We start from the raw sequence: 56744 nt of genomic DNA on the forward strand, positions 1-56744 counted from the left end.
GAATCCGGGGAACGGGAAGTCACCATCCACGTGCTCATAAAGTTGGTACAATTCTATAACGTGCGCGCGGATTATCTTTTGGAGCTGAGCGATCGCAGATAAACGAAAAAAGCCGGTATCCATTCGGATACCGGCTCATTTTATCGGGAAATCAGATTGCGCGCGTCACTTTATTGGAACGCAAGCAACGGGTGCAGGCGTGGATGTGGCGGGGAGTACCGTCGACAATCGCCTTTACGCGCTGTACATTGGGTTTCCAAGTCCGGTTGGACCGGCGATGGGAATGGGAAACCTTAATTCCGAAAGTAACACCTTTTCCGCAGATGTCGCATTTTGCCATGTGTCTGCACCTCCTCTATCTGGAACAAATTAAAATTCTCTTTCGGGGTCAACATTAGCATTCTATCAGATTCCCAAAATAAATGCAAGCATTTTTTTGCTTTTTTTTCAGGAAAAGGAAGAGTCAGATCAAATTCCGGCGAAATCCGCTTGTAATTTTGGCGGGCACCCGGTATAATAATCCTATTGTACGATGAGATAGTAGCGCAATTTTCAGATAAAATCAAGAACAAGGAGTATTTTATGGGACTGTTTTCAATGGGCACACAGATGGCCATGTATGTAATTTTTGCAAGATTGATCGTTTTATTCACTTCCATGCCGGTGCATGAATTTGCCCATGGCTGGGTTGCGCATAAGCTGGGCGACGACACCGCCTATTATCAGGGCCGTCTCGATTTTAACCCGCTCGCGCATCTTGACCCGTTCGGCACCATCCTGCTGTTGTTTACCGGGTTCGGCTGGGCAAAGCCGGTGCCGATCAATCCCCGCAACTTCACCCGCAAGATTTCGCTGCGCGGCGGCGTGGCGCTCACTGCGGTGGCGGGCCCCGTGGCGAACATCATCCTTGCATTTTTCACCCTGTTGCTCTTTAAGATTCTCGCCTATTTCATCCCGATGGGCAACGCTGTTTCAATCATCGCGCAGATCCTTTCGCTGATGGTTTCGATCAACGTGTCGCTTGCGGTCTTTAACCTGCTGCCGATCCCGCCGCTTGACGGCTACAACATTGTGTCCTATTTCATTCCGGCCAAATGGGAATACACCATCATGCAGTACCAGCAGTATATTTTCCTGGGTCTCATGGCGCTCATGATGTTCACGAATATCCTCAGCGGCCCGCTCAACATCCTCACCGGGCTGATCTATAAGCTGCTCAATTTCGCGACCGGCTTTGTCGATCTGATTGCAATGATGCTCTGAGCCGTATAAAACCCGGTCCATCCACCCAAAATGTCAGGGGAGCATAATGGAAAAATTATCGTTTAAAACTGCTGAATTTGAAGGGCCGCTCGACCTGATGCTCTTTTTGATCCAGAAGCACAAGCTGGATATCTACGACATCTCGATTTCCGCGCTGCTCGAGCAGTATCTGGAATATATCCGTTCCCTGCAGGACGCGGATCTGGAGGTGGCCAGCGAATTTCTCGAAATGGCCTCGCGGCTGGTGTATATCAAGACCGTCTCGCTGCTGCCCAGGCACGAGGAGGAAAGTGTCCAGCTCAAAGCCGAGCTGCAGGGCCAGCTGCTTGAATACCAGGTCTGCAAGCAGGTCGCGGCGAAGCTCGGCGAGCAGAACCGGCAGCACCTGACCTTTGTGCGCGTACCGATGAAGCTCCCGGCGGACACGACCTATAAGCTTACCCATCCCGCAAGCGACCTTTGGAACGCCTACCAGGACGCGATCGGAAAGGGCAAGCGGCGGCTTCCGCCGCCCGCGCAGGCCTTTTCCGGCATCGTTTCCCGGCGGGTGGTATCGGTCGGCAGCCGGATTATCTTTGTGCTCAAAAAGCTCTACCGCCGCGGAAAGGCCTCCTATGCGAGCCTGTTTGAAACAAGCACCGACCGCAGCGAGCTGGTTGCGACCTTTCTGGCGGTGCTTGAACTGATGAAGGCAAAACGTATTTCGGTGGACGAGGAAGGCGAAGTGCATTTCGACCGCACCCACCATGACAAAGAAATCCCGAAAGAGGAACTGACCTATGATTGACCTGCCGCAGAAACAGATCCTGTCAATCCTGTTCGCCGGCGGCGAGGCGGTGGAGATCGAACGGATCGCCCAGGCCATCGGCGCGGACGGGGATACGGTGATCAGATATATCCCGCATATCCGCGACGCTCTGGAGGATGCCGGGGTCCCGTTCAACGTGCTGCGGCTTGGGGACAAGCTCCAGCTCGCAACGCTGCCGGAATTTGCTCCGGTGATCCGCGAGGCGCTGGAACTGCGCCGAAACATCCCGCTTTCCCAGGCCGCGCTGGAAGTGCTGGCCGTCATCGCTTATAACCAGCCGGTCACCCGTTCGTTCATCGAGCAGGTGCGCGGGGTGGATTCCTCCGGCGTGGTCAATTCGCTGCTCGAAAAGGAGCTTGTGGAGGAGGCGGGGCGGCTCGATCTGCCCGGCCGGCCGATCGCCTACAAGACCACCTCAAATTTTTTGCGTTGTTTTGGGCTGGAATCGCTCGAAAAACTCCCGGCGCTGCCCGGTTCCGGGGATGAGGAAGCCGAACTGCTGCCGGACGACGTACTCGAAGGACAGGTCGCTTTCGGGGAGATCGAGGAAGACGGGGCCTGACCCCAAAGACGCAATCCGCAAAGGGGGTGTGACGCATGGCGGTTGTCGGTTATACGCTGCTGGGAATCCTCGCGGCGGTCCTGCTCCTGCTGTGCATCCCGGTACGGCTCGAAGTCCGATACAAAACCGGGCATGTCCCGGTTGCGGTGCTGCGCTGGCTTTTTCTGAGGTTTGACCTTGCGAAGCCGGAGGAACCCGCGGCAGGAAAGCCCGCAAAGCAAAAGAAAGCCCAAAAGGAAAAGACCGAAGCCGCGCCCGCCAAGCGCCCGCCGATGGAATTTGCGGAGCTGCTGGGCATGATCCTCGACCTGCTTTCGTCGCTCAAGGGGAACACCGGGATGCTGGTGCGCAGCTTCAAGCTTTATAAGATCAGGCTCTCGATGGTGGTGGCCGAAGGCGACGCGGCCGACACGGCGATCACCTACGGAAGGGTCAATGCCGCCGTTTACGGCGCTTACGCGCTGGCGCAGTCGTTTTTGCGGCTGGGGCGGCCGGAGATCGAGATCCGGCCCGACTTCACCGCCGAAGAGGGCAGCGTCGATTTTGAGGTGGGCGGCAGGCTCACGCCGATTGCCGCGCTCGGCACGGCAATCCGGGTTGGGGTGGCTTTCCTGGTGAAAACCATCCGGCGGAAAAAAGCAAAACAGGCCGCCGAAGCGCCGCCGCGGCCCGCGGCGCCCGTCAAGACAAATGAACATCAGGCGCCTGCCGAATCCGAAAAGGAAGAGCAGGCGGTCAAATAGGAGGTTTTTCGTATGAGCAACGGCAATCATCCGATCAATGGGCTGATGGACAGCTCCCTGCAGAACCTGCGTTCCCTCGTGGACGCGGACACGGTCATCGGCGAAGCGATCACCACGCCGGACGGCACGGTGATCATCCCGGTGTCGAAGGTTTCGTTCGGCTTCGCATCGGGCGGCTCCGATCTGCCCACCACCAAGCAGGGCGACCTGTTCGGCGGCGGCGCGGGCGGCGGCGTTTCGGTGCAGCCGCTGGCTTTCCTGGTTATCAAGGACGGCCATGTCGAGCTTCTGCAGATCAACGACAACAAGAACACCGCTGACCGTGTGGTCGCAATGGTGCCGGAGATGGTCGACAAGCTCGGCGTGCTCTTCACCAAGAAGGATAAAAAGGACGGGGAATCTGCCAAAGCGAAGCCAGCCCCCGCCCCGGACCCGCTCGACGATATCCCCGGCCTGTAATTTTGGATGGGATTGCCGCATAAAATGACCTGTACGGATTCTATGAGACAAGGTGCAGGTGATTTTATGTTGCGCAGAATTGCGGCGGCCCTGCTGGCGCTGATGCTTGCGGGCGGGATGTTTGTGTGCGGCGCGCGGGCCGAAGAGGTTCCCGCGGCGGCGCAGACGATCCCGAATACCAGGGATTATGAAACCAAGGCAAAGGGCGCGGTGGTGATCGACGCGCAGACCGGCCGGGTGCTTTTCGCGCAGAACGCGAACCTTCGACTGCCGATGGCCTCCACAACTAAGATTATGACCGCGCTCATCACCCTTGAGCAGGAAAACCTGGACGAATACTTTACGGTGGACCCCGCTGCGATCAAGGTGGAGGGTTCCTCGATGGGCCTGCGGGAAGGCGATCAGGTTTCGCTTTCCGCGCTCGCTTACGGGATGCTGCTGCCGTCCGGCAACGACGGCGCGAATGCCGCCGCGGTGCGCATAGCGGGCAGCAAGGAGGCGTTCGCAAAGCTGATGAACGAACGCGCCGCCGAAATCGGCCTGGAGGACACCCATTTCGTCACGCCGTCCGGGCTTGACGACCCGGAGCATTATTCGAGCGCCTATGATATGGCGCTGCTCGCGCGCGAAGCGCTCGGGAATCCGCGCTTCGCGGACATCTGCTCCCAGTATAAGGCAGTTGCCCAGTACGGCAACCCGCCCTATAACCGCTGGCTGCAAAATCACAACAGGCTGCTGAGAAGCTATGAGGGCGCGGTCGGGGTCAAAACAGGCTTTACCGACACGGCGGGACGCTGTCTGGTGTCCTGTGCGATGCGCGGGGGCGTCAAGCTGATCGCGGTCACGCTTGGCTGCCCGGACGACTGGAACACCCACGCAAATCTCTATGACCGCTATTTCGAGCGGCTTACCCCAACCGATGTGGAACCGGCCATCCCGGAGGTAAACGTCCCGGTCGCGGGCGGCGAAACGCTTTCGGTGAAAGCGGTCTATGAACCGCAGCAGAAGATCCCGCTGTTCGAGGGCGAAAGCCTCACAGCGCAAACCGTCCTGCGTCCGCTTCTGTTCGCGCCGGTGGAAAAGGGGGAAGTGCTCGGCAGAGTGGTGCTCTCCTGCGACGGGCAGAAGCTTTCGGAGATTACGCTGACAGCGGCAAAAAGCGTCCCGGCACGGGAAGACGACGGGAATTCACTGATCGGATTTTTCCAGAGGCTGATCGGGTTTTAATACATAACGTAAAAAAGAAGATAATATACACGAGACGTAGAAAGACAGGGAATTTATGGCACAGGCAAAAGGCATCCGCATCCAGAAGGTGCTCTCGGACAATGGGATCATGTCCCGCCGCAAGGCGGAGGAAGCGATCCAGCAGGGCCGTATCACGGTCAACGGACACCCGGCCGTGCCCGGCAACCCGGTCAACCCCATGCGGGATGTGATCGCGGTGGACGGCGTGCGCGTCAGGCTCCAGAAGAAAAAGAAAAATTATTACATCATGATGCATAAGCCCCGCGGGTATGTGACCACCACCTCGGACGAGATGGGGCGCAAATGCGTGACCGACCTTTTGGAGGACGCGCCTGCGCGGGTCTATCCGGTGGGACGGCTCGACCGCAACAGCGAAGGCCTGCTGCTGTTCACGAACGACGGCGACTTTGCCAACATGGTGATGCATCCCTCGAACCACATCACAAAAACCTATCGGGTCACCATCCGGCCGGACATCACCGACGAGCAGGCCGCGAAAATGTCCGCGGGGATCGAGCTCGACGGCAAGATGACCCTTCCGGCGACCGTTCTGGTGCTCGAAAAGGGAGAAGGCCGCGCTGTTTTGCAGATCACCATCCAGGAGGGACGCAACCGGCAGGTGCGCCGGATGTGCGAAGCGGTCGGGCTTACGGTGGCGCGGCTCAAGCGCACATCGGTCGGGCCGCTCAAACTGGGGATGCTGAGCCCCGGAGAGTGGCGGGAGTTAAAGCCCAGCGAATTGACCGCGCTGCGCAATGCCGTCAGCAAGAAGTGAGCGGGAGGATATGGAAATGTTTCTGATCAGACGGATCGCGGATCCGCGCCTTTCCGGGCGGATCTGCCAGAGCTTCGGGGTTGACACGCCGGGCGCGTTCGCCTATGGCGCCTTCCAGAATGACAACGTGCTGGCAACCGCCGTGTTCCTCACCGGCGCGGGCGGAAATGTGACGCTCTGCGGTGTGGATACCGGCCGCCGGACGGATATCGGGCTCATCGATGGGATGGCGCGCGCGGCGTTTTCCGCGCAGCGCAAGTGCGGCGCGCGCACCGGTCAGCTTGGAGACGAGCTGACGGACGAGGTGCGGCTTGCGCTCACCAAACTCGGTTATGCGGAGCGGGAACCGTTCGATCTTGCGGCGTTCTTTGCGAAGAAGGCATGCTGCGGCAGATAAAGCGGATATTATGAGACAGGCGGGCCGGCGGCCGGCCTGTTTTTTATCATAATGAGACGCTGATACCGGAGACGATCTTTTTTGTTCCGGATAACAGCGTAAATTATGTGAAAATATTATTTTTTCCCTTGTTATTTCCAGCACAAACGTGCTATACTTTAACGTGGTTACATTTTGAGATTTTCGTCAAGGGGAAAGATCAAAATGAAGGATTTTTGTGTTAGTTTTAGTTTTAGAATAGGAGGAAAACAACATGAGTGACCAGGCAATGTCACTGGCCGACGCACGCAAGGATGCGCTGAAGGCTACCGCCGCCCGTGAAAGGCTGACGGCCCTGTTCGACCCCGACTCCTTTGTCGAGGTCGGCGCTTTGGTGAAGACCGGGTGCGACGGCACAGGCGTGATCACGGGTTATGGCCTCGTCGAAGGCTGCCCTGTGTATGCGTTCTCCCAGGATTCCACGGTGAAAAGCGGTGCGGTGGGCGCCGCGACAGGCTCCAAGATCAGAAAGATTTATGATCTGGCCTACAAGACCGGCGCGCCGGTTGTCGGAATCTATGATTCCAACGGCGCGGCCGTCGATGAGGGCCTTGACGCAATGGCCGCATACGGAGATATGCTGCATTGGTCGAACAACCTTTCCGGCGTTGTGCCCCAGATCTCCCTGGTGCTCGGCGTCTGCGCGGGAAGCGCCGCGATGATCGCCGCTTCCGCCGATTTTGTCGTGATGAGCGGCAAAGGCGAGTTCTACCTGACCACCGCGGACGCGGCGAGCGCGAGCAGCGCTGAAGAGGCCGCCAAGACGGGCGTCGCCCATATTGTCGAGACGGAGGAAGCCGACGCCATCAAGGCGGCGCGCACCCTGATCTCGATGCTTCCGTCGAACAACCTTTCCGCTCCGCCGGTCTGCGATTTCTCCGCCGTTTCCGGCGCTGAAGCGGCGCTTTCCGCCGCCGCCGCGGACATCGGCGCCGCGGACATCTTCGAGATTGCGAAGAACGTCGTCGACGCGGACAGCCTGGTTGAACTGCAAAAAGAATATTCCACCTGCGGCGCGAAGGTCGGGCTTGCGACCCTGGCCGGTTCCACCGTGGGCGTTGTGGCAGCATCGAACGGCGGCACCATCTGCTCGGGCGGCGCTTCCAAGATCGCCCGGTTTGTCGCCATCTGTGACTCCTTCCAGATCCCGGTCGTGACCTTTGTCAACGCCGCGGCGTTCGCTCCGCTGCCGAATCACGGCTTCCGTGGCGGCGTGCGTGAGGTTGCAAAGCTCGCGCATGTCTATGCCGAAGCGACCACCCCGAAGATTGCGGTCGTGGTTGGCAAGGCTTATGGTTCCGCATATATCGCGCTGGCCGGGCGCGGCGCTTCGGCCGACCTGACCGTTGCGTGGCCCTGCGCCACCATCAGCGCGCTCTCTCCGGAAACCGCCGTTGCGTTTATGTATGGCGACCGGATCACCGCCGACAAATCCCGCGCGCAGGTTGAGGCCGAGTATGCCGCAAACGACGCGGGCGCGCTCGCCGCTGCCGCCAAGGGCCACATTGACGATGTGATCGATCCCGCCGAAACTCGCGGAGTTGTTCTTTCCGCGATCGATATGCTGGCTGGCAAACGGGTTACCACCCTGCCGAAGAAACACGCGAATATCCCGATGTAATAGAACCCCCACGGGCACAATACGCTAAAGAATTTGAAGGAGGAAACGATCTATGAAAAGGTTTAATATAACGGTCAATGGCAGAGCTTACGACGTCCAGGTGGACGAGCTGGCAGCGGGCGCTCCGGCGCCTGTAGCCGCGCCCGCGCCGCCCCCGCCGCCGCTGCCGGCGCGACCAAGGTCAACGCCCCAATGCCTGGCAACATCCTCGATGTGAAGGTCAAAGAAGGCGACACCGTTGAGGCAAACCAGCTGCTGCTGGTCCTCGAAGCGATGAAGATGGAGAATGAGATCTTTGCACCTGTCGGCGGCACTGTCGTGAGCGTGCATGTAAAGAAGGGTGACGCAGTCAATTCCAACGATCTGTTAGTCTCCATCGGTTAAGAGGAGGGAAACATCAATGGCTCAAAAGGTTAAAATTTGTGAAACCATCCTGCGCGACGCGCATCAGTCCCTGATCGCGACCCGTATGCGCCTGGATGAGATGCTCCCCATCCTTCCGGCGATGGATGAGGTCGGCTTCTATTCCTGCGAATGCTGGGGCGGCGCGACCTTCGACAGCTGCATCCGTTTTTTGGATGAAGATCCCTGGGAGCGTCTGCGCGTGATCCGCAAGAACATGCCCAACACCAAGCTGCAGATGCTGTTCCGCGGCCAGAACATGCTGGGTTACCGTCATTACGCCGACGACACGGTCGAATATTTCGTCCAGAAGTCGGTCGATAACGGCATCGACATCATCCGCATCTTCGACGCGCTCAACGATATCCGCAATCTCGAAACCGCGATCAAGGCCACCAAGAAGAGCGGCGCCCATATGCAGGCGGCGATCTCCTACACCCTGAGCCCGGTTCACAACATCGAGTATTTCGTCAACTATGCAAAGCAGCTTGAGGACGCGGGCGCGGACTCGATCTGCATCAAGGATATGGCGGCTCTGATCACCCCGTACGCGGCTTCCGAGCTGGTCACCGAACTCAAAAAGGCGGTCAAGATCCCGATCGACCTGCACACCCATTACACCTCGGGACTTGCTTCGATGGCGGAAATCAAAGCGATCGAAGCGGGCGTCGACATCATCGACACCGCAATGAGCCCCTTGGCGATGGGCACTTCGCATCCGGCAACCGAGTCGATGGTCGCCGCGCTGCAGGGCACTCCGTATGACACCGGTCTTGATCTCAAGAAACTGGATATCGTGCGCGCGCATTTTGCGAAACTGCGTGAGAAGTACCTCGCCAGCGGTCTGCTTGACCCGAAGGTCATGGGCGTCGACGCGAACACCCTGATCTATCAGGTACCCGGCGGCATGCTTTCGAACCTTGTTTCCCAGCTCAAACAGGCTGGCAAAGAGGATCAGTTTGAAGATGTGCTTCGCGAAATTCCGGGCGTCCGCAAGGATTCCGGCTATCCGCCGCTGGTCACCCCGACCTCCCAGATCGTCGGCACCCAGGCGGTGTTCAACGTCATCATGGGCGAGCGCTACAAGATGGTCACCAAAGAGTTCCGCGCACTGGTCAAGGGCGAATACGGCAAGACCCCGGCTCCGATTTCCGATGAGTTCCGTAAGAAGATCCTCGGTGATGAAGCGCCGATCGACTGCCGTCCGGCTGATCTCATCCCGCCTGAGCTGGAGAAACTGCGCGCCGAATTCCCGGCCGAGTACCTCGAGCAGGACGAGGATGTCCTCACCATGGCGATGTTCCCGCAGGTGGCTCCGAAGTTCTTCGAGTCCCGCAAGAACAAAAAGTACGGCGTGGACGGTCATGCCGACAAGGACAGCAAGGTACATCCCGCATAAAAATGCGATGAAAGGGCCTGTTGCGGTATAACGCAACAGGCCCTTCTTGTTTGCTGGGCGGGGGTCCGCTTTCTCTATCCTGCCAACCTTTAGAACAGCCGGCGGAGTTTTCTACGCCGCAGGTCCTGAAAGAAGGGAACTCATGAGGGGAGGCCATCGACCGTTTCTCCGTGATGCGCAGCGAGCCCGCACATTCAGTCCCTGACGGTCAGGCCGAGCAGTTTTGCGAGATCGGCCGCCTGCGGGGAGGTGACGATGGCTCCTTTGAGTTCCTCGCCCGCGAGCACCAGCCCGTCGATTTCGCTTTTGGTGAAGTCGACGCCCCGAAGCGGCGTTTTGAAGAAATTTGCGCCTGACAGCACGGACTGTGAAAGCTCCAGCGCGGAAATCTTACATTCGGAAAAGCTGCAGAACCGCAGGTCGCTTTCCGCAAAACGGGCCTGCTTGATCTTCGCGCGGTCGAAATTGGCATAGCGGAAATTTACGCCGTCGAGGATAATTTCGAGAAGGCTCGCGTTCTGAATATTTGCCCCCACCGCCTTGCAGCCGGTGAAGGTACAGCGTTTGAAATAACAGTCCTCGAAGTCGCTGTTTGAAAGATCGCAGGAACAAAATTCCACATCGATGAAATCGCATTTGCGAAATGAGCAGCCGGTCAGCCGGCAGTTTTCAAAGGAAACGCCGTGGAAGCTTACTGGATCGGCAGTTTCGCCGGAAATTACAAGCGCCTTAAAAATCCGTGCTTTCACATCCTCGCCGTCCGCATAGGCGGCCGCGCAGAGGGCAAATAGTTCGGAAGTTTCTTCGCGCGCGGCGGGCAGCTGCGGCGGTGTGATTTTCATGCAGACCCCTCCAATCGTAGTACAGCGGAAATTGTAGCACGAACCGCGCGTTCTGGCAAGTGGAGGAAAGGCCGGCAAAGCCGCGGATGCAAATTGACAAAACGGCCGGTTTGGAGTAAAATAACAAGATATAGAAGTATCGCCCGGCGTATATCCCCGGGCAGAAAAACGAGGGGCTGTAACACGGATGATCAAGAGCATGACAGGCTACGGACGTGCCCAACAGACGCTGGACGGACGGGATATCACAGTGGAGGTCAAATCGGTTAACCACCGTTTTTTTGAATTCTCCGCCCGGGTGCCGCGCGCATACGGATATCTGGAAGAAAAGCTGAAAAGCTATCTGCAGGGGCAGATTTCACGCGGCAAGGTGGAGGTCGGCGTTGCCATCCAAACAGTGGAGGGCGGCAATGTCGATGTGGAAATCAATACCGAGCTGGCCGGCGCTTATGTCAAAGCCCTGCGCGGGCTGGGCGAGCAGTTCTCCCTGACTGACGACCTTTCACTTTCCACTGTTTCCCATTTTTCGGATATTTTTACCGTGCGCAAACCCCTTGAGGACGAGGAAGCTGTCTGGGCGGCGGTCAGGCCGGTTGCGGACGCGGCGGCGGCCCGGTTTGTCGCCATGCGCGCCGCCGAAGGCGAGCGGCTGAAAAACGACCTGCTGGACCGGCTTGAAAGCATCGAACAGCAGGTGGCGCTTGTTGTGGAGCAGTCCCCGCGGACGGTGGAAGCCTACCGCGAACGGCTTACTGCGAAGATCCATGAAGTGCTTGCCGACCGCCAGATCGACGAAAGCCGGATCATCACCGAGGCCGCGATCTTTGCCGACCGTGTTGCGGTGGATGAGGAGACGGTGCGCCTGACAAGCCATATCGCCCAGTTCCGGGAGATCCTGACCCATGAGGAGCCGATCGGCCGGAAGCTGGATTTCCTTGTGCAGGAGATGAACCGCGAAGCCAACACCATCGGTTCCAAGGCGCAGGATGTCGCAATCGCGCAGGTGGTTGTCGACATCAAGAGCAATATCGAAAAAATCCGTGAACAGATCCAGAACATCGAATAAAGGGAGGCAGCAAGCGTGAAACTGATCAACATTGGCTTCGGCAACATGGTGTGTGCGAACCGCCTGGTTGCGATCGTGAGCCCGGAATCGGCCCCTATCAAACGCATCATACAGGACGCGCGCGACCGCGGAACGCTGGTGGACGCCACCTATGGCCGCCGTACCCGCGCGGTGATCATCACCGATTCGGACCATGTGATCCTGTCGGCCGTCCAGCCGGAGACGGTTGCGAACCGCCTGGTGGATGAGGATGACGAGGAAGATGAGGATGAGTAACCGCGGGATGCTGATTGTCTATTCCGGGCCATCCGGCGTGGGCAAGGGGACGCTGCTGGCCCCGTACCTGAAAAGCCATCCTGACGCGGCGCTTTCGGTTTCGGTGACGACGCGCGCGCCGCGCCCGGGGGAGACCGATGGGGTGGAATACAGCTTTATCACACGGGAACGGTTCGAGCAGCTCATCAAAAGCGATGGCCTGCTCGAATATGCCGAATACAGTGGGAACTACTACGGGACCCCGCGCGCGGCGGTGGAGGAAAAGATTGCCGCGGGCAGGGACGTCGTTTTGGAGATCGAGGTACAGGGCGCCATGAAGATCAAAAAGAGCTTCCCGGACGCCGCCTTTATCTTTATCCTGCCGCCCTCCTATGCGGAACTCAAGCGGCGGCTGCAGGGCCGCGGGACCGAACCGCCGCAGGTGGTCGCGCGCAGGCTCGCGGCGGCCCGCCGGGAACTTTCATACGCGGGGGAATACGAATACGCGATTGTCAACGACAGTCTGGAAACCGCGGGTGCGCAGCTTGCGGCTGTGATTGAAGCGTCCCGCTGCCGGACCAAATACATGAAGGATTTCATTAAGCAGATAAGTGAGGTAGAAGAAGTATGAGCATGCTCAGACCATCGATGGCTTCCATTATAAAACNGGACCGAACCGCCGCAGGTGGTCGCGCGCAGGCTCGCGGCGGCCCGCCGGGAACTTTCATACGCGGGGGAATACGAATACGCGATTGTCAACGACAGTCTGGAAACCGCGGGTGCGCAGCTTGCGGCTGTGATTGAAGCGTCCCGCTGCCGGACCAAATACATGAAGGATTTCATTAAGCAGATAAGTGAGGTAGAAGAAGTATGAGCATGCTCAGACCATCGATGGCTTCCATTATAAAACCGGGTGAGAATTATTACAGTTTTGTGGTGGCTGTTGCGAAACGTGCCCGTGACATCGCGGAGGAGGACGAGGAGATTCATTCCCTCACCGAAGAGAAACCGGTCAAACGGGCGGTCGAAGAATTTGCCAACGGCAAATGCAAGCTGGGCAGCTCGGTCTGCCATGACCTGATATAAGCCTTTTGCAAAGCAGCCCTGTTTTTCGCAGGGCTTGTTTTGTTTTCTGCGCGTGGATTTTGAAATGGGGGATTTTACAATGAGGCGGACCTGTTTTGGGGGGATTGTGCTGTTGACGGTCCTGCTGCTATTTGGCTGTGAAAGCCGCACGGCGGGAGGTTCGTCCGTACAGATGTCTGTGCCCGAAGCCATTTCACAGGCGGCGCCGGAGGAAGCCGAAGCGAAGGATTCCGAGCAGGAGGAGAGCGGCGCACAGCTGAATTTGTGGTATGCGGGAAATCCATATGGCAGCCAGTGCGGGTGGGAACCGGATGGACAGGCCGTGCAGATTGTCTGCGGCAACACGATGTACCGGGTCGATCTGCAAAACCGGAAAATCAGTTCTGCGCAATGTGGCGGACCCGTGGGGCCGCAGGAGGAAGTTTTCCTCTGGCCGGGTGAAAAATACATTCTGCGCACAGGAACGCTCTCGCGCATTGCGCGCCCGGATGGGCCGGACGGCGCGTGGAAGCTGACCAATGCGCAGCTTTATAGCCTGGACGGGAAGCTGGAGCGGGAATTTCACGAACTCACGCCGGAACAGGCCCAGAATGTCAACGACGTCTATGAGGACTTCTATTCGCTTGAAGTTTACTGGCTCGGGCCGGACACCTTCGCTATGAATACCGGCGCACTGCTTGCGCTCTGTGATGCCGAAACTGGGAAACTCACAATGGTGGAGGATTTCCGCCTGCTCAAGCGGGCGGGCTATTCAGTCGGGAATTCCGGCTCCTATGGGATCAGCGAATGTCAGGCGCAGGACGGCACGCTCTACTACCGGGCTTCGACTGTCAAAGAGGTCGGGTCCCAGGACACCAGCATCAACACTTCCGCTCTGTTTATGCTCACGGCGTCCGGCGAACGCCGGCAGGTTTTCGAAAAAAACGATTTCTACCGTTTCGAGCCGTTCGGCGATCGGATGCTGCTCTATCGTGACTGGAACAGCGGTTCTGCGCAGAACCCTGACGATTCCGAATGGGGAACCCAGGTCTGGCTTGCAGACCCCGAAACGGGCGAACAGACCGAATTGGTACGGCATAACGAGCTCAAGGTGGACTATCCAACCGACGGCAGCCACTACGATTATACAAGCTGGGTGACCGAGAACGAGATGCTTTTGCCAACCTTTCACCGATACGATCTCGAAAGCGGAAAAGAAACCACTTTCACGCCGGGCGATTACGACGATCGCCGCTGGGACAATTACGACGGCAACTTTGGACTGCGGACCACCAGTCTGACGAAGGACGGCCGGGTGCGGTTCCTCTATACGGTGGAATGGGTTGAACAGGACGCGGACGGCGGCTACTGGACGGGCGAATGCTGGAGCTACACCGACGGCGATGCGCAGCCGGTCAAGCTCGATGTCCCATGGATTGACTGGCAGTGCATCCGCGCGATCAATCCGCAGGGTACCCACGGGCTGTTCGAGACGGAAGTGGAAAACAACTGGTGGAATTACCGGGTGATGCCGCTCGACAGCATTACATGAGGAAACGAATGATGAAACGTGCACTGTGCTGCATTTTGATGTTTGCGCTGCTTTTCAGCGGCTGTGGCGCGAAGCCGGAGGAATCCGCGAAGACGGTGACCAGAGAGCCGTTTGACCTTGCGGATGCGGAAAAGATCCTTTCCGAAACCGAGGAATGCGTCGTCGGCCTGGTGCAGGCGGGCGGGGGCAGCCGAAAAACGAGCCTGCGCCGTTTCGAAAAGTGCTACGGCGGCCAGACGGCGGACAGCGCGCAGGAAAACCTATGGCGGGAGATCTGGCGGGTATTCTTTGACAGCGACGCGGACGGAACCGCTGAAACCTTGCAGATTGTGCCGTCCGGATTCTTTTTCCCGACCGTCTACCACGAGGGAATCGAAGTGGCCGAAGCGGATGTGGAGACCGTTTCCTATGAAAAGCCGGAGGACCGGTGGATGGACAGTGAATTTCTGAGAATTCTGGAACGGTACACCGGAGACGATCCGCTGCTCGAAGGCTTCTGGCGCAGAAGTTTTTACCGAAAGGCGCAAGACTCCTGGGTGTTCGACCATCTGGAAGGTCAGATAAATATTGGCGCGGACGGGCTCAATTTCCAGTACCTTCCCTACAAGGAGCGCTATTTTTCCGCGCCGCGGGAGCTTGGGTTCCCATACACCGTCGGACGAGGAAAGGCCACGCTCATCGACGGGAGCGTGGTGGAGATCGCGCTCGAGATGATTGACGGCGTCTATTACGATGTGCGTTCGCCGGGATTTGTTCCTTCGGCGTTTACGTTTAAAACAAACTATGAGGGGACTTATCAGATCCGCTCCACCAAGGGCCCGCTCACCTTTACCTGCCCAATTTTGGCGGACAGGGATGATGCGAACCCGTCTTGGCGCAGGCTCAATTTCCCCGCTGAATTTGAGCTGCTGGTGGAGGATTTTAACGGCGACGGCAACCCGGATTTCACCATCGGACAGCCGGCCTCCAGCAGCATTTGGAGCTACCTGCTCTTTTCGGTGATGGAGGACGGGCAGGTGGAGCAGGCGGACTGCGGAGAAGGGATCTTCGCTTCGGCGGACGGTGCATTTTCGATTCCGCTGGAGATGACTGGTCCAGAGGAATTTACCGTATCCTATTACCACAACGACGAGGCAGCATATCTGCCGGTGCGTTACAGCTGGGCCGGCAATGTGGTCCGAACAAAAACCGAATGACAGGAGGAAACAGGATGTTTGAAGGAAAAACGATCCTGCTCGGCGTGACCGGAGGGATCGCGGCCTATAAAGCGGCGCAGCTGGCGAGCGACCTTTCGAAGACCGCGGCGGATGTGCATGTGATCATGACAAAGAACGCCACCGCGTTTGTCTCGCCGCTCACCTTTGAAACGCTCACGAATAACCGGGTGTCAGTCGATACCTTCGACCGCAATTTCGAATATAATGTCGAACATGTCGCGCTGGCCAAAAAGGCGGACGTGTTTCTGGTCGCGCCCGCGACGGCCAACTTCATCGCCAAGATGGCGGCGGGCATCGCGGACGACATGCTCTCCACCACCATTTTGGCGGCATCCTGCCCGAAGATTGTCGCGCCTGCCATGAATACCGGCATGTACGATAACCCCATCACCCAACGGAACTTACAGACGCTGCTCGCTTTCGGCGTGGATATCGTCGCCCCGGGCAGCGGGCATCTCGCCTGTGGGGATGTGGGGCGCGGCAGACTGCCGGACCCGGCGGTGCTCTTTGAAGCGGTGCGTCGGGCGCTTACGCCGCAGGATCTGCTCGGCGTGCGGGTGCTTGTCACGGCCGGGCCGACCCGGGAGGCGGTTGACCCGGTGCGGTTCCTCTCGAACCACTCGACCGGCAGGATGGGCTATGCGGTCGCGGCGGCGGCGCGGCGGCGCGGCGCCGAAGTCACACTGGTATCCGGCCCGGTTTCGCTCACGCCGCCCGACGGTGTGGATGTGGTGCCGGTTGTGAGCGCCGCCGAGATGTTCGAAGCCGTAAAGGATGCTTGCGAAGAGGCGGATATCATCATCAAGTGTGCGGCGGTGGCCGATTACCGTCCGGTGAACGCCGCAACGGAAAAGATCAAAAAATCTGAGGGAGGCATGGAGATACCCCTTGAGCGTACGCAGGATATCCTTGCGTGGCTTGGGGAGCATCGCCGCCCCGGACAGGTACTCTGCGGCTTTTCGATGGAGACGAAGGATCTCATCGAGCATAGCCGTCAGAAGCTGGAACGCAAAAACGCCGACATGATCGTGGCGAACAGCCTGCGGGAAACGGGCGCGGGCTTTGGGACCGAGACGAATCTGGTGACCATCCTGACGCGCGAAAATACGGAACGCCTGCCGCTGATGGAAAAGGAAATGGTCGCGGACGCGCTACTCGACCGGCTGCTTGCGATTTACCGGGGATAGCGGGTTTGCCGGCGGGGCCGAAGGCCCGGCCCCGGGCGCATAGCCCGGCGCGGCGGCTGCCGCGGGCAAACCCGCCGTTTGCACGGGGTGTGAAGTGATCGAAAGGAGGGACCGGGATGCCGCTCATCGCGAATGTTGTGGTGGAGAACGCCACGCTGCAATTTGATAAGCCATATAGCTACCTGGTTCCGGAAAAAATGCCGGTGCGGCCCGGCTGTCGAGTGGTCGTGCCGTTTGGCGCGGGCAACCGGACCCGGTTCGGTCTGGTGCTCGAACTCATCGAGCGGGAAAATACCGCGCGGCTTAAAAAGATCGCGTCGCTTATCGATGAAAAACCGCTTTTATCATCTGAAATGGTGCTGCTGGCGCGCTATCTGCGCGACACGACCTTCTGCGGCTATTTTGACGCGGTGCGCGCGCTGCTGCCGCCCGGCATCGGCGTGGCGCTCAAATATACCTATGAGCTGGCGAAGGACGCGTCCATCTCGGAGGACGCGCCGCAGGATGAACGGCAGGTCTTTGATTATCTGTCAGGCCGCGGCAGGCCGGTGCGGGAGGAAACCCTCTGCGCCGCGCTTGGAATCGCGCCGGAAGCGCCTGCGCTGCGTGCGCTCTGCGAGCGGGAGATTGTACTCAAATCGCAGGAGGTCCGGCAGCGCATTCTCGATGAAAAACTGGTGATGGCCCGGCTTGCGGACGGGATCGGGGAACTTTCGGATGTAACTGTGAAGATCACAGCCCGCCAGAAGGCGGTGATTGAACTGCTTTTGCAGGTGGGGCAGGCCTCGGTCAAAGAGATCTGCTATTTTGCCGCTGTGGGAAAGACGGTGATCGACCGGCTGGTCAAGGCCGAAGTTGTGCAGCTTTTTACGCGGGAAATTTATCGCAATCCCTATGCAAACACCGGCATCACCGCTGAGATCGGCAGCATCCGGCTTTCGGAAGAACAGCAGGCCGCCTATGAGGAAATCTGCGCGATGACCACAAAGGATGAAGCCAATACGGCGCTGCTCTATGGCGTGACTGGCAGCGGGAAGACCGAAGTTTTCCTGCGCGCGATCAAAGAAGTGCTGGAATCCGGCCGCGGCGTAATCGTCATGGTGCCGGAAATTTCCCTCACGCCGCAGACGATCGAGCGGTTCCACCGGTATTTCGGCGGGCGGGTCGCGGTATTGCACAGCGGCCTTTCCATGAGCGAGCGGATGGATGAATGGAAACGCATCCGTGACGGCAAAGCCGACATCGTGGTCGGCACCCGCAGCGCGGTCTTTGCGCCGCTTGCAAAAATCGGGCTGATCGTCATGGATGAGGAACAGGAAAGCTCCTATAAATCCGAAAAATCCCCGCGTTTCCACGCGCGCGATGTGGCGCGTGTGCGCGCGGCCTATCATAAATGCCTGTTGCTGCTCGCTTCGGCCACGCCGAGTGTCGAGAGCTTTTACCGGGCCAGGCAGGGGAAATACCGCCTGCTGGCTCTGCGCACCCGCTACGGCGCGGCAAAGCTGCCGGATGTGACCATTCTTGATATGTCCACCCAGCCGCTTGAGGCGGCCTCCTCATCCCTTTCAGGCGAGCTTATCGACCAGCTGCGGTATAATCTCGAATGCGGCGAGCAATCGATCCTGCTTTTAAACCGGCGCGGCTACAATACGCTTGTCAAGTGCGCGGTTTGCGCGACGGTGGCGACCTGTCCGAACTGTTCGGTTGCGATGACCTATCACAGCGCGAACGGCCGGCTGATGTGCCACTACTGCGGGCACATCCAGAAGCCGGACGACCTGTGCCCCAACTGCGGGAGCCGTTTTATGCGTTTTTCGGGCGCGGGAACCCAAAAGGTACAGGAAGAACTGGAAGCGATCTTCCCGGACGCGCGGATTTTGCGGATGGATATGGATACCACCATGTCGCGATTTTCACATGAAAAACATTTTGCAGATTTTTCCGCTGGAAAATATGATATAATAATCGGGACACAGATGGTGGCCAAAGGACTCGATTTTCCGAATGTGACGCTGGTCGGCGTGCTTTCGGCCGATGCGTCCCTCTATGCGCAGGACTACCGCAGTTTCGAGCGGGCGTTCTCGCTTTTCACCCAGGTGGTGGGCCGCTCGGGACGCGCCGAAAAGGCCGGCCGGGCGTATATCCAGACCTTCACGCCGGAAAACCCGGTGATCGCGCTGGCGGCGGCACAGGATTACGACACATTTTATGAAACCGAGATCGAAAGCCGCCGCATCCATCTCTACCCACCCTACTGCGATATGATTGGCGTGGGTTTCTCGGGCCTTGCCAATCTACAGGTGCGGGACGCGGCGCGGCGCTTTCTCTCAAAGCTGGCTGAGGTGGCGAAGAATGAATACCCGGACCTGCCGCTGCGGGTGCTCGGTCCGTGTGAAAGCCAGATTTTAAAAATTGCAGGCAAATTTCGATGGCGTATGGCGATCAAATGCAGCTGCAACGCCCGCACACGGGAATTTTTGTGGAAGGTGGTCGAATGGTATTATTCCCAGAACGAAAACCGCCAGGTCTCCCTCTCGATCGACCCGCGGTATGAAAACAGCATCTGACGCTTCTGGCGCACAGCGCCATTCGATAAAAGAAATTTGATCATGCTAAGGAGGATTCTTTCTAATGGCACTTCGTAATATTTTAAAAAACGGCGACGAGCGGCTGCGAAAAAAAAGCCGCCCGGTCACCGATTTCAACGAACGGCTCTGGATGCTCTTAGACGACATGGCCGAAACGATGCGTGACAGCGACGGGGTGGGGCTTGCCGCGCCGCAGGTCGGCATCCTGCGCCGGGTTGTGGTGATCGACGTGGGCGACGGGCTTGTCGAGCTTGTAAACCCTGTGATCACCGAAACGGAAGGGGATCAGTACGGCGGCGAGGGCTGCCTTTCGGTGCCGGGCGAGTGGGGCATGGTGCACCGTCCGCAGAAACTGGTCGTCAAAGCACAGGACCGCCATGGCAAAGAGATCGAATTGCCTGCGGAGGACTATTTCGCGGTGGCGGTCTGCCATGAAACCGACCATTTGGATGGAATCCTGTTTATCGACCGTGCCGACCGGATGCTGACTCCGGAGGAAATGGAAGAATCCCAAGAGGAGGAATGACCCCATGCGCATCGTTTTCATGGGAACCCCCGACTTCGCGGTGCCGTGCCTGGCGCGGCTCATCGCGGATGGGCACGAGATTGCGGGCGTCTTTACCCAGCCGGACAAGCCGAAAGGCCGCGGCATGAAGCTCTGCCCGCCGCCGGTCAAAGAGCTGGCGCTCGAGCGAAACCTCCCGGTGTACCAGCCGGAAAAGATGAAGGACGGCGCGGCGCTTCAGATCCTGCGGGAGCTGAAGCCGGAACTGATTGTCGTGGTGGCGTTTGGGCGCATCCTGCCCAAGGACATCCTCGACCTGCCGCCGTACGGCTGCATCAATGTCCACGGCTCGCTGCTGCCCCGTTACCGCGGCGCGGCCCCCATCCAGTGGAGCGTCTTAAACGGGGACGAAACCGCCGGCGTGACCACCATGTATCTGGCCGAAGGGCTTGATACCGGCGACATGATCCTCAAAAAAGAAACCCCGGTCGGCCCGGAAGAAACTTCGGGCGAGCTGTTTGACCGGCTTTCTGTGCTTGGCGCCGAGGCGCTCTCCGAAACGGTGGCGCTTATCGCGGCGGGAAAAGCGAGGCGCACGCCGCAGGACGATTCGCTTTCCTGCTATGCGCCGATGCTCACCAAGCAGGACGCGAAAATCGATTTCACAAAGTCTGCCCGCGAGGTTCATAACCTCGTGCGCGGAATGTCCCCGTGGCCGGTTGCGCACACCACCCTGGACGGCAAAACGCTCAAGGTGCACAGGACGCGAACCGCTGAAGGCAGCGGTGCTCCGGGCGAAGTGCTTGAAGACGGCAGGCGCCTGGTCGTTGCCTGCGGCGAAGGCGCGGTGGAATTTCTGGAAATCCAGGCCGAAGGCAGCCGCCGGATGGCGGCGGCGGATTATCTGCGCGGGCACCCGGTCATGAAGGGCGCGAAGCTCGGCTTGTAAACGCACCGGAAAGGAGAAGATTTTTATTTTATGTTTTTTGATTATTACTATCTGATCCTGGTTGTCCCGGCCCTGCTGCTTGCGGCGTGGGCGCAGGCAACGGTCAGCAGCACCTACCGCAAATATTCCCAGGTTCATTCCTCCCGGCGGCTGACCGGCGCGGATGCGGCCCGGCGGATTCTCGATTCCAACGGGCTTTATAATGTGCGCATCGAGCACATCCGCGGGGAGCTGACCGACCATTATGACCCGGGCGCGAATGTTGTGCGCCTTTCGGACAACGTCTATTCGAGCAGCTCGGTGGCTGCGCTCGGCGTGGCGGCGCATGAATGTGGGCACGCGGTGCAGCATGCCACCCATTACACGCCGCTCATCTTCCGAAACGCGATCATCCCGGTCACAAACTTCGGCTCGAAGCTGTCGATCCCGCTCATCATTATTGGGATGCTCCTGTCCTACGGGCCGCTTATTGATATAGGCCTTTTGCTTTTCTCACTGGTGGCGATATTCCAGCTTGTCACCCTGCCGGTCGAGTTCAATGCTTCGTCCCGCGCGCTCGCCACGCTCGAAAACGACCATTTTCTGGAACCGAACGAGCTTCGCGGCTCCAAGAAGGTGTTGCAGGCAGCGGCGCTCACCTATGTGGCGGCGCTGCTCGTGACAATCATGCAGCTCCTGCGGCTGGTGCTGCTTTCCCGCAATCGCCGCGACTAACATGCAGATGGGAACAAACTGATGAAAGATGCACGCTGCACGGCGGCGCAGGCGCTGATGCGCCAGTATTCCGCCAACGCCTACTCAAACCTTGTGATCGAGCCGCTGATTGCCAAAAACAGGCTTTCCCCACGTGACGCGGCCTTTGCTTCGGCGCTTTTCTATACCGCGCTCGAGCGGATGCTCACGCTCGACCACATTCTGCGCAAATACTGCTCCCGTCCGCCCGAAAGGCTCGATCAGACGGTGCGGGCAGCTTTGCAGCTCGGCCTTTGCCAGCTGCTTTACATGGACGGCGTGGACGACTACGCGGCTGTGAATGAGAGCGTCAGCCTGACGAAAGCGCTCGGCGCGGCAAGGGCCTCCGGCATGGTGAACGGCGTGCTGCGTTCCTTCCTGCGCGATGGGAAGGAGATTCCGCCCGTCAGAGGCGGCAAGGCCGAACAGCTCGTGGTGGAATACTCCTGCCCGGCCTGGCTCATCGAACGCTGGCTTTCGGCCTACGGCGAAGAGACCGCGCTGCGCATGCTTGCGGGCTCGCTTGGCCGCCCCCCCATTTACCTGCGCGCCAACACGGTGAAAACCACCGCGCGGGCGCTCGCTGCCCGGCTCGAGGCCGAAGGCGTGCGGGCAATTCCCGAACCGGCGCCGGAAGGATGCCTTCTGGCGGAGGGAAAATTTGCGGTCGAAACGCTCCCGGCCTATCGGGACGGCCTTTTCCATGTGCAGGACAAGGCCTCGCAGTTCACGGCGGCGGCGCTCGGCGCCCTGCCCGGTGAACGGGTGCTTGACCTGTGCGCCGCGCCCGGCGGCAAGACCTTCACGATTGCCGAGCTGATGGGAAACCAGGGGGAAGTCGTCGCGCGCGACCTGCATGAAAAGCGTGCCCGGCTGGTTGCCGGCGGCGCGAAACGGCTCGGCCTCACAATCGTTTCGGCTTCGGCGGGGGACGCGGCTGTTTTTGATGAAACGCTCGGCAGCTTTGACCGGGTGCTCTGTGATGTACCGTGCTCCGGTTTTGGAATTATCCGCCGCAAGCCGGAAATCAAGTATAAACCGATGGAAAGCATCCAGAACCTTCCGGGGATCCAGTATAAAATTCTCCAAACCGCCGCACACTATTTAAAGGCGGGTGGTACGCTCGTTTATTCGACCTGTACGCTGCTCCCCGAAGAAAATGAACGGGTCGTTGCGCTTTTTTGCGGGGAACATCCGGATTTCTCCCTTGAAAACCAGGAAACCTACACCGGGGAAACGGTGGATACTGACGGATTCTTTGTATCCGTCCTCAGAAAACGGTGAAAATGAATGGGTAAACAGGACATCAAATCCTTAACAGGCAAGGAACTTGAAACGGCGGTCTGTGAAATGGGCCTGCCGCGTTTTCGCGCGGGACAGATTTACAGCTGGCTGCACGGGAAACGGGTATCCACATTTGCTGAAATGACCAACCTTTCGGCGGCGCTTCGTGAACAGCTTGATGAAAAATTTTACATAAACGCCATCCGCGTCAAAAAAAGACTTGTTTCCAACCTGGATGGTACGGTAAAATATCTTTATGAGCTGCGTGACCAAAACTGTGTGGAAGCGGTGCTGATGCGTTACCGCCACGGCAATTCGCTCTGCATCTCCACGCAGGTCGGATGCCGGATGGGCTGCAAATTCTGCGCCTCGACCATCGGCGGGCTGGTGAGAAGCCTCACGCCGTCCGAAATGCTCGACGAGGTCTACACAGCGCAGGCCGATTCGGGCGAGCGGGTCGACAGTCTGGTGCTGATGGGCATCGGCGAACCGCTCGACAATTTCGATAATGTGATGGCGTTTTTGGAGATCCTTTCCTCCAGGGAGGGACTGAACCTTAGCCTGCGGCATGTGTCGCTGTCGACCTGCGGGCTGGTCGACAAGATCTATGAGCTCGCCGCGCGCAAATTGCAGCTGACTTTGTCCGTTTCGCTGCACGCGCCGAATGATGCCATCCGCAACCAGTCGATGCCAATTAATAAAAAGTATAGCGTTGAAGAGCTTCTGGAGGCCTGCCGCCGGTATTTTGAAGTCACAGGGCGGCGAGTCTCGTTTGAATATGCACTGATCGCCGGTGTGAACGATGCGCCCGCGCATGCAAAAGAGCTTGCAGAGCGCCTGCGCGGCATGGCGGCGCATGTGAACCTGATCCCGGTCAATCCGGTGAAGGAGACCGGTTATCAGCGCGGGAGCCGCGAGGCGGTCGAACGTTTTCGAGCCGCGCTCGAACGGTACGGGGTGAACGCAACTGTACGCCGGGAGCTTGGCGCGGACATTGCGGCGGCCTGCGGACAGCTGCGCCGCCAGGAAACCCTTTGAATAGGGTTTCCCGGATCTTCTTAAACTTTTGATCCTGCTGCGCCGCAGGGCTGCGGACGCGGCATTTCCACCGCAACAGCCAACGGGCCCCCAACAGGAAGGGGCACACGGGGGGAGGGTCGCCGACCTTCCGCCCGTGATGCGCGACTGCTTCGGCTTGTCTGAACGGCCCGTCAGTTGTGGACGGGAACCGCAACTGACTCGCGCAAAAAAGGGAGGTTTTCATTTGATACGAATCTTTGCCGGGACCGATAAGGGACGGGTGCGGCCGATCAATCAGGACGCTTTCGTTTATGAAGTGCTGGATGACAACACGGCCTATGCTGTGCTGTGCGATGGCATGGGCGGTGAAAGCGGCGGGCACATCGCCAGTTCGAAGGCAGTCGAGATCATCGGGCAGGCGCTTTCAAGAGGGCTCAATGCCCATCCGCTGGCTTCGTCGGTCAAACCGATGTTGATTTCCGCCATCACGGCTGCGAACGCCGTGATCTTTGAGATGAGCGAAAACGACAAGAACCTGCGCGGTATGGGCACCACGGTGGTGGCTGCGGTCGTGCGGGACGATCTTTTGTGCATTGCGCACGCGGGAGACAGCCGTGCCTACCTGTTCGCACAGGATACCGGCAAGCTCCGGCGGCTCACCCGCGACCACAGCGTGGTGCAGCTTCTGGTGGACAACGGCGAAATCACCGAGGAGGAAGCCAAGAAGCACCCCAAGCGCAACTATATCACCCGGGCGCTCGGCGTGGAGCGGATGATTGAACTGGAATATTCCGAAACCCCCTTTGCCGCCGGACGGCTGCTTCTCTGTTCGGATGGGCTTTATAGTTTTGCGCCGCCGGAGGAGCATCTCGACCTGGTGGGTACCTGCGCGAGCGAGCAGGATGTTTTCCTGCTTATTGACGAGGCGAATAAAGCAGGTGGATCTGACAATATTACAGCCGTGATTATTGCGAAATAGGACGCAGGAGGAAACCTTGAATGGATAAATTTTTGGGAAAAAAGCTGGACGGCCGCTACGAGATCATGGAGATCATCGGAATCGGCGGGATGGCGAACGTCTACAAGGCTTACGATGTGATCGAGGACCGCATCGTGGCCGTGAAAATCCTGCGTGAGGAATATATGGACAACGAGGATATGCGCCGCCGGTTCAAAAACGAATCGAAGGCGATGGCAGTCCTCAACCATCCGAATGTCATGCGCGTCTATGACGTCAGCTTTTCCGACCGGATGCAGTCGATTGTTATGGAGTATATTGACGGCATCACCCTCAAGGAGTATATCGAGCAGCAGGGTATCCTCAAATGGAAGGAAGCGGTGCATTTCACTGTGCAGATCCTGCGCGCTTTGCAGCACGCCCATGACAAGGGGATTGTCCACCGGGACATCAAGCCCCAGAACATCATGCTGCTTTCGGATGGCACCATCAAGATCACCGATTTCGGTATCGCCCGCTTTGCGCGCAGCGAAACCCGTACCCTCACCGACAAGGCGATCGGTTCGGTTCATTATATCAGCCCGGAACAGGCGAGCGGCGGCGCGATTGACGCGCGCACCGACATTTATTCGGTGGGCGTCATCCTCTATGAGATGTTGACCGGTAAGGTCCCGTTCGAGGCGGACACGCCGGTTTCGGTCGCGCTCAAACAGATCCAGTCGGCGGCTGTCCCGCCGCGCGAGCTGAACCCATCGATTCCGGAGGGCTTACAGGAGATCACTATGCACGCCATGGAAAAGGATCTGAACAAACGCTACCAGAGCGCGGCGCAGATGCTGCGCGATATCGACGAGTTCAAACGCGACCCGTCTATCTCATTTGAATATAAATATCTGAATATGCCGCACGCGCATGACGAAACAAAATATTCCGATGCGATCCAGGATGTGCGCAAGAGCAAGAAGGACAAGGGCAAGAAATCCAAGAAGGACAAGCCCAAGCGCGCCCCGATCATCCCGGTGCTCGCGGGGGTCACGGCGGCGTTCGTGCTCGTTTCGGGCGCGTTCATCGGCTGGATGGTCTGGCTCAATAATCCGTTTGCGACGGTGGCCGACGCGACCATCCCAACGCTCATCGGGGAAAAGTACGACAATGTCCGCATCTCCCCAAAATATGAGCAGTTCAACATCCAGGTGATCGAAACCGACTATAATAACGAATACGGCAAAGGGATCATCTATGACCAGAGCCCCAAACCGGGTACCACGGTCAAGGTCAATTCTGATATCAAAGTCAAGGTCAGTACCGGAAAACTCACCACCACACTTCCGGATTTCACTGGGCAGGATGCGGCGCAGGTGATTGCGCAGCTGAGCGAGTGGGGCGTGCTTTACGACGAAAAATCCATTTTTGACGACAACATCCCGTCTGGCAGCGTGGTCAAGCTCACCGACGAGAACGGCGCGCTGCTGCCGGAGGGGTCACAGGTTGCGGCGGGCGATTCGGTCGCGATCTATGTCAGCATGGGCCGCGAGGAGAAACTGGTCACAGTGCCGGATCTGACCATCGGCATCAGCCTGGACGACGCAAAGACCCTGCTCGAGAACTTTAAGCTCAAGATCGGCCGGATCACCTATGAGGAGCCGGACGAGGACGAAGATTATCCGGACGGAACGATCATCAAGCAGTCCCCGGCGCCAGATTCACAGGTTTCGCAGAATTCGCTCATCGACGTGACGGTGGTCGGCAGGGATGACGGCACCATCAAGATGACTCTCTTCATCCCGCTGCCAAAGGACGTGAACCGGATTGTCGAGATGTCCGCCACAATGGACGGGCAGCAGGTTGCCAGGGACAATGTCAATCCCTCTGAGATGAAAACCTGGAAACCGCTCTTCCAGGGGGAAGGGAATGTGGAAGTCAATATCTATTTTGACGGGGAGCTGTACCAGATGTACGAGCTCGACTTCGATCTCAAGGGACACAGGCTGATCAACGACTACTCGGATGAGTTCACCGAATAAGGAAAAACACATGGATTATCAGACAGGACTTATCATCAAAGCGACCGGCGGCTTCTATTATGTAGCCGCCGGTGACGTCATCTATGAATGCCGTGCCCGGGGGCTCTTCCGCAAGGATGGGGTCAGCCCGCTTTGCGGGGACCGGGTGAAGGTGGAGGTGATCTCCGGGACGACCGGCTGCGTCTCGGAGATTTTGCCGCGCAAAAACGCGCTCATCCGCCCGCCGCTTGCAAACCTGGACACGCTGGCGGTTGTGACCTCGGTCTGTGATCCGGCCCCCAATCCGCTCGTGATTGACAAGATGCTGGCGATTGCCTGCCACAAGGGTATCCGGCCAGTCCTGGTCGTCACCAAGGCGGATCTTGGCAGCGCCGGGAAACTCCAGGAGATCTACCGGCTGGCAGGAATCGACCTGTTCACCGTTTCGGACAAGAGCGATGAAGGCATCGCGGAGATCCGCGCGGCGCTCAGCCATGGAATCAGCGCGTTCACCGGCAATACCGGCGTGGGAAAATCGAGCCTTCTGAATCGGATCGACAGCCGCTTGGCGCTGGCCACCGGAGAAACGAGCCAGAAACTTGGCCGTGGAAGGCACACGACCCGTCACGTTGAGCTCTACCGGATCGGGGAGGATGGCTACATCGCGGACACGCCCGGCTTTTCGGCGGTTGAACTCGAACGGTACGAGGTGATCCGCAAGGAAGAACTGGCCGATTGTTTCCCGGAGTTTGCAGAATATACCGGGCGCTGCCAATTCACCGGCTGTTCCCACACGGTGGAAAAAGGCTGTGCGGTCCTCAGCGCACTTGCAGAAGGGAAGATCCACCCCTCGCGGCATGCGAGTTACCGCGCGCTTTACGAGGACGCGAAAAAGATCAAAGAATGGGAATTGAAGGGACGTTAGGCTTTTGAAGGGACGCTGCATTATCCTGGCGGGAGGACCGTCGCGCTGCGGCGGGGTGCCGCTTACTGTTTTGCCGGACGACTATGTCATCGCATGTGATTCCGGCTACCTGCTTGCACAGGAACGCGGGCTTTTGCCCGACCTGGTGGTCGGGGATTTTGACTCCTATGGAGGCGAGATCGATCCGCGGATTCCGGTGCAGGAAGTCCCGGCGCGTAAAAATGATACCGACACGCTGCTTGGCCTGCGCAAAGGGCTAAAACGCGGCTTTCGGGATTTTTTCATTCTGGGCGGTTTTGGCGGGCGGCTCGACCACACGGTTGCGAACCTGCAGTCGCTTGCATTCCTCTGTGAGCAGGGCGCGCGCGGGCAGATCCATACGGACGAAAACCATGCCTGGGCGGTTCGAAACGGGGATGTTACGCTGAAAAAGCTCCCAGGCTGTCATCTTTCGGTATTCGCTTGGGGAGGTCCGGCATATGGAGTGACCCTTTCCGGTGTTTCGTATCCGCTCGAAGAACACACGCTGACCCCAGGTTTCCCGCTCGGTGTAAGCAACGAATTTGCGGGAGATATCGCGTGTATTTCGGTGCGGGAGGGGACCTTGCTCATTGTCGCGTCCCGGGAGGGCGTATGAAGATTTGAAGGAGGAAATACATATGGCAATCACTGTAAAGCCGTTTGGAGAAGGCGCAAGTCTCTACCAGCTCAAGAACAGCCGCGGCGTCACCGTTGAAATCAGCGACCTGGGGGGCGCCCTGGTGCGTGTGTGGACGCCCGGCCGGGATGGAGCGCTTGCGGATATTGTGCTCGGTTACCGGGACGCAGCGGGTTACCGCGCACGCAAGGGCTTTTTTGGACTCCTGATCGGGCGCTGCTGCAACCGGATCGGCAAAGGCCAGTTCACATTGAATGGCAAAGTCTATCAGCTTGCCTGCAACGAGGGCGGCAAAAATCATTTGCACGGCGGGATTTCCGGCTTTGACCAGAAGCTTTGGAAAGCCGAGCCGTCCGAACAGCCGGGGATGCAGTCGCTCACCCTCACCACCTTCAGCCCGGACGGAGAAGAAGGTTATCCGGGCGGGCTCGATGTGCGGGTTACCTATACCCTGAACGACGAAAACGAGCTGAAAATCCATTATGAGGCGGACTGCGACGCGGACACGCTCTGCAACCTTACCAACCATGTCTACTGGAACCTCGCGGGGCACGATTCCGGCGGCATTCTGCATCAGGAACTGAAGCTCTATGCTGACGAATTTACCGAAGCGGATGCCGGGAGCATCCCGACTGGGAAAATCCTACCGGTCGCGGGAACGCCCATGGATTTCCGGGATTTTTGCAAGGTGGGCGACCGGATCGGTGACGATTATGAGCAGCTCCGTTTCGGTCATGGCTATGACCATAACTGGGTGCTGCGCAAGGGCGCCGAACGGCTGCACCCGGCGGCGGATCTGTACGATCCGGAAAGCGGGCGGCTGCTTTCTGTGTGGACAACCTGTCCGTGTGTGCAGTTCTACGCGGGCAACAAGCTGGACGGATTCCAGAAGGGCAAGGACGGATGCACATACTATGCGCATGCGGGCCTCGCGCTGGAGACCCAATTTGCTCCGGACGCTGTCAACCATCCGGAGTTTGAAAGCCCCATCCTGTATAAAGGGGAGCATTACGACCAGATCACCGTCTACCGCTTCAGTGTGAAGGAATGATGTGAAAAACGGGTCCGCGAAAAATTTCGCGGACCCGTTTTGGGTTTTGCGGCATGGCGAAGGACTCAGCCGATATACCTGCCGCGTTTGCTGTATTTGGCACAGGGATTATAAGGCTTGGGCTGTTGGGCGCATCCGCAGGCGGGTTCTACTACAGGGACCGGGGTCACGGCCGGTGCGCATCCGCAGGCAGGGGCTGCAGGCACAGCGGCGCATCCGCAGGCAGGGGCTGCAGGCGCGGCAGCGCATCCGCAGGCAGGGGCTACAGGCGCGGCAGCGCATCCGCAGGCAGGGGCCATGGGCGCAGCGGTACAACCGCAGGAGGATGCTGGGGCAGCTTTACTTGTGCAGGGAGTGGTCGGAACTGTATCGGGCGGGTTGCATTTCTTATCAAAGCTTGGGTTGAAAGCGTAAAAGTTCTTTGCATCGAGATTATCCTGCGTAATACGCAGCGCGTCGCCGAAGCGCTGGAAATGCACGACTTCACGCTCGCGCAGGAACTTGATCGGATCGCGGACGTCAGGGTCGTCGATCAGCCGAAGGATATTGTCGTAAGAAAGCCGGGCTTTCTGTTCAGCAGCGAGATCCTCATAAAGATCTGCCAGCGCATCGCCAGTGACCTGCAGGATCGCGGTAGTGAACGGTGTACCCGAGGCAAATTGCGGGAATGCCCCGGTGGTGTGATCGACAAAATAGGTGTCGAATCCGCTCTTCTTGATGTCAGCCATGGACAGGTTCTGGGTGAGCTGATAGAGAATGGCGGAGATCATTTCAACGTGTGCAAGCTCTTCTGTGCCGATGTCGGTCAGCATCCCTTTCACTTGGCCGTACGGCATGCTGTAACGCTGCTGCAGGTAGCGGGTAGCCGCTCCGATTTCTCCGTCAGGTCCGCCGAGTTGGCTGATAATCACCTTGGCAAGCGCGGGATTTGGATTTTTAATTTTCACAGGGTATTCCAGTTTTTTCTCATATAACCACATGGATGTACTTAAGCCTCCTTTTCCCACGGCCACGGATTGTCGGTCCAGGACCATCTGGTTGCATCTGAATTTTGACGGTTGGTAAGCGGGCCAAACTGTTCGTTATAAAGCCGGACTGCTTCTTCATGCAATTGTTTGTGCTTTTGGTAATAAGCGAGCGCTTTCGGACAGTTCGGATGACTGTCCAGGTAGAGGGAAACCTCGGTGAGCGCGAAATCGTAGGTGCGGATCAGATTGAGCAAGCGCTGTCTCTCACACACAGGAACACGCCCCCTCACAGAACGGTTTATCAAGCCCAGGGAAGATGGTGCCGCGTTTGAGACCAACTTCGGCTTCGTAAACCGTGTCCCATTCCTGCCATGGCGAATAGGTCATCGCCAATGCAGGCATTTCGTCGGGACAGAAATCTTCTTCGACGGTAATAAGGACCGCCGGAGCGTCAAGTTTACAATCCATATACGAAAATCTCTCCTTTATCAAGACTAGGGGTCAGTACCCATCAATTCATTCTATGGCGCTCCTGTAAAAGCGTTCATCGCGTTTTTTTCAGGGAATTTGGCGTTTGTGTCACAAAATATAAAATTGCTGCCATAAGATTCCTGAAAAACAAAATGTGCCTTCCACATAAATCCGATTTTGCCAGTCAATAATAACCTTGCCAAGACAAAGCCAATGGAAGATGGCAAAATAAAAGGAGGAACAATTCTGATGAAAGCCACAGGAATTGTGAGGCGCATTGACGACTTGGGCCGCGTAGTCATACCGAAAGAAATCCGGCGCACAATGCGAATTAGAGAGGGCGATCCTCTTGAAATATATACGGATAATGACGGCGAAGTGATCTTTAAAAAGTATTCCCCGATTGGGGAACTTTCCTCATTTGCATCGCAGTATGCGGAGGTCCTGGGTAAAATCGGCGGCTATCCGGTTGTGGTCTGCGACCGTGACCATGTGATCAGCGTGGCGGGCATCCCCAAAAAGGAATTGCTCGAACGCCGCGTATCCCCGCAGCTCGAAGAAGTGATGGAACAGCGCCGCAGCTTTGCGGTGACCGGCGACGGACGAAAGATGCAGCCGGTGGAAGGTGTCGACCGTTTTGCGCTGGTACAGGCACCGATCATCGCAGCGGGCGATGTCTGCGGGAGCCTGATGTTCCTGGCGGGGGATAACCCGAGCCCGGCGACCGATACCGAAATCAAACTGATCCAGGTGGGCGCGGCATTCCTCGGCCGCCAGATGGAGGAATAACCCATGGCGGAAAAGGGAAAAAAGCCGTGTGACGCACAGCTTTCGCCGCAGGCGAAGAACCGTGTGAGCCGTGTAGTTTCACAGATGATTTCAACGCCGCCCAGCCACACTGATCCGAACGGGAGCTACACCGGAAAACCACTCAACTACGGCGAGGTTCCCGTGCAGGATGCGGATGATCTTTAAAGGAAGATGGGTTCCATATTGTTTTCCGGCGCCTGATTCTGTTTGGAATCCCTCGCCGGCCAGCGCATATGAGGTCTCCGCGGCAGAGGAAAGAATGCCGAAGAAAAGCTTCTGGCTGCAGGTTTTATCCTGCGGCTGGGGGCTTTTCATTTCGGGGAATTCCATAATAGCGCCAGCAGCCATTTTTCAGACTGCGGACGGAAATCATGTCCTTATCAGATCAGTCCCATACTACGGGGCGTGAAATCGTACCGTGCGTGTCAGGCGGGCCTGTCCAATCCGTGATGACGTTTTTTCGAGGGCCGGGAAGGTTTATGGGAGACAGATGACGGGATTGTATTTTACAGCCTGTTCCATTCCGGTGGAATCTGTGGTATAATAACCGCAGAGCGGCTATTATACCAATTTATGCGCAGGACGATCCGGGCCTTTGGCGGCTTGCAAATCGCTGCGCTATTATGATATTCTATAGATTAAGGAAAACGCTGATATGGAAGGGGAGGAGACAGGTGTGGAATCTGTGTTAATGGAGATCCGGACATGTGCGGCAAGAGGTGGGGAAAGGACCCGGTAAACGCCCTGCGGACCGCCGGCAAGTTACATACAGAAAAACTCCTCTTTGAGAGTATACAGTTTGGATAGGCGTGTAAACCGATGGACCTGCTGGATGGAGGCGGATTCAATGAATGCAAAGGAAGCGGTTGCGCGGCGTATTATCGAGCTGTGCAATGGACGCAACATGGCAGTCAACGCACTTGGAAACCTTGCGGGTGTTTCACCCTCAACGATCTACAGCATCCTGAACGGGAAAAGCCTGAATCCCGGGGTGGTGTCGATCAAAAAGCTCTGTGACGGGTTGGAAATCAGTTTGCGGCAGTTTTTTGATTCCCCGTTGTTTGAAAATTTGGAGGAAGAAACCTGAGAGAATCGCGCCCCGGCCCTGGCCGGGGCTTTTTTGTGTCCTGCGGAGGGCTTTGCCGCAGCAGGAACCAAAAAATGCCGGATGCGTATACTGGAATTAAGAAGCTGTCGGGGGTGAGTGGATGAAACCGAGAAAAGAATTTTGCGACTGCAACCATTGGGCATGGTGCTGCGCGGGCTTTGGCCTGGGGATTGTGCTGGCGGTGTTCGCGTCGCTGAAGCTGGTACTCATCCTGGCGGGCGCGCTTCTGATCGCGCTGGGCATTCGGATTCTGCTGCTGTAATCCGAGTCAATCGAAGGAAAGGTTGGTCGCAGTATGAAAATTGTTGTCATCAAAAGCCCCAAGTTTTTGTCCCCTATCCTGCGGTTCTTTTTTAAAATTAAAAAGGAACCGGCCTGAAAAGTCCTACATAAGCGGGTGCGAAAGCCCCACGCGGGAAGGCTGCCGGACGGCAGCCTTCCCGCGTGGGGCTTTCGTTTGGCTTGCGTTGCGCGGTGATAGAATGACTTTTCTATAAGGATATTTCAGGAGGGATCGAATATGCTGACAGGCAGTGGGATGGCGATCGGCATCACCTGGTGTTTCGCGGCGATTGTTCAGCTGGTTTTATCATGGAAATTCGGGGGAGGCGGCAGGAATGACGCCCGTGGGCTGGCTTTTGCACTCATTTGCGGGATGTTGGGGATTTCATTCCTGTTTGACAGCGAGGCCTTCGCCTTTGTTGCCGCAGTGACCGCAGCCAGCCAGCTATTGGCCGCTGTGATCAGACGGGTAACGGATACAAAAAAATAAGCGTTTCATTTGCCGTGCCGGGGATTCCCGGCACGGTTTTTCTTTTTGCCCACGCCGTTTTGGCCAAACCGCGTGTTTTTGCCCGTTAGACGGCATATAACCCTAAGGTTGGACATATATTTGTGGTAGCAAACAGAAGGAGAGGGTATATTTATGGAGCTTAACCTGCAAAAACAGACCGTAAGTATCAACGAAGTCATATACGACGGCGTAGCCGAGCAGCCGCTCGAATGCGATGTGCTGCTGCCCGATTACTGTCCCGATATCCAGAAGATCCTGCGCTGCGAGGTGATGCCGCTTCTGCTCTCCAGTACAGTAAATGGGGATAAACTTTCGGTGGATGGAATGGCAGTGGCGCACCTTTATTATCTGGGGGAGGATGGCTGTATTCGCCATGCGGAGTATAAAATCCCCTACACCAAAATGATCGAACTGCGCGCCGCGCCGCAGAACCCTTCGGTGAATGTCACGCAGAATGTGGACTATTTCAACTGCCGCGCCGTCAGCCAAAGAAGGCTCGACATGCGAGGGGCAGTCAGTATTTCGGCACGGGTTACCGGCCAGACTGAGGAACAGGTGGTCTGTGGGGCGCAGGGCCTCGGTATGCAGCTTTGCCGCACGGCTGTCGAGAACACACGCGTATTCCCACAGGCGGCCCGCCAACTGGTCGTGCGCGAGGATGTCGAGCTCGGTTACGGCAAACCCTCGGTAGGCGGCGTTATCCGGTATGCCGCCACCGCGGAGGTCACCGACTACAAGGTGATCGCGGGCAAGCTCATCACCAAGGGGGAGGCGGCGGTAAAAATCATTTACCAGTGCGAGGAAGATCCCAAACGGCTGGAAGTGATGGAATATGCGCTGCCGGTCAGCCAGATCATCGATATCGAAGGCGTGGATGAGGACTGCCTGTGCAGCACCTGGTATGACGTCTGCGGTATCGATGTGACCCCAAAAAACAATTCCGACGGTGAAAGCCGCATGTTCGGGCTGGAGATCACCCTCAACGCCTGCGCCGTCGCCCACCGTAAAATGCAGCTCGAAACCTGCTGCGACTGTTACTCCACTCAGTTTGAATGCAAACAGAATCAGAAACAGGTGCCGTTTGTGCAGCTTATTGATGTGGTGGCGGAAAACTGCATGTATAAGGAATCCCTTGATCTGCCCCAGAACGTGAAGAGTATCGTCGACCTGTGGTGCGTGCCCTCCGGGATGAATGTAAAAATCGAAGAGGACTGCGCGGTGGTCACCGGAAAACTCGATATCTGCATGTTTGTTTACGAGGAGAACGATGAAATTGCCTATTACGACCAGCTGCGCGAATTCAGCCACAAGATCCCGGTCAAGACGGCGTTCGATACGATGGTGTTCCATCCAGTGGTGAAGGCGGAATCCGCAACCTTCTCGATGAGCGGGCACGATAAGATGGAAGTGCGCTGCAACATCAAAATCAAAGGCGGAATGTATAACCAGTACCGCAAAAAAGTGATCTGTGACATCACAGTGGATGAAACCCATCAAAAGCCGCGTCAGGAAAACATCCTGTACCTCTATTACGCCGACGAGCAGGAACCGGTCTGGGAAATCGCCAAGCGTTACAACACCTCGGTCGAGGCAATCCGGGCGGGCAATGAGCTGGAAGGCGACACGCTGGGCGGACGCAGGATGCTGCTCATCCCGATGAAATAAAGCTCGAAAATACCGAAAGGGGAGGAAACAATGGAGGCACAGAGCATCTACAAAGACATCGCCAAACGCACGGGCGGCGATATATACATAGGCGTGGTGGGGCCGGTGCGTACCGGTAAATCCACCTTCATCAAACGGTTCATGGAAACGCTGGTCATCCCGAACATCGGCAGCGAATTTGTCCGGGAACGCGCCACCGATGAGCTGCCGCAGTCGGCGGCAGGCCGCACGATCATGACCACCGAACCCAAATTTATCCCGGAAGAAGCCGTTAAGATCTCCCTGGGGGAGAACACCAGCCTCAATGTGCGGATGATCGACTGCGTGGGCTACATCGTGCCCAGTTCGCTTGGCTACATCGAAAACGATCAGCCCCGCATGGTGGTGACGCCATGGTTCGATAAGGAGATTCCCTTCAACATGGCAGCCGAGATCGGTACTCAGAAGGTCATCAACGAACACAGCACCATCGGCCTGGTCGTCACCACTGACGGCAGCATCAGCGACATCCCGCGCAGCGAATACGCGGAAGCCGAGGAGCGGGTCGTAAACGAGCTTCAGGGGATCAACAAGCCGTTTGTCGTCCTCTTAAACTGTGTAAATCCCTCCGCACCGTCTGCAATTTCCCTGCGCGCCGAACTGGAGGAGAAGTACAGCGTCCCGGTTGTGGCGGTTAACTGTATGGATCTTTCCGACGAGGACATCAAATTGGTGCTTGCCGATGTGCTTTTCCAATTTCCGGTGCGGGAGGTTGCGGTTACGCTGCCTGGCTGGGTAACCGCTCTGGCCCCCGACCACTGGCTGCGCAGCGCGCTTTACAGCGCGATTCATGACACGGCGGCGGATATCGCCCATATCGGGGAACTGAACAAGAAGATCACCGGACTCAATGGATGCGAATATGTAAGCCGGGTGCTGGTGGATGGAGTCGATCTGGGCAGCGGCTGCGCCAAAGTGAGCGTCGATGTGCCCAACGCCCTCTTTTATCAGATCCTGGGAGAAGCAACCGGGCTTGAGATCCCGGATGAAAGCGCCCTGATGCCCTGCATCATCGAGCTTGCACAGATGAAAAAGGAGTACGATAAGGTGAAATCCGCCCTGGATGAGGTAGCAGCGACCGGCTATGGCATTGTGATGCCGGGCTTGGAGGAACTCACACTGGAGGAACCGGAGATCGTCAAGCAGGGCGGCCGGTACGGGGTGCGCCTCAAGGCGAGCGCGCCGAGCATCCACATGATGTCCGCAAACATCACAACCGAGGTCAGCCCGATCGTGGGCAGCGAAAAACAGTCGGAGGAACTGGTGCATTATTTGCTCCACGAATTTGAGGAAAGCCCGCAGAAGATCTGGGAATCGAATATCTTCGGCACCAGCCTGCATGAGCTGGTCAATCAGGGGCTGCACAACAAGCTTTACCGGATGCCGGGCGACGCGCGCCTGAAGTTGCAGGAGACGATCGAACGGATCATCAACGACGGCTGCACCGGACTGATCTGCATTATTCTGTAATAAAAACCGTCCGCGCACTTTGCCGCGGACGGTTTTAATTTTAGAGATCGCTGTCCACAGCCTGCCAGGGATTCACAAACACGTCGTTTACTGATATGGCAAAATGCATGTGCGGGCTGTTCGAATAGCCGGTGCTGCCAATCTCCCCAATAAGCTCCCCCTTCTCGACCAGGTCACCTGCCTGTACATGCAGCGCGGACATATGATAATACCAGCTTTTGAGGCCGCAGCCATGTTCAATCAGCACTGTGTTCCCGGTGAGCTGCAAAAAGCCTGCAAACAGGACGCGCCCATTGTTTGCCGCGGCAGCAGGGGTCCCCATTTCAGTTTCCAGGTCAATGCCATTGTGACGGGTGGGGTTTGGGTCGTCGTTTGTGTAGCGGATACAGGCAAACTGGGTGGAGAGTTCCCCTTCACACGGCAGAATGAACCTGCCCTCCCAATGAATTTCCGGATCGGACACCAGCTTGAGCGGCTCCATATTCGCATACCATTCGGAATTTGCCGTATCGCTCAAAGCGGTATCCTCCGCGATCGACTCGTCAATCTCCAGATGCTGCACTTCAAATTCCCGCTCCAGGACAGCCACCTGGGTATGAAACGAGATCCCCTCCCCGGCCACGTCGAGCGTGTAGCTGCCGGGAGATAGGGTATAGCGGATGGGCAGCAGCGCAAGCTGATCGGCGCCGTCCGGGAAAAACTGCGGTGTAAAACCAAGACTGGTTGTGGCGGTGAGCGGGACTTCCGCCGCATTCGTCACGCGCAGGACGAGAATATCCCCCTGTAAAACCTCTGTTTTGACAAGCAGTTCGGGCAGAGCAGCGGTTTTGGGCGTTTGCGGTTTGGACATAGCCGGTTCAGGTTGGGATGCGGGTGCGCTGGAAGGGGGGACACTTTGTGCGCTTTCTATGGACGCCGGCGGTTCGCTCACCGAGTATGGTTTTTCTTGCGCGTGCCGGGCGCAGCCGCAGACAAGCGCCGCGGCAAGCAACGCGGCGGCAACGATTACAATCCGATTCATAGGCGGCCTCCTTTCACAATTTGATTGTAGCGTTTTCTCAGGGGAAGTCAATCGAAAAGGCGCGAAAAAGCGGGGCGATTCTCGGCCGGCGGCCAAATGAGAACAAAAACGCTTGAAAAATCCAGAGGCAAACTGCACAAATATTCAAAAATCGAAAAAAATATCCGGATATTTACCGATACGCAAAATCTGGCGATTTTGCGTATAATATCTTACTGAAAACACAATATATTGCGTACAGCGGAGACAAAAACTTGTTGATGATATATCGCATGTGTAGAAAAACCGGAGATCCGATTGTATTCAAAATATATGCATGCTATTTTAAAGAAGGTTAATTCTGGAAAGTTTCGGAGAGCTTTCTGGAAAAAGTCCAAACAGGATCAAAAAAATATTCAGGAGGATGAAAGACTATGAAAAAGGTACTGGCCCTCATAATGGCAGTGGCCATGGTTATGACCATGGGCGTTGTCGCGTTTGCTGCGGATGCTCCGAGGTTTGTATTGGCCACCCCGGATGACAGCGACCCAGATCTCAAATATAACACTGAACTGGTCAGAACCGACGGCCAGAAAATCTGGTTTGATGGAGAACTGAGAACGTTTGCCAATGGAGCAGGAACGCAGGGAAAATGGTTCGGTATCCTGCTGGAAGTCGACTTTGATATTACAGAGATGATTGGTTCCGATCGTCCGATTGAAGTCGACGGTTATGATATTGACGACGGCGGCGAGTATGCTGCTTCGTCAGCAGGAACCTATGGGGCAAACAAAAACCATCTGCTCATCTGGTTGGATGCGGATAAGGACTCTTTCAACCGCAAAATTACTGTCAAACAGTATGCAGAAGATGAGTCAAACCCTGGGAACCGCACCCAAGATCCAGTTAAAACTTCGTCTGTCACTGCAAAAGTGGACACTACTACTGCGAGAAGTTCGGTTGTCACCGAGTCTGCACTGGAAGCGGCCCTTGCGGGCGGCTATGTCATCCATCCGGAGCCGCTGGTCAAAGGCGCTGACAAGCTGACCAACCAGGCATTCCCGGGCGACAGCGTCAAATCGGGCGAGAGTGTTTACTTCCGAATTGAAAAGCCGTTCAATGACGACGATCTCTTTGAGATTGAGGTCAAGAAAGGTGACGGCTCCAAGAATGTTGCGTCTGCAAAGGTCATTGAGGACAAGCTGGATCTCTTTGAGATGTCCACCGGTAATCGTGCTGCATCCAGCAGCCAGCGCGGCATGTACATCGAAGCCAAGATGAAAGAAATCTATACTGATGATGAAACCAAGATCACCTTGGATGTCTCGCTGAAGGTTCTCGAGGACAACGGCGCTTACAAAAAGGGCGATAAGGTCAAGGTTGAAGATTTCGGAAAATTCTGGATGAAGAACGCAAAAGACGAGTCCGACGATGTTGATCATGTTGCCGGCACTGGCGGTATCGTGATCAAACCGGTCAAGAACGAAGAGAACACCATCCTGTGGGAAGATGAGAATGATGAGCTTGCAAAGCTGACCTTCACCGCAGACAGCGACACGAAGGTTTACTATCCGAAGCTTTCCACCAAGTGGGATAACATCCTTTACGCGGAACTCTTTGCGGATCAGGATGCGTTTGTCCGCGAGTTCGTCTCGAACCCGCAGATTTCCTCCACCTCCCGCGCGAAACTCGAACTGTATGTCCCGTATATCGACGAGGACGACGAGCTGACTGTCGACGAGGATTCGATCATTGTCTACGAGCAGGATGCGGACGGCAACCTGATCGACATCACCGACAAAGGCACCTTCGAGTGGAACGACGACGACAATTTCGTCTTTACCATGAAGACCCGTCAGCTGGGCACCTACATCTTTGCGGAAGCTCCGGTTACCGAAGCTGCTGACGATGAAGTCCCGGCAGATGAAGTTCCGGTTGATACCGATAAAGTCAACCCGGGCACCGGCTTCTAAAAATTGCTCTCCAAAAATCTCCGAATAGAAAAAACCATCCCGCGGTCATAGGCTGCGGGATGGTTTTTTTCATTATTTTGTCAGATGAGGGACTTCTGTATTTCACAGGCCTGCCGGAGCTTTTTAATGAATTGGTTTTCCAGCGGCGTGAAAACATGTCCTTTGCGCCAGATGAGCAGATCCTTGTTCACCAGCTTTGAGAGGGAACAGGGGCGAAGGACCAGCCCGTTTTTCTCGAGTACGTCCTCCGGAATGTGGGAAACCCACATGAAGGTGCCGGGGACACGCTGCAAAAGATCAAACTGGCTGCCGCGCTCGTAGACATAAATCCGCCGCTCGGCACAGTCAAGACCGGCACCGTGGGCGATCTCTGAAAAGGACAGGGAAGGCACCTGGTAATCCCCATGGACAATCTCGGTGTAACCGCCAAGCTTATGATAGGGGACATCACCAAGCGCCGCGAGCGGATGTTCTTTTGACATAAGCAGGGTCATTGTGAATTCCCAGAGCGACTCATACTGCAGCTTGAGGTCTTTGAGGTAGGAAACGAAATACGGCTCGTAAAGATTCTGGATGCGGATTACGCCGAGATCGGATTCGCCGCCGGAGACGTCGTTTGCAGCAGCCATGGAATTGGTTTCTTTAAAGCGGATGTCCATCTGTTCCTTTGGGTCGAGGCCGGTGATGAATTCAGTAAAAGCGACCGATATATAGGTTGCGCGCGGCACCGAAAGGTTCAGGCGCAGAGCGCGGTCGGTTTTGGGGCTGTAGAGAGATTCCAGCTCGTCGATCTGGGAAAGGATTGTGTTGGCGTAGGAGAGGAATTCCGCGCCTTTGCGGGTGGTTTCCACGCCTCGTGCGGTGCGCTTGAAGATGGTGATGCCAATCTCCTGCTCAAGGTCCTTGATTGCACGGCTGAGGTTTGGCTGCCCCATATAGAGGTTCTGGGCGGCCCTGGTGATCGAGCCGGTTTTTTCAACCTCCGAAACATAGCGCAGGTAACTTAAATTCATCACTTCACCCCATTTGATTTTGCATATATCGTTCATATCAATTATACATTACCCGTTTGGCTTTGACAATGTTAGAATAATATCAGAAACAAAAGTTAAAAAATTAACAATAAGCTTGGATCAGTAAAATTACGGGTAAGAAAAACCCGACAGAATAAATGGAGGTACTTGATTATGGCACGTTTCACTTTACCGAGAGACATCTACTATGGTTCCGGCGCGATTGAGGAACTCAAAAACCTCAAGGGCCACAAAAAGGCGATGCTGCTCACCGGTGGCTCTTCGATGAAGAAAGCCGGTTTCCTGCAGAAAACGGAGGATGTCCTGAAAGCGGCCGGCATGGAAGTCCAGCTGTTTGAAGGCATCGAGCCGGACCCGTCGATCGAAACCGTTTACCGCGGCGCCGCTGCGATGCGCGAATTCGAACCGGATGTGATCGTTGCAATCGGCGGCGGTTCCCCAATGGATGCCGCGAAAGCCATGTGGGTGTTCTATGAGCATCCTGACAAGACCTTTGATGATATCAAAGACCCGTTCACCATCCCGCAGCTGCGCAATAAAGCGATCTTTGTCGCGATCCCGTCCACTTCGGGCACCGCTTCGGAAGTCACCGCTTTCTCGGTCATCACCGATTACTCCACCGACATCAAATATCCGCTGGCTGACTTTGAGATCACCCCGGATGTTGCGGTGCTCGACACCGATATCCCGATGACCATGCCGAAGAAGCTGACAGCTCACACCGGTATGGATGCCCTGACCCATGCGATCGAAGCTTATGTCGCCACCGCGCGCAGCGAATTTTCCGATCCGCTCGCACTCAAAGCGATTTCCGATATCTACGACTGCCTGATCGACAGCTACAACGGCGATAAGGAAGCCCGCGGCAAAATGCATATCGCACAGTGCCTGGCCGGCATGGCGTTCTCCAACGCACTGCTTGGAATTGCGCACAGCCTGGCCCACAAGACCGGCGCCGTATTCAAGATCCCGCACGGTTGCTGCAACGCAATCCTGCTGCCGGCGGTTATCCAGTATAACTCCCGCGTCTGCATGGAGCGCTATGCGCAGATCGCTCGCGCAGTCGGCCTGCCGGGCAGCACCGATAAACAGCTTGTGAACGCTCTGGTCGATTCGATCAAAGAAATGAACAAGAAGCTCGGCATCGCCCAGACCTACAAAGAGAACGGTGTTTCCGAAGCACTCTTTGAAGAGAACGCGGATAAGATCGCTGAGAATGCGGTTAAAGATCCCTGCACCGCTTCCAATCCGCGTCCGATCGACGTCGAAAATATGAAGAAGGTTCTCACCTGCGCCTATACTGGTGAAGACGTCACCTTCTGATCACTGTCTCCTTCCATACCACATACATTTTTCCGTATCGAAACAAAGCAGGAAGCCGAAAGGCTTCCTGCTTTGTTTTTTCTTGTCTCAAATCCGGCCAAGGCGGCGGTAAGCGCCTAAAAAACGCCCGGGTAAGCGATCCCGAGAAGCGCAACCAGCAGCGGCGCGGTGATGAGGATGAGCAGATTGCCCTGCACGACGGTCTTATTTGCAAAGTCGGGCTCGCAGTCGTACTTTTCGGCAAAGATGCTGTTGAGCGAACCGGACGGCATGGCGCACATCAGGGTGCAGACAATCGAAACAACCGGATCGACCTTTAGAAGCCAGAGGGCTCCGAAGACAAGCAGCGGCATCACAACAAGCCGCGCGATGGATACCGAATAGATGATCCGCTGGCTGAACACTTCATGCAGCCTGCATTCGGTCATGCCCGCGCCGATCACAAGCATTGCGAGCGGGGTGCAGGTGTTTCCCAAAAGATTGAGCCCATCGTTCAGGAAGGCGGGGAATTTGATCTGCAAAAGGCAGATGGCCACCATTGCGAAGGAGGCGAGCGCACAGGGATCAAGCATCGCCGACCGCAGCATCTTGCCGATGCCTTTCCGGGTGCCGGTCAGAAGATAGATCCCGTATGTGAACATGAACAGGTTATACATGATGTTAAAGACCGAACCGTAAAAGATGGCAATCTCTCCGACCAGCACCTGCGCAATCGGGAATCCGACAAACGAAGTGTTCGCAAAGGTGCAAAGGCAGATATAGAGCCCGCGTTTGCGCGGTTCGGGAATCAACTTATGGCCTACGGCCGTGAAAATCAGGAAGGAAACCACATAGAAAACGAATGCGGCGGCCAGCACATAAACGATCGTGATTTGCTGCTCCCTGGTGAAGGGAATATTTGCGGACGCAAGGATTGCGCAGGGCAGGCAGAGGGTCAGAATCAGATTTGAAATCCCTTTGCGCATCGGCCCTCCCAGAATCCCCAGTCTGCCCATGAGGTAACCCAGCCCGATCAGCAGGATCAATACCGCGATGCGGTCCAATATGGATGCGATCAAGCATCTCCCTCCCATGTGTCAAATAACAGATTTGCAATAGCCGTAAAAAACGTTACAGGATAACTTTAACAAGGTTGGGGGATGAAGTCAAGAAAAGAAAAAAGAAACCGGGAACCCGCCGGTTGCGGGTTCCCGGTTTGTCTCATTTTGTCTGGTTTCGTCTAGCGGACCATGCAGAACTGCTTGAGCGCGAAATGCTTCTGGACAATCTCAAAAAGCCGGAAGCCGTAATGCTCATACATCCCGACATTTTTCTCATTGTGGGTTTCGAGCGACAGCGCCATCCGGTGCGCGTCCGCGTACTGGATCACCGTCTGCATCAGTTTGGTGGCGACGCCTTTGCCGCGCATCGAAGGGCGGACTGCAAAATAGATGATGTGCATACGGCGGTCGGTGCCAATGTCCTCGGTCCATTCCGAATTGAGGTATTCCTTGCCTTTGATGAAGTTCCAGAGCGTTTCGAGGGACGCTCCGTCGCGCAGCAGGTAAGCGCCCGATTTCAGGGCGTAATAGAGTTCCACGGCATAATACTTGATCGGGTTGTAAGGTTCGGTCTCATCCGAGACGATGATGATGCCGTTCAGATCCTTGCTGTCCGCAAAAATCTCACAGTTTTCAAACAGTTCATCCAGGTCACAGCTGAAAAGCTCCGGCAGCAGTTTTTGACGTACCTTTTTTTCCGGGATCAGCTGGCAATAGAGAGGGTCCTTGCTGAAGCATTCGGTCAGAAGGCCGTTCAGCTTTTCGATATCCCTTTTCTCCACGCGGTATAGTTGGTCGGTTTTCAAAATTTCACTCACCTTTATCAATTTACCGATTTGGATGTTCGTTGGCTTGGTGAGTAATGCTAGTTCATAATTCCACCCCTGGTTCTGTTCTGCGCCATAATATGCGCGGCTTTTTTGCCGGATGGAACTGTGACCTTGGATTGTTTTCATTGTATACCTTGCACAATTATTTTGCAAACCGGTTGTAACCCGACCGGCCGCGCGGAGTTGCAATTGCCCGGAACCTCCTGCTTGCAATTTTCCGAATGCTTTTAATTTCTCGTGTTTGCGTCGTTTTTCTCAAGATTTCACAAGTTCCTCCAATTTTCGAGCCAGGGCTTTGATAACACATTGTTCGTGGAGCAAGCTCTGCCGGTACAGTTCCTGCTGGGATGCAATCTGCTCTTTTACTGCGCGGATTTCAGCGGTAAACTCCGCTTGGGGATCGTCCCGCTTGGACATGAGCGATCGCATTGTCCCAAACAGCGCGCAAAGTCCCGGAACCCGCCCCGCGCCCCACATGAGCCGCTCAGGCGGCTGCTGCAGGACATAATCGACAAAGTGGCGGCAGGTCTGTTCATCAAAATAGCAGGCGTACCAGTTGGTATCTACCCGGATGAGCCAACAGTCAAGCGCGCGTGCCGCGTCGCCGGCTTTGAGCGCCTCCAGAGCGCCCGCAAGCAGGGCCAGATTGCGTTGGGCATACGCGTGCGGGAAAAGCACCTCATCGTGCCATCCGAGCCGTACAAGGCCGTCCTCACAGTGCTTGAAGGCGTCGAGCAGTCTTTGGCTCAGTTCGCGCGAGCCGCGATAAAGGATTTCAGCGGTGGCATAGTCTCCGTCGTCGAGCGCGTCGGCATAGCGGTGATTGAGGCCCTGCACCAGGCTGCGGCAAAGCGCCGCCTGGGTGTCCGCCGCATCGAGCGCGGCGGACAGCAGCGCTGTTTCGGCGCTGCTGCAGGGTCCCTGGGCAAGGCTGTCCCGCAGCGCGGAAAGGCGCGGCATAAAGTCAAGAGGCGGGACGGCACAGCGGTCAAACCAAAGCAGCAGGCAGCCGTAAAGCGCATGGTGGAACCGGTAGATTTCCGGGTCGTACGCGTCGTCGTTGTCGAATTGGGAATGGTAGTGGGTTTCCATGAAGCTGCCTTCGGCAAAGTCGTTGACCAGCGAGGGAATCCCGGCAATCGACATCGAAAAATCGTCCGACCAGGTAAGCGCCGGGCTGGTGACCGAAAGCCCGTCCGGGAACAGGTGGGTGACGTCCGGGACGGCCGCGGCAAAGGACTGCAAAAACGGCTGCAGTTCCCAAACGCAGCGGATCACGTCCTGTGTGTCATGCGCATAAGCGGGCAGCTCAAAATTGATGTCGGCAATCACTTTGCCGGCCCATTCGGGATGAACCCGGAAAACCTGATTGTAGGCGCCGGTCGACCAGTCGTACTTGCTGTTTGAAACGCCCCACTCCTCGGCGGCCAGCGCGCAGAAAACAAGGGTCTTTTCCGGGCGGTAGCCGCTCTTTACAACTGCCTTTGCAATGCCCATCATCAGGGCCACCGCGGCATTGTCGTCCTGGAATCCGGAGAAGTAGCTGTCATAGTGAGCGCTGACAAGCACCATCGCATCCGGATCGCGTCCGGGTATTCTCCCAACGATGTTGTAGGAGGTGCCGTCAAACCCGACGACCGATTTGGCGTCAAAGGAAACGGCCGCTTCACCGCCGCGCGTCATAAGCCAGGCCTTGAGGACGCGCGCGTCCGCCTGCGAAAGCGAGAAAGCGGGCGCATCCGCGACCGAGCAGATATTCTGGGCGTTGAGCGCGGCGGAATCGACCTCGCCGTAGCCGTTCTGCTGTACGGCGATCACCGCCGCCGCTCCGCGCAGATGCGCCTGATAGACCGGATAGCTGATCCACCATTCGTCCCGCTGGTTGATATCGATGAGCACCAGCTTACCTTCCACATTGAGGCCGGAAAGTTCGCTTTCGGTACCCTTCCCGGCGTAGAGAATCGAAAAATCCTTCGGGCCGTGGGTGTTAAAATTGGTCTGGTAGCCGCCAAGCTCAAATTGGTGAGTGCCGCTTTCGTCTGTAAAGGAAAGCCGGGCGCGTTCAAATTCCCAGGTGTCAAGGGTGAATGGGTCTTTGACAACTTCCTGCAGGCCGATCCGGCGCATCTCATGAAAAAGCATCTCGCCGGTTTCAAACTCGGCCCTGGAACCGGCGGTGCGGTAGCCGAGCGCCGGATTTGACCGGAACTGCTCCATCGACTTTGCCAGCTGGTAGGAGTAATCGATATCCATCTTGGAGAGATATGCTTCTTGAGCCTGCGCAAGAGTCATATACGGTCACTTCCTGTTTCATTGAGTTGGTAGACGGCCTTTGCGTTTTCGCAGGTAGCGTCGAGCAGCTCCTGTGTGGAGACGCCTTTGATTTCGGCGAGCCGTTCGGCGGTATGGGCGATATGGGCGGAGTCACAGCGCCTGCCGCGAAACGGTTCCGGCGTCATATACGGGCAGTCGGTCTCGACCAACAGGCGGTCGAGCGGCACCGCCGCTGCCGCCTCCACTGTCTTGCGGGCGTTTTTGAAGGTCACCGCGCCTCCGAACGCGATATACATGCCGAGCCGGAGGATCTCTTTGGCCATTTCGGCGCTGCCGGAATAACAATGCAGGATGCCTTTGGGCCGGTAACGGCGCAAAAGCTCCATCGTGTCCGCGTGCGCCTCCCGGTCATGCACGACGAGCGGCATGCCAAGATCGTTCGCAAGTTGGATCTGTGCCGCAAAAACCTCCTGCTGGGTGTCGCGCGGCGAGAAATCGTAGTGGTAATCAAGGCCGATTTCCCCGATGGCGACGACCTTCGGATGCTTGCTCCACGCGGCGAGCGACGCAAGATCGGCAGGGGTGAATTCGTCCGCCGCATGCGGATGGATGCCCACGGCGCAGTAGAGGTAATCGTACTGTTCGGCGAGTGCCATTCCGGTCCAGGCGGTTTTCATGTCGCTTGCGGCGTTCACCACGCCGCAGACCCCCTTCTTTGGCAATGCGGTGAGCACCTCGTGCCGGTCGGGATCGAACCGCTCGTCGTCGTAATGCGCGTGGGTGTCAAAGATGTTCTGGTACATGCAAAGACCTCCAAAAGTTGGGCCGCCGCAAAATGCATCGCGGCGGCCAAGTCTTTGGGGGATTTTTCTCTTGTAAAAATCCCCCAAACCCCTAAAATATGCTTCACAGGATCAGATTCTTGCGCGCTGCGGCGCGCGCATCAGGGCGCCGCCCTGACAACCCGCAACCTTTTGAAAAAGGTTGAAGCAAACTTTTTTCAATGATCGGTTGAGACCCAAAGACAGTCAAAACCTTTCAGCGGACGGTCGAGCCGCAGGGGACCGCGTCGTCCACGAAGATGACTTTCACGTCGTTTTCCCCCGCGTCGGCCGCGAGGATCATGCCGTTACTCTCCACACCGCGCAGCTTGGCGGGCTTGAGGTTCGCGACCACAATCACTTTTTTACCGACCAGTGCGTCCGGCTCATACCAGGGATGGATACCCGAAACAACCTGGCGGCCGGTTTCGGTCCCGTCATCGAGCTGAAGCTTGAGCAGCTTGTCCGCCTTCGGGACCGGCTCGCAGGCAACCACCTTCGCAACGCGCAGCTGAACCTTGGCGAAATCGTCGATCGCAATGAGCGACGTAACCCCCTCGGTCTGCTTCGGAGTCTCCTGCTTGGCGAGGGCGGCTTTCGGTTCCTGCTTGGGCGCGGGTTTTGCAGCCTCGAGCGCGGCGAGTTCCTTTGCAACGTCGATGCGCGGGAAGAGCCCTTCGCCCTTATGGACGGTCACATTTGCGGGCAGCAGCCCGAACGTTCCGGCGGATTCGTAGGAGGTGATGCCGTCCGCGGCTCCGATCTGTGCAAAGATCTTCGGCGCGGTGGCGGGCATAAACGGGGTGAGCAGGATACCGCAGATACGCACGCATTCGAGCAGGTTATAGAGTACCGTGGCGAGGCGGGGATTGTTGGCTTCGTCCTTTGCAAGCACCCATGGAGCGGTTTCGTCGATGTACTTGTTGGTGCGGGAGATGAGCTTAAAGACTTCGATCAGAGCGTTTTGGAATGCGTAGGATTCCATCTGCGTCTCGAAATTTTCCTTGAGCGCCTTTGCCATGCCGATGATTTCATCATCGAGCGGCTCGGCTTTGCGCTGCGCGGGGAGCGTGCCGCCGAAGTATTTTTCCGCCATCGCGACCGAGCGGGAAACAAGGTTTCCCAAATCGTTGGCGAGGTCGGCGTTGATCCGGTTGATGAGCCCTTCGTTCGAGAACAGCCCGTCCGAACCGAACGGGAATTCCCGCAACAGGAAATAGCGGATGGCGTCCACGCCGTAGCGTTCGACCAGCACGACCGGATCGACCACATTGCCTTTGGATTTGCTCATCTTGCCGCCTTCGAGCAGCAGCCAGCCATGGCCGAAAACCTTTTTCGGCAGGGGCAGGTCGAGCGCCATCAGCATGGCCGGCCAGATAATCGTGTGGAAGCGCATGATCTCCTTGCCGACAAAATGTACGTCGGCGGGCCAATATTTTTCAAAATCGTGATATTTTTCGTTGCCGTAGCCAAGCGCGGTGATGTAGTTCGAAAGCGCGTCGACCCAGACATAGACGACATGCTTCGGATCAAAGGTGACAGGCACGCCCCATTTGAAGGTGGTTCGGGAAACACAGAGATCCTCAAGGCCGGGTTTGATAAAGTTATTCACCATTTCATTCATGCGGCTTTCCGGCTCCATGAAATGGGGATTGTCCTCGTAAAGCTCGATGAGCTTCTCCTGAAAGGCGGAAAGCTTAAAGAAATAGGCTTCCTCCTCGGCGTCGACCACATCGCGTCCGCAGTCGGGACATTTGCCGTCCTGGAGCTGGCTTTCCGTCCAGAAAGATTCGCACGGGGTGCAGTATTTGCCCTTGTACGAGCCCTTATAGATATAGCCCTTGTCGTAGAGCGCCTTAAAAATCTTCTGTACGGATTCCTCGTGATAGTCGTCGGTGGTTCGGATAAAACGGTCGTTTGAAATATTTAAAAGTTTCCACAGCTCCTTGATTCCCGCCACCACGTTGTCAACATACTGCTGCGGCGTAACGCCCGCGGCCTCGGCCTTCTGTTCAATCTTCTGGCCATGTTCGTCGGTGCCGGTCAGGAACATCACGTCAAAGCCCTGCATTCGTTTGTAACGCGCCATCACGTCGGTGGCGACAGTGCAGTAGCTGTGCCCGATGTGCAGCTTGTCCGAAGGGTAATAGATCGGTGTCGTGATATAAAAGGTCTTTCCAGTTCCATCCATGTGGATTTCCTCCTCGAATGCAGTTAGTTTGGTAATAATAATATAGTATACCACAAAAAGAGCGGAATGAACAGTTCCTTCCACTCTTTTTGCCTTTTTCTTGCACTCTGCGGACGAAAGGGCTGTCCTTACAATCCCATGGCGTTTTCCATTCCGCGGCGGCGTAACCGGTGGAGGCCGTACAGTTATTTTTCAGAATGCGCCAGCGCGGCAGCAACAAAGCTTGCGAAGAGCGGATGCGGGCGGTTTGGGCGGGACTTGAATTCAGGATGGAACTGTACGCCGACAAACCAGGGATGTCCGGGAATCTCGACGATTTCGACCAGTTTCTGATCCGGGGAAAGTCCGGAAATTTTCATGCCGTGTTCTTCAAAGTCCCTGCGGTAAAGATTATTGAACTCATAGCGGTGACGATGCCGTTCATAGATGAGCTCGTCGGAATAGGACGAACGGGCGATGCTGCCTTCTGTGAGTTTGCAGGGATAAAGTCCAAGCCGCATGGTGCCGCCTTTATCGGTGATCTCCTGCTGTTCGGCCATGATGTGGATGACCGGGTAGGGAGGCTGCACATCGAATTCAGCGGAGTTGGCGCCTTCAAAATGCAGCACATTGCGGGCGAATTCGATGACCGAAATCTGCATGCCAAGACAGATTCCGAAGTAGGGGATTTTATTGACGCGGGCATACTGTGCGGCGGCGATTTTGCCTTCGATGCCGCGGTCGCCAAAGCCGCCGGGGATGAGGATACCACTGCATCCAGCGAGCATTTCGGCGGCATTTTCAGCAGTGACCTCCTCCGAGCTGATCAGTTTGACCTGCACTTTCGCATCGTTATAGATGCCCGCGTGTTTGAGCGATTCCGCAATGGAGATATAAGCATCCGGAAGCGCGACATATTTGCCGACCACGCCGATAGTGACAGCTCTGTAGGCGTTCTTGAGCCGTTTTACCATGTCGGACCATTCCACGAGGTCCGGTCTGCGGTTTTCGAGTCCCAGATGGTGGCATACCGCGTCCGCAAGCCCTTCCTGTTCGAGCATGAGCGGCGCTTCGTAAAGGGTCGGCAGGGTGAGGTTCTGGATGATGTCCTCCTTGCGGACATTGCAGAACAATGCGAGCTTCTGCCGCATATCCTCCGGGATTTCCATGTCCGCGCGACAGACCAGGATGTTCGGCTGGATACCCTGGCGGAGCAGTTCCTTGACACTGTGCTGGGTCGGTTTGGATTTCAGCTCGTTTGAGCCGGAGATGTACGGCACCAGCGTCACATGGATATAGATGGCGTTCTCCTTGCCCGCTTCATTGACAAACTGACGGATCGATTCAAGGAAAGGCAGGCTTTCAATATCTCCGACCGTACCGCCGATCTCGGTGATGACCACATCCGAGCCGGTGCTGCCCATCCGGTAGATCCGCTCCTTGATCTCATTGGTGATGTGCGGGATGACTTGTACGGTACCTCCAAGGTAATCCCCATGGCGCTCTTTATGAATGACCGAGCCATAAACTTTTCCGGTGGTGATATTCGAGTTGACTGAAAGGTTTTCGTCGATGAACCGCTCGTAATGCCCAAGATCGAGGTCGGTTTCAGCGCCATCGTCGGTGACAAAAACCTCCCCGTGCTGGTACGGGCTCATGGTGCCGGGATCGACATTTATGTAAGGGTCGAATTTCTGCATGGTGACGCTGTAGCCGCGCGCTTTGAGCAGCCTTCCGAGGGATGCGGCGGTGATGCCTTTGCCGAGACCTGAGACGACGCCGCCCGTGACGAATACATACTTGGTTGCCATAATCCTAACCTCCAAACTTTAATCGGAAAAACAAAAACACCGCACATCCAAACCGTGCAACGAGTGGGGGAATCTGCTATCCGGAGTATGGGCAAAGAATCTCAAAAAGATACTTCGCCCATACTCTGGGCCTGCATTTTCCGCTTCCCCATTGAAGCGCGTTTCGTATATGCGGTGTGTATTTAGATTTTTTGTTGCGCCTTATCCAAAAGCTGGCGCTTCAGGCGCCGGGCCGGGCAGCGCGTCATTTGTGGTACAGCTTCTTGGTCTGATACTGGGGTTCGCTCGTCAGGTTAATACCGAGCTTTTTGAAGATATTGCGGTCGATCTGTGAAAGAATGACCGAGGAATGCGCCTCACAGCCACGCAGTTTGCCGAGCTGCTCCATCGCGAGCTTGGCGGTCGGGCTGGTGGCGGCGGAAATCGAAAGGGCAATGAGCGTTTCGTCGGTGTGCAGCCGCGGGTTGCGGTTGCCGAGATGGTCGACCTTGAGATGCTGGATCGGCTCGATGATAATTGGGGAGATCAGGTGGATATTGTGTCCGATGCCGCCAAGGTATTTGAGAGCATTGAGCAGAGCGGCTGAGGAAGCGCCCAACAGGGAGGAGGTCTTTCCAGTGATGAGGGTGCCGTCCGGCAGTTCGATGGCGGCGGCGGGCATGCCTGTTTCAGCGGCGCGCCCGTTGGCGGCCTGGATCACCGGACGGTCAGCCGCGCTGATCCCAGCCTGGTTCATCAGCAGTTCCAGCCGGTAAGCGCTGCCTTCTTCCGCAAGGCCCATGCGCTGGTCGCAAAGCGCCTGATAGTACCGGCGGATGATCTCCTGCCGGCAAGCCGCGCAAACCGCGTCGTCATCGACAATGCACATCCCGGCCATATTGACGCCCATATCGGTGGGGGATTTATAGGGGCTCTCGCCTGCGATCCGGGTGAGGATGGCGTTTAAAACCGGGAAGATTTCCACATCGCGGTTATAGTTGACGGTGGTCTTTCCATACGCCTCCAGATGGAACGGGTCGATCATGTTCATATCGCCCAGATCGGCGGTCGCGGCCTCGTAAGCGAGGTTGACCGGATGCTTGAGCGGCAGGTTCCAGATCGGGAAGGTTTCAAACTTGGAATAGCCCGCTTTGACCCCGCGTTTATATTCATGGTAGAGCTGGGAGAGGCAGACTGCCATCTTGCCGCTGCCGGGGCCGGGCGCGGTGACGACCACCAGCGGATGAGTCGTCTCGATATACTCATTCTTGCCGTAGCCGTCGTCGCTGACAATGAGCGGGATGTTGGACGGATATCCGGCGATCGGATAGTGCAGATAGACCTTCACGCCGAGATGCTCGAGCCGGCGCTTGAAGGCTTCGGCGGCGGGCTGTCCGGCAAACTGCGCGATAACCACGCTGCCGACAAAAAGGCCGATGGCGCGGAACGCGTCGATAAGGCGCAGAACGTCCACATCGTAAGTGATGCCAAGATCGCCGCGCACCTTGTTTTTTTCAATGTCGGAGGCATTGATGACGATGACGATTTCGGCACTGTCCTTCATCTGAAGCAGCATCTTCATCTTGCTGTCCGGCGCGAAACCGGGCAACACGCGGGAGGCATGGAAATCGTCGAAAAGTTTCCCGCCGAATTCGAGATAAAGCTTGTTGCCGGAAGCGGAAATCCGCTGGCGGATGTGCTCCGATTGAAGCTTCAGATATTTTTCGTTGTCAAAACCGACCCTGTGCACACGCTCCGCCTCCCGCAATGATTGCCGTCCGGAAAAAGATAACCCCCGTCCGGCAGCATTTCAAATCCTTTAACACATTTTTTTATTCTACCTGTTTTTGGCTAGAATTGCAATATGGAAAGTGTTGAAAGTTTGGGAAGAATGGCAAAAAGTTTTTATATCCGGCGAAAACAGCCGCGCATCCGATGGAAAACGGACGCGCGGCCAGAATTTGTTCCGGGAATCTTCAGCGCAGCGGCGGAACGGCGGCGTCGCACAGCGCAATACGCAGCGTGGAAAAACGATCGGACAGATATTCCGCCGCAGTGCTTTCAACCGCCTCCGGCGCCGACGGGTCGTCCTTGGCGTCGATGGTGAAAAGGACGGTGGTTCCTTTATTTTCCTCGCTGATCAAAGTGATGGTGCCGCCCAGCGCGGCGACACAGGACTTGGCGATGGCAAGCCCCAAGCCGTTGCCGGTGAAAGGCTGGCCGGACGGGTCGAAGGAGTAATACGGCTGGAACACGTGCGGCTGCACCTTCGCGGGGATGCCGCGCCCGCGGTCCACGATTGAAACGCTCACATAACTGCGGATTTTGCGGACCTTGACTTCGATCACATTGTCCGGGCGGGTATACCGCATGGAATTGGAGAGGATATTGTGGATCGCCATCGAAAGCTTGGCAAGGTCGCAGGAGATGACAAGCGGTTCGGTTGGGATGGAAAAGGTCAGAGGGATGCCGGCGCTTTCCGAAATCCGGGCGGCAGCCTCAAAGAGTTCGCGCAGATAGCCGAAAATCTCAACGCGGCGGGGAAGGGAGGGCCAAAGCCCCTGGGAAAGCCGGGTATAAGTGGTCATCCAGTCGCAGGCGCGCAGGATCAAATAGGCGTTTTGATTGATCGATTGCAGGTATTCGAGGCTTTTGGCCCGCTGCTGTTCATCCTGCTGCTCGGCGTTTTGCCGCAGCAGGGAAAGCGATGAGAAAATCGCGGTGAGCGGAACACGGTACTGCGAGCCGAACGCGGAAAGCGCGAGCGCCGTGCCTTCCGGATGCAGGCCGGTGCCCTGGCGGGTGAAGAAAGAGGGCTGTACCAGATAGCGGGCATGGCCCGATTGGTCGGGCAGAGGAAGGACCGTCACCGAACGCTGCAGAAACATGGCGTCATTGACGGTGGAAAATACGCCGTGGGCGTCAATTTCCCCTCTGATCTGATCGAAATCATACCCGTCCAGCAGGACATGAACCCCGTCCGGCAGGCTGAGACAGGGCTGCGAAGTGCGGGCGGCCTCGCTGCTCCAGATGATGTTGAAATTCTCATCGGTGAAAACATAAGGAAGGCCGGCTGTGGATGCCATTTGAACCAGCCGGTCAAGAAACTGATCGTTTTGCAGACTCGTATCCATCGTACTTCCCCTTCAAACGGATTGATATAAATTATCTTTTGGAGGATTTGCCGGGTTATGTGCTAGGAACGACAGCCTAATACTGGAAAGGGCAGGAACTGTTTTCGACAGAATTCGACATTAGATAGTCTCATTATTATAGTATAAAGATTGGTTGTTTTCAATAAAAACCCATGTATAAAAAATGGTGGATTGAGAAAAATAAAGAAAATCGTTTATTCTTTGACAAAATTGTTGTAGTTTTCCTGAAAGTGTATTAAAATAGGAGCATATCAAAATATAGGAGGTCGTATTCCAATGGCAATTAAAGTTGGTATCAACGGTTTTGGCCGCATCGGACGGCTTGTATTCCGCGCTGGTTTGGATAACCCGAACATCGAATTTGTCGGCGTCAATGACCCGTTCATGACTCCGGATTATTGCGCTTACATGCTGCGTTATGACACTGTGCACGGCCAGTACAAAGGTGAAATCAGCTACACCGACGATGCGATCGTCGTAAACGGCAAGACAGTCAAATTCTACGCGGAGAAAGACCCGGCCTGCATCCCGTGGGGCCAGTGCGGCGCTGATTATGTGGTTGAGTCCACCGGCGTTTTCACCACCATGGAAAAGGCGGAGGCGCATCTGAAAGCAGGCGCCAAGAAAGTCATCATTTCCGCGCCTTCCAAGGACGCCCCGATGTTTGTCATGGGCGTTAACCAGGAGACCTACAAAAAAGAGATGAACATCGTCTCCAACGCCTCCTGCACCACCAACTGCCTGGCGCCTCTGGCGAAAGTCATCAACGACGAGTTTGGCATTGTCGATGGCCTGATGACCACCGTCCATTCCACCACCGGCACCCAGAAGACGGTTGACGGCCCGTCCAAGAAGGACTGGAGAGGCGGTCGCGCCGCTTCCGGCAACATCATTCCGTCCTCCACCGGCGCCGCGAAAGCGGTCGGCAAGGTCATTCCGGAACTCAACGGCAAGCTCACCGGCATGGCGTTCCGCGTCCCGACTCTGGACGTTTCGGTTGTCGACCTGACCGTCAACCTGGCCAAACCCGCTTCCTATGAAGAGATCTGCGCCGCCATCAAGAAGGCTTCCGAGGGTTCCCTGAAGGGTATCTTGGAATATGTCAACGAGGATGTCGTTTCCTCCGACTTCATCGGCGATGCGCATACCTCCATCTTCGACGAGAAAGCCGGCATCGCGCTGACCGACAAGTTTGTCAAGCTGGTTTCCTGGTATGACAACGAGTGGGGCTATTCCAACAAGGTCCTGATGCTCATCCAGCACATGGCTTCCGTTGACGCGAAATAAGAACAGCTTATAGAGCGGATTTACGGCATATTTGCACTGGCTTCCTTTATCGTTTTTGCACCGGCTAGTGGGCTTTTCTTACTGCTGTTGTAACAACGATTCGGAAAATAACCAGAATTAAAAACACCCATTCTCTTGGATTTTGATAAGAGGATGGGTGTTTTTATGTGTCAAAACCGTCTGGAAGAACTTGCTCAAGAATTCTGTTTTTCATGTCGCTGTAAGCGCTGCTTGGAACGTACCATATCCAATTATCAAAAGCTTTTTGGATACCTGCTGCGCTTTTTGCAAGAGAGCTATAACGCCACAACGCTGGAGGAAACGCGGCCTGTTTACATTCAAAAGTTTCTTTTGGAAAAACTGGAATCAGGCAGAAAGCCACCGGTTGTGAGTGGTTTAAAAATATATAAAAAAGACAGTACTACGCAAATGGTAGTACTGTCTTTATAACAGAACTTATTTTTCAAATGTGATTTTGAATAATGGTTATTATTATAATTATAGAGCCTACTAGAAATATTAACCCATACAGAATATAGAGTCTCCTTTTTTCTTTAGGATCTTCAAACATTTGGATATACTTATAACGTTCAATTGCAATCATAACTATAATTGTAACATATATAAGTATATCTGTAACCACTAAACGAGCCTCCAATAAACTCAATAATTTTCTATCGGTGAAGCATGCGTTTGTTCAGATGTCTTACTTTAAATCAAGTACTTTTCGCACTTTTGCCCATATCCCATAATGATACTGGATACCATTTAGCGAGTTGTCGCCATTTCTAAGATTATCGCAAAAATAATAGGTAGCCTTTCCACCGTATTCAATTTTCCATTCTATCATATAGGTTGGGATTGCCTCTGTACGCTCAATTACAAGACAAATTGGCGAGTGCGGTGTAATCTGTTCAAAGGTATGAATGGTTTTATATTTAAGCGCATCATTGATTTCTTCAAACTTCACTTTTTTCAGTTTGGCTTTTCGAATGATTGTATTTTGTGGAATAAACAAATTTTGTGTGCAATATTCGCCAGTGGCCTCCCATGGAGTGACGGGATAATATTGTGGGTACATACCTATCCGATTTTCCAAATCCTCTGTTAAAGGCAGTTCTTCAATTTTTATATTGTCTACCCATTCTTC

General features: G+C 56.2%; 57 protein-coding genes and 2 pseudogenes (2 of these 59 running past the window's edge). 43 read left to right on the plus strand and 16 right to left on the minus strand.

Annotated features, from left to right (window positions below):
- A protein-coding gene (locus BN4275_RS01715) for a helix-turn-helix domain-containing protein (RefSeq protein ID WP_066452967.1) crosses the window boundary here: on the plus strand, nucleotides 1-102 show its 3' portion. It extends 99 nt beyond the left edge of the window; the window shows 102 of its 201 coding nt (coding positions 100-201); the start codon falls outside the window, past its left edge; its stop codon occupies nucleotides 100-102.
- Nucleotides 103-151: 49 nt separating this feature from the next.
- Here the strand turns inward: BN4275_RS01715 and rpmB are convergent, their stop codons facing one another.
- Nucleotides 152-340: a 50S ribosomal protein L28 gene (gene rpmB, locus BN4275_RS01720; protein WP_066452968.1), complete on the minus strand. Its 189-nt coding sequence runs from the start codon at nucleotides 338-340 to the stop codon at nucleotides 152-154.
- Between the two features lie 242 nt (nucleotides 341-582).
- Here rpmB and BN4275_RS01725 point away from each other — a divergent pair, with 242 nt between their 5' ends.
- From BN4275_RS01725 to BN4275_RS01775, 11 genes and pseudogenes are all read left to right on the plus strand, one after another.
- A complete protein-coding gene (locus BN4275_RS01725; RefSeq protein ID WP_079987993.1) occupies nucleotides 583-1263 on the plus strand; it encodes a site-2 protease family protein in 681 nt (226 codons plus the stop codon).
- Between the two features lie 46 nt (nucleotides 1264-1309).
- Nucleotides 1310-2050 carry a segregation and condensation protein A gene (locus BN4275_RS01730; protein WP_066452969.1) on the plus strand — a complete coding sequence of 247 codons (741 nt, stop codon included), beginning with the start codon at nucleotides 1310-1312 and terminating at the stop codon, nucleotides 2048-2050.
- A complete protein-coding gene (gene scpB / locus BN4275_RS01735; RefSeq protein ID WP_066452971.1) occupies nucleotides 2043-2633 on the plus strand; it encodes an SMC-Scp complex subunit ScpB in 591 nt (196 codons plus the stop codon). Before BN4275_RS01730 ends, scpB begins: the two co-directional genes overlap by 8 nt.
- A 35-nt stretch (nucleotides 2634-2668) precedes the next feature.
- Nucleotides 2669-3376, plus strand: coding sequence for a DUF2953 domain-containing protein (locus tag BN4275_RS01740; protein ID WP_066452975.1), 708 nt, complete (start codon nucleotides 2669-2671; stop codon nucleotides 3374-3376).
- Nucleotides 3377-3388: 12 nt separating this feature from the next.
- Nucleotides 3389-3835 carry a GerW family sporulation protein gene (gene ytfJ, locus BN4275_RS01745; RefSeq protein WP_066452976.1) on the plus strand — a complete coding sequence of 149 codons (447 nt, stop codon included), beginning with the start codon at nucleotides 3389-3391 and terminating at the stop codon, nucleotides 3833-3835.
- Nucleotides 3836-3901: 66 nt separating this feature from the next.
- A complete protein-coding gene (locus BN4275_RS01750) occupies nucleotides 3902-5062 on the plus strand; it encodes a D-alanyl-D-alanine carboxypeptidase family protein (protein ID WP_066452977.1) in 1161 nt (386 codons plus the stop codon).
- A gap of 55 nt (nucleotides 5063-5117) precedes the next feature.
- Nucleotides 5118-5858, plus strand: a complete 741-nt coding sequence (locus BN4275_RS01755; RefSeq protein WP_066452978.1) for a pseudouridine synthase — start codon at nucleotides 5118-5120, stop codon at nucleotides 5856-5858.
- 16 nt (nucleotides 5859-5874) lie between these two features.
- Complete coding sequence (locus tag BN4275_RS01760; RefSeq protein ID WP_066452980.1) at nucleotides 5875-6255, plus strand: hypothetical protein; 381 nt, start codon at nucleotides 5875-5877, stop codon at nucleotides 6253-6255.
- Between the two features lie 253 nt (nucleotides 6256-6508).
- On the plus strand, nucleotides 6509-7915 hold the full coding sequence (locus BN4275_RS01765; protein WP_079987994.1) for a carboxyl transferase domain-containing protein: 1407 nt from the start codon (nucleotides 6509-6511) through the stop codon (nucleotides 7913-7915).
- 52 nt (nucleotides 7916-7967) lie between these two features.
- Nucleotides 7968-8299 (plus strand): annotated as a pseudogene (locus BN4275_RS01770) (biotin/lipoyl-containing protein).
- A 16-nt stretch (nucleotides 8300-8315) separates the two neighbouring features.
- Nucleotides 8316-9716: an oxaloacetate decarboxylase subunit alpha gene (locus BN4275_RS01775; RefSeq protein WP_066452984.1), complete on the plus strand. Its 1401-nt coding sequence runs from the start codon at nucleotides 8316-8318 to the stop codon at nucleotides 9714-9716.
- Between the two features lie 194 nt (nucleotides 9717-9910).
- Here the strand turns inward: BN4275_RS01775 and BN4275_RS01780 are convergent, their stop codons facing one another.
- Nucleotides 9911-10558: a pentapeptide repeat-containing protein gene (locus BN4275_RS01780; RefSeq protein WP_066452986.1), complete on the minus strand. Its 648-nt coding sequence runs from the start codon at nucleotides 10556-10558 to the stop codon at nucleotides 9911-9913.
- Nucleotides 10559-10745: 187 nt separating this feature from the next.
- Here BN4275_RS01780 and BN4275_RS01785 point away from each other — a divergent pair, with 187 nt between their 5' ends.
- From BN4275_RS01785 to BN4275_RS01875, 19 genes are all read left to right on the plus strand, one after another.
- On the plus strand, nucleotides 10746-11624 hold the full coding sequence (locus tag BN4275_RS01785; RefSeq protein ID WP_066452988.1) for a YicC/YloC family endoribonuclease: 879 nt from the start codon (nucleotides 10746-10748) through the stop codon (nucleotides 11622-11624).
- A gap of 15 nt (nucleotides 11625-11639) precedes the next feature.
- A complete protein-coding gene (remA, locus tag BN4275_RS01790; RefSeq protein ID WP_079987995.1) occupies nucleotides 11640-11900 on the plus strand; it encodes an extracellular matrix/biofilm regulator RemA in 261 nt (86 codons plus the stop codon).
- Nucleotides 11893-12510: a guanylate kinase gene (gene gmk, locus BN4275_RS01795; RefSeq protein ID WP_066452990.1), complete on the plus strand. Its 618-nt coding sequence runs from the start codon at nucleotides 11893-11895 to the stop codon at nucleotides 12508-12510. The genes remA and gmk overlap by 8 nt, the downstream gene beginning before the upstream one ends.
- 54 nt (nucleotides 12511-12564) lie before the next feature.
- Nucleotides 12565-12753 carry a nucleoside/nucleotide kinase family protein gene (locus BN4275_RS01800; RefSeq protein WP_066452993.1) on the plus strand — a complete coding sequence of 63 codons (189 nt, stop codon included), beginning with the start codon at nucleotides 12565-12567 and terminating at the stop codon, nucleotides 12751-12753.
- Nucleotides 12750-12965 (plus strand): DNA-directed RNA polymerase subunit omega, encoded by a 216-nt coding sequence (rpoZ, locus tag BN4275_RS01805; RefSeq protein WP_242863533.1) that lies wholly within the window; start codon nucleotides 12750-12752, stop codon nucleotides 12963-12965. The genes BN4275_RS01800 and rpoZ overlap by 4 nt, the downstream gene beginning before the upstream one ends.
- 79 nt (nucleotides 12966-13044) lie before the next feature.
- Nucleotides 13045-14496 carry a hypothetical protein gene (locus tag BN4275_RS01810; protein ID WP_066452995.1) on the plus strand — a complete coding sequence of 484 codons (1452 nt, stop codon included), beginning with the start codon at nucleotides 13045-13047 and terminating at the stop codon, nucleotides 14494-14496.
- An 8-nt stretch (nucleotides 14497-14504) separates the two neighbouring features.
- Nucleotides 14505-15692, plus strand: a complete 1188-nt coding sequence (locus tag BN4275_RS01815) for a hypothetical protein (protein ID WP_066452997.1) — start codon at nucleotides 14505-14507, stop codon at nucleotides 15690-15692.
- Nucleotides 15693-15706: 14 nt separating this feature from the next.
- On the plus strand, nucleotides 15707-16900 hold the full coding sequence (coaBC, locus tag BN4275_RS01820; protein WP_066452999.1) for a bifunctional phosphopantothenoylcysteine decarboxylase/phosphopantothenate--cysteine ligase CoaBC: 1194 nt from the start codon (nucleotides 15707-15709) through the stop codon (nucleotides 16898-16900).
- Between the two features lie 116 nt (nucleotides 16901-17016).
- The gene (priA, locus tag BN4275_RS01825) at nucleotides 17017-19467 is read left to right on the plus strand and encodes a replication restart helicase PriA (protein WP_066453000.1); all 2451 of its coding nucleotides are present in this window, start codon (nucleotides 17017-17019) and stop codon (nucleotides 19465-19467) included.
- A gap of 64 nt (nucleotides 19468-19531) precedes the next feature.
- Entirely contained in the window at nucleotides 19532-20014 is a 483-nt protein-coding gene (def, locus tag BN4275_RS01830) for a peptide deformylase (protein WP_066453001.1), read from the plus strand.
- A gap of 4 nt (nucleotides 20015-20018) precedes the next feature.
- A complete protein-coding gene (gene fmt / locus BN4275_RS01835; RefSeq protein ID WP_066453004.1) occupies nucleotides 20019-20942 on the plus strand; it encodes a methionyl-tRNA formyltransferase in 924 nt (307 codons plus the stop codon).
- A gap of 30 nt (nucleotides 20943-20972) precedes the next feature.
- Entirely contained in the window at nucleotides 20973-21656 is a 684-nt protein-coding gene (locus BN4275_RS01840; protein ID WP_066453006.1) for a zinc metallopeptidase, read from the plus strand.
- A gap of 21 nt (nucleotides 21657-21677) precedes the next feature.
- Entirely contained in the window at nucleotides 21678-22958 is a 1281-nt protein-coding gene (gene rsmB, locus BN4275_RS01845) for a 16S rRNA (cytosine(967)-C(5))-methyltransferase RsmB (RefSeq protein WP_066453008.1), read from the plus strand.
- Between the two features lie 6 nt (nucleotides 22959-22964).
- Complete coding sequence (rlmN, locus tag BN4275_RS01850) at nucleotides 22965-23996, plus strand: dual-specificity RNA methyltransferase RlmN (RefSeq protein ID WP_066453010.1); 1032 nt, start codon at nucleotides 22965-22967, stop codon at nucleotides 23994-23996.
- 226 nt (nucleotides 23997-24222) lie between these two features.
- On the plus strand, nucleotides 24223-24957 hold the full coding sequence (locus tag BN4275_RS01855) for a Stp1/IreP family PP2C-type Ser/Thr phosphatase (RefSeq protein ID WP_161940171.1): 735 nt from the start codon (nucleotides 24223-24225) through the stop codon (nucleotides 24955-24957).
- A 20-nt stretch (nucleotides 24958-24977) separates the two neighbouring features.
- A complete protein-coding gene (gene pknB, locus BN4275_RS01860; RefSeq protein ID WP_066453011.1) occupies nucleotides 24978-26960 on the plus strand; it encodes a Stk1 family PASTA domain-containing Ser/Thr kinase in 1983 nt (660 codons plus the stop codon).
- A 10-nt stretch (nucleotides 26961-26970) separates the two neighbouring features.
- On the plus strand, nucleotides 26971-27864 hold the full coding sequence (rsgA, locus tag BN4275_RS01865; protein WP_066453012.1) for a ribosome small subunit-dependent GTPase A: 894 nt from the start codon (nucleotides 26971-26973) through the stop codon (nucleotides 27862-27864).
- 4 nt (nucleotides 27865-27868) lie between these two features.
- Nucleotides 27869-28501, plus strand: a complete 633-nt coding sequence (locus BN4275_RS01870; RefSeq protein ID WP_079987998.1) for a thiamine diphosphokinase — start codon at nucleotides 27869-27871, stop codon at nucleotides 28499-28501.
- Nucleotides 28502-28523: 22 nt separating this feature from the next.
- Nucleotides 28524-29573, plus strand: coding sequence for an aldose epimerase family protein (locus BN4275_RS01875; RefSeq protein WP_066453014.1), 1050 nt, complete (start codon nucleotides 28524-28526; stop codon nucleotides 29571-29573).
- Nucleotides 29574-29959: 386 nt separating this feature from the next.
- Here BN4275_RS01875 and BN4275_RS17645 read toward each other — a convergent pair.
- The 3 genes and pseudogenes from BN4275_RS17645 to BN4275_RS01890 form a co-directional block, all read right to left on the minus strand.
- Nucleotides 29960-30553: pseudogene (locus tag BN4275_RS17645) on the minus strand (manganese catalase family protein); the annotation flags it as partial.
- Between the two features lie 8 nt (nucleotides 30554-30561).
- Nucleotides 30562-30813 (minus strand): spore coat protein CotJB, encoded by a 252-nt coding sequence (locus tag BN4275_RS01885; protein WP_066453016.1) that lies wholly within the window; start codon nucleotides 30811-30813, stop codon nucleotides 30562-30564.
- Nucleotides 30806-31009 carry a spore coat associated protein CotJA gene (locus BN4275_RS01890; RefSeq protein ID WP_066453018.1) on the minus strand — a complete coding sequence of 68 codons (204 nt, stop codon included), beginning with the start codon at nucleotides 31007-31009 and terminating at the stop codon, nucleotides 30806-30808. The genes BN4275_RS01885 and BN4275_RS01890 overlap by 8 nt, the downstream gene beginning before the upstream one ends.
- 252 nt (nucleotides 31010-31261) lie before the next feature.
- Here BN4275_RS01890 and BN4275_RS01895 point away from each other — a divergent pair, with 252 nt between their 5' ends.
- From BN4275_RS01895 to spoIVA, 8 genes are all read left to right on the plus strand, one after another.
- Nucleotides 31262-31801, plus strand: coding sequence for a stage V sporulation T C-terminal domain-containing protein (locus tag BN4275_RS01895; RefSeq protein ID WP_066453020.1), 540 nt, complete (start codon nucleotides 31262-31264; stop codon nucleotides 31799-31801).
- A 3-nt stretch (nucleotides 31802-31804) separates the two neighbouring features.
- Nucleotides 31805-31987, plus strand: a complete 183-nt coding sequence (locus BN4275_RS01900; protein ID WP_066453025.1) for a hypothetical protein — start codon at nucleotides 31805-31807, stop codon at nucleotides 31985-31987.
- Nucleotides 31988-32669: 682 nt separating this feature from the next.
- On the plus strand, nucleotides 32670-32909 hold the full coding sequence (locus tag BN4275_RS01905) for a helix-turn-helix domain-containing protein (protein ID WP_066453026.1): 240 nt from the start codon (nucleotides 32670-32672) through the stop codon (nucleotides 32907-32909).
- A 121-nt stretch (nucleotides 32910-33030) separates the two neighbouring features.
- Complete coding sequence (locus BN4275_RS17125; RefSeq protein ID WP_154018789.1) at nucleotides 33031-33192, plus strand: hypothetical protein; 162 nt, start codon at nucleotides 33031-33033, stop codon at nucleotides 33190-33192.
- A 33-nt stretch (nucleotides 33193-33225) separates the two neighbouring features.
- Nucleotides 33226-33309, plus strand: a complete 84-nt coding sequence (spoVM, locus tag BN4275_RS17875) for a stage V sporulation protein SpoVM (protein ID WP_118480463.1) — start codon at nucleotides 33226-33228, stop codon at nucleotides 33307-33309.
- Between the two features lie 141 nt (nucleotides 33310-33450).
- Nucleotides 33451-33702 (plus strand): hypothetical protein, encoded by a 252-nt coding sequence (locus BN4275_RS01910; RefSeq protein ID WP_066453027.1) that lies wholly within the window; start codon nucleotides 33451-33453, stop codon nucleotides 33700-33702.
- A gap of 153 nt (nucleotides 33703-33855) precedes the next feature.
- On the plus strand, nucleotides 33856-35388 hold the full coding sequence (locus BN4275_RS01915) for a DUF3794 and LysM peptidoglycan-binding domain-containing protein (RefSeq protein ID WP_066453029.1): 1533 nt from the start codon (nucleotides 33856-33858) through the stop codon (nucleotides 35386-35388).
- Between the two features lie 30 nt (nucleotides 35389-35418).
- Complete coding sequence (gene spoIVA / locus BN4275_RS01920; RefSeq protein ID WP_066453031.1) at nucleotides 35419-36897, plus strand: stage IV sporulation protein A; 1479 nt, start codon at nucleotides 35419-35421, stop codon at nucleotides 36895-36897.
- 40 nt (nucleotides 36898-36937) lie between these two features.
- Here the strand turns inward: spoIVA and BN4275_RS01925 are convergent, their stop codons facing one another.
- On the minus strand, nucleotides 36938-37918 hold the full coding sequence (locus BN4275_RS01925; protein ID WP_066453034.1) for a M23 family metallopeptidase: 981 nt from the start codon (nucleotides 37916-37918) through the stop codon (nucleotides 36938-36940).
- A gap of 413 nt (nucleotides 37919-38331) precedes the next feature.
- Between BN4275_RS01925 and BN4275_RS01930 the strand changes: the two genes are divergently transcribed.
- Nucleotides 38332-39870 (plus strand): hypothetical protein, encoded by a 1539-nt coding sequence (locus tag BN4275_RS01930; RefSeq protein WP_066453036.1) that lies wholly within the window; start codon nucleotides 38332-38334, stop codon nucleotides 39868-39870.
- A gap of 80 nt (nucleotides 39871-39950) precedes the next feature.
- On the opposite strand, the gene BN4275_RS01935 is transcribed toward BN4275_RS01930, so the two are convergent.
- Complete coding sequence (locus BN4275_RS01935; RefSeq protein WP_066453038.1) at nucleotides 39951-40883, minus strand: LysR family transcriptional regulator; 933 nt, start codon at nucleotides 40881-40883, stop codon at nucleotides 39951-39953.
- Nucleotides 40884-41057: 174 nt separating this feature from the next.
- Here BN4275_RS01935 and BN4275_RS01940 point away from each other — a divergent pair, with 174 nt between their 5' ends.
- Nucleotides 41058-42227: an iron-containing alcohol dehydrogenase gene (locus BN4275_RS01940; RefSeq protein WP_066453039.1), complete on the plus strand. Its 1170-nt coding sequence runs from the start codon at nucleotides 41058-41060 to the stop codon at nucleotides 42225-42227.
- 116 nt (nucleotides 42228-42343) lie between these two features.
- Here the strand turns inward: BN4275_RS01940 and BN4275_RS01945 are convergent, their stop codons facing one another.
- The 8 genes from BN4275_RS01945 to BN4275_RS01980 form a co-directional block, all read right to left on the minus strand.
- On the minus strand, nucleotides 42344-43285 hold the full coding sequence (locus tag BN4275_RS01945) for an AEC family transporter (RefSeq protein ID WP_066453043.1): 942 nt from the start codon (nucleotides 43283-43285) through the stop codon (nucleotides 42344-42346).
- A 161-nt stretch (nucleotides 43286-43446) separates the two neighbouring features.
- Nucleotides 43447-44073, minus strand: a complete 627-nt coding sequence (locus BN4275_RS01950) for a GNAT family N-acetyltransferase (protein WP_066453046.1) — start codon at nucleotides 44071-44073, stop codon at nucleotides 43447-43449.
- Between the two features lie 279 nt (nucleotides 44074-44352).
- Complete coding sequence (locus tag BN4275_RS01955) at nucleotides 44353-46389, minus strand: M28 family peptidase (protein ID WP_066453048.1); 2037 nt, start codon at nucleotides 46387-46389, stop codon at nucleotides 44353-44355.
- Entirely contained in the window at nucleotides 46386-47174 is a 789-nt protein-coding gene (locus BN4275_RS01960) for a TatD family hydrolase (RefSeq protein WP_066453050.1), read from the minus strand. The genes BN4275_RS01955 and BN4275_RS01960 overlap by 4 nt, the downstream gene beginning before the upstream one ends.
- Nucleotides 47175-47409: 235 nt before the next feature.
- Nucleotides 47410-49383 (minus strand): methionine--tRNA ligase, encoded by a 1974-nt coding sequence (metG, locus tag BN4275_RS01965; RefSeq protein ID WP_066453054.1) that lies wholly within the window; start codon nucleotides 49381-49383, stop codon nucleotides 47410-47412.
- Nucleotides 49384-49568: 185 nt separating this feature from the next.
- On the minus strand, nucleotides 49569-51173 hold the full coding sequence (locus tag BN4275_RS01970) for a CTP synthase (protein WP_066453055.1): 1605 nt from the start codon (nucleotides 51171-51173) through the stop codon (nucleotides 49569-49571).
- A gap of 244 nt (nucleotides 51174-51417) precedes the next feature.
- Entirely contained in the window at nucleotides 51418-52902 is a 1485-nt protein-coding gene (locus BN4275_RS01975) for a DUF1846 domain-containing protein (protein WP_066453056.1), read from the minus strand.
- Between the two features lie 226 nt (nucleotides 52903-53128).
- Nucleotides 53129-54286 carry a sensor histidine kinase gene (locus BN4275_RS01980; protein WP_066453057.1) on the minus strand — a complete coding sequence of 386 codons (1158 nt, stop codon included), beginning with the start codon at nucleotides 54284-54286 and terminating at the stop codon, nucleotides 53129-53131.
- A 297-nt stretch (nucleotides 54287-54583) separates the two neighbouring features.
- Here BN4275_RS01980 and gap point away from each other — a divergent pair, with 297 nt between their 5' ends.
- Together gap and BN4275_RS01990 are read left to right on the plus strand one after the other, a co-directional pair.
- Nucleotides 54584-55594 (plus strand): type I glyceraldehyde-3-phosphate dehydrogenase, encoded by a 1011-nt coding sequence (gene gap, locus BN4275_RS01985; protein ID WP_066453059.1) that lies wholly within the window; start codon nucleotides 54584-54586, stop codon nucleotides 55592-55594.
- Between the two features lie 165 nt (nucleotides 55595-55759).
- Entirely contained in the window at nucleotides 55760-56044 is a 285-nt protein-coding gene (locus BN4275_RS01990) for a site-specific integrase (protein WP_066453062.1), read from the plus strand.
- 256 nt (nucleotides 56045-56300) lie between these two features.
- Here BN4275_RS01990 and BN4275_RS02000 read toward each other — a convergent pair whose 3' ends face one another.
- Nucleotides 56301-56744 carry the 3' portion of a hypothetical protein gene (locus BN4275_RS02000; protein ID WP_066453065.1) on the minus strand. The gene runs 108 nt beyond the window's last position, so 444 of the gene's 552 nt are visible here — the last part of the coding sequence; the start codon falls outside the window, past its right edge — the gene reads right to left on this strand; the stop codon is at nucleotides 56301-56303.

It is taken from the genome of Anaerotruncus rubiinfantis, from assembly GCF_900078395.1.
In the GTDB taxonomy this organism is placed as follows: Bacteria; Bacillota; Clostridia; order Oscillospirales; family Ruminococcaceae; genus Anaerotruncus; species Anaerotruncus rubiinfantis.

What these genes read in the sequence shown, in the direction of transcription:
- rpmB (WP_066452968.1), bottom strand. Translation starts at nt 340, where the DNA reads ATGGCAAAATGCGACATCTGCGGAAAAGGTGTTACTTTCGGAATTAAG.
- BN4275_RS01725 (WP_079987993.1), top strand. Translation starts at nt 583, where the DNA reads ATGGGACTGTTTTCAATGGGCACACAGATGGCCATGTATGTAATTTTT.
- BN4275_RS01730 (WP_066452969.1), top strand. Translation starts at nt 1,310, where the DNA reads ATGGAAAAATTATCGTTTAAAACTGCTGAATTTGAAGGGCCGCTCGAC.
- scpB (WP_066452971.1), top strand. Translation starts at nt 2,043, where the DNA reads ATGATTGACCTGCCGCAGAAACAGATCCTGTCAATCCTGTTCGCCGGC.
- BN4275_RS01740 (WP_066452975.1), top strand. Translation starts at nt 2,669, where the DNA reads ATGGCGGTTGTCGGTTATACGCTGCTGGGAATCCTCGCGGCGGTCCTG.
- ytfJ (WP_066452976.1), top strand. Translation starts at nt 3,389, where the DNA reads ATGAGCAACGGCAATCATCCGATCAATGGGCTGATGGACAGCTCCCTG.
- BN4275_RS01750 (WP_066452977.1), top strand. Translation starts at nt 3,902, where the DNA reads ATGTTGCGCAGAATTGCGGCGGCCCTGCTGGCGCTGATGCTTGCGGGC.
- BN4275_RS01755 (WP_066452978.1), top strand. Translation starts at nt 5,118, where the DNA reads ATGGCACAGGCAAAAGGCATCCGCATCCAGAAGGTGCTCTCGGACAAT.
- BN4275_RS01760 (WP_066452980.1), top strand. Translation starts at nt 5,875, where the DNA reads ATGTTTCTGATCAGACGGATCGCGGATCCGCGCCTTTCCGGGCGGATC.
- BN4275_RS01765 (WP_079987994.1), top strand. Translation starts at nt 6,509, where the DNA reads ATGAGTGACCAGGCAATGTCACTGGCCGACGCACGCAAGGATGCGCTG.
- BN4275_RS01775 (WP_066452984.1), top strand. Translation starts at nt 8,316, where the DNA reads ATGGCTCAAAAGGTTAAAATTTGTGAAACCATCCTGCGCGACGCGCAT.
- BN4275_RS01780 (WP_066452986.1), bottom strand. Translation starts at nt 10,558, where the DNA reads ATGAAAATCACACCGCCGCAGCTGCCCGCCGCGCGCGAAGAAACTTCC.
- BN4275_RS01785 (WP_066452988.1), top strand. Translation starts at nt 10,746, where the DNA reads ATGATCAAGAGCATGACAGGCTACGGACGTGCCCAACAGACGCTGGAC.
- gmk (WP_066452990.1), top strand. Translation starts at nt 11,893, where the DNA reads ATGAGTAACCGCGGGATGCTGATTGTCTATTCCGGGCCATCCGGCGTG.
- rpoZ (WP_242863533.1), top strand. Translation starts at nt 12,750, where the DNA reads ATGAGCATGCTCAGACCATCGATGGCTTCCATTATAAAACCGGGTGAG.
- BN4275_RS01810 (WP_066452995.1), top strand. Translation starts at nt 13,045, where the DNA reads ATGAGGCGGACCTGTTTTGGGGGGATTGTGCTGTTGACGGTCCTGCTG.
- BN4275_RS01815 (WP_066452997.1), top strand. Translation starts at nt 14,505, where the DNA reads ATGATGAAACGTGCACTGTGCTGCATTTTGATGTTTGCGCTGCTTTTC.
- coaBC (WP_066452999.1), top strand. Translation starts at nt 15,707, where the DNA reads ATGTTTGAAGGAAAAACGATCCTGCTCGGCGTGACCGGAGGGATCGCG.
- priA (WP_066453000.1), top strand. Translation starts at nt 17,017, where the DNA reads ATGCCGCTCATCGCGAATGTTGTGGTGGAGAACGCCACGCTGCAATTT.
- def (WP_066453001.1), top strand. Translation starts at nt 19,532, where the DNA reads ATGGCACTTCGTAATATTTTAAAAAACGGCGACGAGCGGCTGCGAAAA.
- fmt (WP_066453004.1), top strand. Translation starts at nt 20,019, where the DNA reads ATGCGCATCGTTTTCATGGGAACCCCCGACTTCGCGGTGCCGTGCCTG.
- BN4275_RS01840 (WP_066453006.1), top strand. Translation starts at nt 20,973, where the DNA reads ATGTTTTTTGATTATTACTATCTGATCCTGGTTGTCCCGGCCCTGCTG.
- rsmB (WP_066453008.1), top strand. Translation starts at nt 21,678, where the DNA reads ATGAAAGATGCACGCTGCACGGCGGCGCAGGCGCTGATGCGCCAGTAT.
- rlmN (WP_066453010.1), top strand. Translation starts at nt 22,965, where the DNA reads ATGGGTAAACAGGACATCAAATCCTTAACAGGCAAGGAACTTGAAACG.
- pknB (WP_066453011.1), top strand. Translation starts at nt 24,978, where the DNA reads ATGGATAAATTTTTGGGAAAAAAGCTGGACGGCCGCTACGAGATCATG.
- rsgA (WP_066453012.1), top strand. Translation starts at nt 26,971, where the DNA reads ATGGATTATCAGACAGGACTTATCATCAAAGCGACCGGCGGCTTCTAT.
- BN4275_RS01875 (WP_066453014.1), top strand. Translation starts at nt 28,524, where the DNA reads ATGGCAATCACTGTAAAGCCGTTTGGAGAAGGCGCAAGTCTCTACCAG.
- BN4275_RS01890 (WP_066453018.1), bottom strand. Translation starts at nt 31,009, where the DNA reads ATGGATTGTAAACTTGACGCTCCGGCGGTCCTTATTACCGTCGAAGAA.
- BN4275_RS01895 (WP_066453020.1), top strand. Translation starts at nt 31,262, where the DNA reads ATGAAAGCCACAGGAATTGTGAGGCGCATTGACGACTTGGGCCGCGTA.
- BN4275_RS01900 (WP_066453025.1), top strand. Translation starts at nt 31,805, where the DNA reads ATGGCGGAAAAGGGAAAAAAGCCGTGTGACGCACAGCTTTCGCCGCAG.
- BN4275_RS01905 (WP_066453026.1), top strand. Translation starts at nt 32,670, where the DNA reads ATGAATGCAAAGGAAGCGGTTGCGCGGCGTATTATCGAGCTGTGCAAT.
- BN4275_RS17125 (WP_154018789.1), top strand. Translation starts at nt 33,031, where the DNA reads ATGAAACCGAGAAAAGAATTTTGCGACTGCAACCATTGGGCATGGTGC.
- spoVM (WP_118480463.1), top strand. Translation starts at nt 33,226, where the DNA reads ATGAAAATTGTTGTCATCAAAAGCCCCAAGTTTTTGTCCCCTATCCTG.
- BN4275_RS01910 (WP_066453027.1), top strand. Translation starts at nt 33,451, where the DNA reads ATGCTGACAGGCAGTGGGATGGCGATCGGCATCACCTGGTGTTTCGCG.
- BN4275_RS01915 (WP_066453029.1), top strand. Translation starts at nt 33,856, where the DNA reads ATGGAGCTTAACCTGCAAAAACAGACCGTAAGTATCAACGAAGTCATA.
- spoIVA (WP_066453031.1), top strand. Translation starts at nt 35,419, where the DNA reads ATGGAGGCACAGAGCATCTACAAAGACATCGCCAAACGCACGGGCGGC.
- BN4275_RS01925 (WP_066453034.1), bottom strand. Translation starts at nt 37,918, where the DNA reads ATGAATCGGATTGTAATCGTTGCCGCCGCGTTGCTTGCCGCGGCGCTT.
- BN4275_RS01930 (WP_066453036.1), top strand. Translation starts at nt 38,332, where the DNA reads ATGAAAAAGGTACTGGCCCTCATAATGGCAGTGGCCATGGTTATGACC.
- BN4275_RS01935 (WP_066453038.1), bottom strand. Translation starts at nt 40,883, where the DNA reads ATGAATTTAAGTTACCTGCGCTATGTTTCGGAGGTTGAAAAAACCGGC.
- BN4275_RS01940 (WP_066453039.1), top strand. Translation starts at nt 41,058, where the DNA reads ATGGCACGTTTCACTTTACCGAGAGACATCTACTATGGTTCCGGCGCG.
- BN4275_RS01955 (WP_066453048.1), bottom strand. Translation starts at nt 46,389, where the DNA reads ATGACTCTTGCGCAGGCTCAAGAAGCATATCTCTCCAAGATGGATATC.
- BN4275_RS01960 (WP_066453050.1), bottom strand. Translation starts at nt 47,174, where the DNA reads ATGTACCAGAACATCTTTGACACCCACGCGCATTACGACGACGAGCGG.
- metG (WP_066453054.1), bottom strand. Translation starts at nt 49,383, where the DNA reads ATGGATGGAACTGGAAAGACCTTTTATATCACGACACCGATCTATTAC.
- BN4275_RS01970 (WP_066453055.1), bottom strand. Translation starts at nt 51,173, where the DNA reads ATGGCAACCAAGTATGTATTCGTCACGGGCGGCGTCGTCTCAGGTCTC.
- BN4275_RS01980 (WP_066453057.1), bottom strand. Translation starts at nt 54,286, where the DNA reads ATGGATACGAGTCTGCAAAACGATCAGTTTCTTGACCGGCTGGTTCAA.
- gap (WP_066453059.1), top strand. Translation starts at nt 54,584, where the DNA reads ATGGCAATTAAAGTTGGTATCAACGGTTTTGGCCGCATCGGACGGCTT.
- BN4275_RS01990 (WP_066453062.1), top strand. Translation starts at nt 55,760, where the DNA reads ATGTGTCAAAACCGTCTGGAAGAACTTGCTCAAGAATTCTGTTTTTCA.